The sequence below is a fragment of the Streptomyces sp. NPDC056373 genome, assembly GCF_042262425.1.
GTDB lineage: Bacteria > Actinomycetota > Actinomycetes > Streptomycetales > Streptomycetaceae > Streptomyces.
Genome location: NZ_JBHJPX010000012.1, coordinates 158,603 through 215,920 on the forward strand (window position 1 = coordinate 158,603; position 57,318 = coordinate 215,920).

The following is a 57,318-nucleotide window of genomic DNA, read 5'->3' on the forward strand; positions in this document are numbered from 1 at the left end:
TTCCGGGTCACACGTGGTCAGCGTCAGATACCGGCCCGAACGCGTGTACCCGGAAGTACGTGGGACAGGGTCGATCACCTCGATGTCGGACGGGACTGTTTTGTACGGGCCTTTGTCGATCCGATACGTGAACCAGGTCGTACCGTCCGTCAGCACCACCGCGTCGCCCCGCCTGAGCTCGGGGAAGTCCTTGAAGGGGTCGCCGTAGGTGCGGCGGTGGCCGGCGACCGCGAAGTTCCCCCGCTGCCCGAGCTGTGCGGTCTCGGCATAGTGGCCCAGGCCCTTCTTCAGGGTGCCGGTGGCGGTGCCTTCGAGCACGGGCTTGTTCCACGTGAAACCGAGCCGCGGGATGTACATGATCGCGAAAGGCCTGCCCTTGACGTAGGGCGCGGGTCTCGCAGGGCCCGCGGGGGAGGCTCCGGCCGGCGGACGCGGCTTCGACCACTCCTTCTGGAGCAGGTCGATCTGGTCGTCCATGACGCCATCGGCCTTCACGCCGGTCCAGAAGAGCACGTAGACGACGAACAGCACGATCAGGGTGCCGACGGTGATGCAGAGTTCGCTGACGGTCCTGACGATCACGCGCACCGGCAGCTCCCCCGGCCTGGCCGCTACTCCACGGGCTTGGCGTAGTGCAGATCCACTGTGCCCGAGTAGCCGGGCAGAGTCACCGGGCCGTTCTCCTCGACTTTCCAGCCGAGCCCGTAGACATTGACGTAGACCATGTAGTTCTGGATGGCCGGCGAGGCCGCGAGCGCCTTCTGCAGCCTGCCCGGATCGCCGACCGCCGTGATCTTGTACGGCGGCGAGTACACACGGCCCTGAAGAATCAGGGTGTTGCCCACACAGCGCACCGCACTGGTGGAGATCAGCCGCTGGTCCATGACCTTGATGCCCTTGGCCCCGCCCTCCCAGAGCGCGTTCACCACGGCCTGGAGGTCCTGCTGGTGGATGACCAGGTAGTCCGGCTGCGGCTCGGGATAGCCGGGGAGCTTGGCCGTGGCGTCCGGCGGAGCGTCGTTGAGGGTGACCGAGAGCGACTCGCCCGAGAGCTTCTGCGTCCCCGCGCGCTTCTCCAGCGCGGTGAGCTTGTCGTCCTCCGCCTTGGTGCTGCCGTCGTCCCGCTCGGCGAGGGCCTCTATCTCCTGGCGCAGGGTGCCGTTGGTCTCGTCCAGCTCGCCGTTCTCCCGACTGCGCTCGTGGATGAGGTCGGACAGCTTCAGCAGGGAGGCGTCCGTGCGGATGTTGGTGCCCTTGGCCGTGTTGAAGCTGGTGAAGAAGATAAGCCCGGCGAGAGCGAACACGGCCGCCGTGAGGACGCGCACAGGCCGGAAACGCCGCGCGCGCTCAGGGGTGGATCCCGTCCCGGGGGAGTCGGCAGAATTGCTCAACGTACCCTTATCTCCTTCGGCGCGGCGGAAGCACTACGCTAACGGACGCCCGGGGGAGCAATCGGAGTCCCCTTACGCTGCCCCGAGACCGACCCAGTTACCTGCGCGGCCACGCAGCGCATCGACAGGAGAGACCCTCGTGCCGAAGTCACGTATCCGCAAGAAGGCCGACTACACGCCGCCGCCTGCGAAGCAGACGACCGCCATCAAGCTCAGCAACCGTGCCTGGGTCGCGCCCGTCATGCTGGCCATGTTCCTCATCGGCCTGGCCTGGATCGTCGTCTTCTACGTCACCGACGGCTCCTTGCCCATCGACTCGCTGGGCAACTGGAACATCGTGGTGGGCTTCGGCTTCATCGCCGCCGGATTCGGTGTCTCGACCCAGTGGAAGTAGCGGTCACCGCACGGTGAACACACCTCTGCCCAGGGGTGTTCGCTGAGTTATCCACAGAGGTTTTCCACATGGGGATAATGAAGACGATCTGTGGATAACCCGTTGGACGTTGACGCCGGTATGACGGAAGTACCGGTACTCGAAAACTTGTTCGCCCCCTGCCTGACCTGCGGATACGCAGGTCGGTGACAGGGGGCACATGTGTTCCCGCACCGTATGCACAAGATCCGACACCCGCTGTGGGCAACGCCTGCTCAGGTGAGCTGTGCCGTCCTCAGGACGGTCATGAGCACGATGACGCCCAGGACCAGGGCGCAGGTGCCGTACTGCACGATCGCGCGGCGCTCCCGCGGGGCGTGGACCATGCCGTACCCGATGACGACACCGGCGACCAGGCCTCCGATGTGGGCCTGCCAGGAGATGTTGAACATCGGGCTGAAGGTGAAGATCAGGTTGATCACCAGCAGCGCGATGATCGGGCGCATGTCGTAGTTGAGCCGGCGCATCAGGACCGCCGTGGCACCGAACAGGCCGAAGATCGCGCCGGAGGCACCCAGGGTCGGCGTGCTGGGGGACTCCAGCAGGTAGGCGAGCGCGCTGCCCGCCAGGCCGGAGATGAAGTAGAGCGCGAGATAGCGGGCGCGCCCGAGTGCCGCTTCGAGCGGGCCTCCCAGCCACCACAGGCTGAGCATGTTGAACGCGATGTGCCAGATCTCCTGGTGCGCGAACATCGACGTCACCATGCGGTACCACTCGCCTCCCGCCACGCCCTGGGTGGGCGTGAAGGGCGCCGGCGGCCAGGCGCCGAGCAGGACGATGTCGCTGAGCAGCGACTCGTGGACCTGGACGGCGATGAACACGGCCAGGTTGATCCCGATGAGGATCTTGGTCAGCAGCCGGGGGTCCGCGGCGATGGAACCGCCCGCGATCGTCCGGGGCATGGCGGCCGTGGGCGAGTGACCGGTGCCGGAACCGGTGCGGACGCACCCGGGGCACTGGAAGCCGACGGAGGCGTTGACCATGCACTCGGGGCAGATCGGGCGCTCGCAGCGCGTGCAGCGGATGCCGGTCTCGCGGTCCGGGTGGCGGTAGCACATGGGGACGCTGTGGGCGTCCCGCGGGCTGCTCGCAGCCTGGTCGTCCATGGTCTCCCCTAGGTCGTGTGAGAAAAGCCCGCCCCGCTCATCCTTACGGATGAGCGGGGCGATTGGTTCCCTGCGGGAGCCTTCGCGCGGTTCCCGGTGGGAGCCTTCGCGCTCAGCGGGTTTCGATGACGACCGACTCGATGACCACGTCGTTGAGCGGACGGTCGGTGCGCGGGTTCGTCTGGGCGGTGGCGATGGTGTCCACGACCTTCTGGCTCGCCGCGTCGGTGACCTCGCCGAAGATGGTGTGCTTGCGGTTCAGCCACGCCGTCGGGGAGACGGTGATGAAGAACTGCGAGCCGTTGGTGCCCGGGCCGGCATTGGCCATCGCCAGCAGGTAGGGCTTGTCGAAGCGCAGGTCCGGGTGGAACTCGTCCTCGAACTGGTAGCCGGGACCGCCGGTGCCGTTGCCCAGCGGGTCACCGCCCTGGATCATGAATCCACTGATCACCCGGTGGAAGACCGTGCCGTCGTAGAGCTTGTCCGTGGACTTCGCGCCCGTCTCCGGGTGGGTCCACTCCCGCTCGCCCTGGGCGAGCTCGACGAAGTTCTTGACCGTCTTGGGCGCGTGGTTCGGCAGGAGCCGGACTTCGATGTCGCCGTGATTGGTCTTCAGGGTGGCGTAAAGCTGCTCGGCCACGATCTGCCTTCCGTTGTCTTTCCGTGACTCCCTGATCCTCGCATGGACGGGACGCCGCGTCGCCCGACCCGGGTGCAGCGGGGGGAAACCCTCGGCGGGCGTTCACAGAAAACCGGTCGAGCAGCGCCGGGGCGGGGGCGCTCGGCAGCAATCCGTGGCATTGTCGACGACAAGCTCCTGTTGTCCCCTATTCATCCGCTATCGCACGTGATCGGCTCCGGATACCGGTTCCCCGTGACCCGGATGCCCTTCCGCGCATGCCTGGTCGTGCGCCGGGATGCATGATCCGTAAAAGGGTGGAAAGTCGAAATACCGTACGCCACCGAGGAGGAGGAACCCGTGACCCGCATCGACAGCGTGCGCGCCGCGACTGGTTCGGCGAAGGACAGCGTGCTGCACGCCGCGGAAGTGGTGGCGCCCTACGCCGACACGGCCAAGGACAGGGCCGCGCACTACGCACACGAGGCACGCGTACGGCTAGCGCCCAAGGTGACGCAGGCCGCAGGGCAGGCGCGCGTCCAGTACGGCACCCATGTGCAGCCGTATGTGGAGCAGGCCCGCACGCATGTGCCGCCGAAGGTCGACCAGGCCGCCCAGGAAGCCGCCGAACGTACCCGCAAGGCTGCTCGCCAGGCGGCGGAGTACTCGCGACCGAGGATCGAGCAGGCGGTGGCTGCGGCCGTGCCTGTCACGACCGAGGCCGCGGCCCGGAGCGTGGCCGCCATGTCCGCGCTGCGCGGACAGGTCTCGCCCAAGGAGATCCAGAAGCTGGTCCGCAAGCACGAGCGGCGGGCCAAGGCCGGTAAGGCCGCGAAGACGCTGGTGATCCTGGGTGCGGTCGCGGGCGGTGCTTTCGCCGCGTGGAAGTGGTGGGACAAGCAGGCCAATCCGGACTGGCTGGTGGAGCCGCCGGCCGCGACGGAGGTCCCCGAGTCGGGGCGCCTGTCGTCCGTGGACGGCACCGGTCCGTCGGTCCTGGACCCGGAGGTCGAAGCGAAGCAGGCCGAGGACGAGGCCGCCCGCCGCGACGACCGTTCCTGAGGGCGCCGGATCCAACAGCCCGGTGGGGCGGGAGACTTGAGAGTCTCCCGCCCCACCGGGCTGTTTCACGTGAAACATCTGCAGCGGCCCGCCGCCCGCGGGACGGAAAATGCCCTCCGGGACTGCGTTTCCGCAGTTCGGAGGGCATTTCCGGAAGTGGAGCCTAGGGGAGTCGAACCCCTGACATCTGCCATGCAAAGACAGCGCTCTACCAACTGAGCTAAGGCCCCGGAAGGGGACGTCCGACCGGGGAGACCTCGTCCCGGCGGGCGTCGGAGACCAGAGTACCGGGTCACCCCCGTGGTTCCGCAAAAAGATTGGGGGTCCCCGTCGTCGACCACTCTCCGTAAGATGCTCGGCGTGGTTCGCTACCGCGAACCGCCGTACATGGGGAAGCGATGGGGAGACGCAATGGACGCCGCACAGCAGGAAGCGACCGCAAGAGCGCGGGAACTGCAGCGGAACTGGTACGGGGAGCCGCTGGGGGCGCTCTTCCGTAGGCTCATCGACGATCTTGGTCTCAACCAGGCTCGTCTCGCGGGGGTTCTGGGACTGTCCGCACCGATGCTGTCGCAGCTGATGAGCGGTCAGCGCGCGAAGATCGGTAATCCCGCCGTGGTGCAGCGGGTTCAGCTGCTGCAGGACCTGGCGGGGCAGGTCGCGGACGGCAGCGTGAGCGCGGCCGAGGCCACCGAGCGGATGGAGGAGATCAAGAAGTCACAGGGGGGCTCGGTGCTGAGCAACACCACGCAGACGACGACCAGTTCGGGGGCGCCCACGGTCAAGCGCGTCGTGCGCGAGATCCAGTCGCTGCTGCGGTCGGTCTCGGCGGCGGGCGACATCATCGACGCCGCCGACACCCTCGCCCCGAGCCATCCGGAGCTGGCTGAGTTCCTCCGGGTCTACGGGGCCGGCCGCACCTCGGACGCGGTCTCGCACTACCAGTCCCACCAGAACTGATCCCACCGCCCGGCCGCCGAAGGGGGTTCGGCAGCGGGCGTGGGTGAGGTGACGGGGGACGCGTCGCGGAACGGGCGGGCACGAGGGGGCGTGTTCCGTACGGGGGACCGGTCGACGCGCGGGGGATGTATCACTCGTCGGGGGAGCAGGGGGGCTCGGGGGAGCCGGGGTACTCCAGGGAACCGGGAGGCTCGGGGGAGCCAGGTTTCGGTGGAGCCGTTTCGCCTGTCGGGGAGTCGTAGTGCTCGCCGAGGGGGAAGCAAGGGGGGAAGCCGCAGGGGGAGGAGCGACGTACAGCCATGGGTGAGGTCTTCGCCGGCCGGTACGAACTGGTCGACCCGATCGGGCGCGGAGGGGTCGGTGCCGTCTGGCGTGCCTGGGACCACCGCCGCCGTCGCTATGTGGCCGCCAAGGTCCTGCTCCAGAGCGACGCGCACTCACTGCTGCGCTTCGTGCGGGAACAGGCCCTGCGGATCGACCACCCGCATGTACTCGCCCCGACCAGCTGGGCCGCCGACGACGACAAGGTCCTGTTCACCATGGACCTGGTCGCGGGCGGATCACTCGTGCACCTCGTCGGGGACTACGGCCCCCTCCCCCCGGTCTTCGTCTGCACCCTGCTCGACCAGCTGCTGTCGGGGCTGTCCGCGGTGCACGCGGAGGGCGTCGTCCATCGGGACGTGAAGCCCGCCAATGTGCTGCTGGAGGCCACCGGCACGGGCCGGCCGCGGCTGCGGCTGTCCGACTTCGGCATCGCGATGCGGCTGGGCGAGCCCCGCCTGACGGAGACCAACCTCGTGGTGGGGACGCCCGGATATCTCGCGCCCGAGCAGATGATGGGCGCCGAACCGGACTTTCCCGCCGACCTGTTCGCCGTGGGACTGGTCGCGCTGTACCTGCTCGAGGGCGCCAAGCCGGACAGCAAGGCGCTCATCCAGTACTTCGCCGAGCACGGGACGCCCGGCGCGCCCAAGGGCATCCCCGAGCCGCTGTGGCAGGTGGTGGCCATGCTGCTGCAGCCGGATCCGGAGGCGCGGTTCCGTACGGCCACGGGGGCGCGCAAGGCACTCGCCGCCGCAGTGGAACTGCTTCCGGAGCCCGGCCCGGACGACGAGCTGATCGAGATCTTCGACCAACTGGGCCCGCTACCGCGGGGATTCGCACCCGAGGGACCACTGGAGAGAGCGAAGGGGCTGAGCCCGAGAGGGGCCCCGTCCGACCGCTCGGGGCCGGATGGGGAGCACCCTCGGCACGGGCGCGAGGAGGCCGGGCCGCCGGCCCCGGACGGGCAGCACTCGGGGCCGAGTGGGGAGCCCCGTTGGCACGGGCACGATGAGGCCGGGTTGCCGACTGCGGACGGGCAGCACGCCGAGCCCCACCGGCAACGCGCGCAGTCGGTGCCGTCCGACCCGCGCCACACCGCCGACCCGGCGCGGCCGCCTTCCATGTCGGACACCGGCAGCTTCCATCTGCCGCCGCCACAGCCCACCGGTACCTCGTCCCCCGCAGCCGGGCCGTCCCGGCCCTCCCCGGTCCACGCCCCGCAGCAGCAGGCGCCCGTCTCCCCCTACGACCCCACACACCGGCTGTCCCCCGCCCAGCCGCTCCCCCCGGTGTACTCCGGCCCTCCTCTGCCCCCTGAGGAGCACTACCGCACGGATGCCTCCACAGCCTCGTACACCGCCCGGACCCCGACGTCCCCGCCGAGCGGCCAGACCCCGTCCCGGCACCGGGCCCACCGCCCTCCCCGGCCGGGGCCTCCGGCCAAGGTGGCGATACCGATCCTGCTCCTCGCGCTGGCCTGCTACGCCGTGGGCTTCTGGGCGCTGACCCGCATCTGAGCGACGGGCAGCACACGCCGCATCCGTGCGATGGGACGGCAGAAGGCCCGACAGCCCGTCGGCGTTCCTTACGCGGCGCTCCTGCGCCGGGCCACAAGGCTCCACACCCCGAGTCCCACGAGCAGGGCGCTACCGGTGCCGATACCGCCCACGGCGAGCACTCTCATGGCGGTGTCGTCGCCCGCGGCGACACCCTCCGCGGCCGCCTCCCGGTCCTCGTCGGAGACCTCGAAGGCACCCTTCGGAACGGACTCCCCCGCGTATTCGGGGCCGCCCTGCGGCTCCCCGCTCACCGTCACGCGCAGCGTCATCTTGAACGGCCCGTCGCCGAAAGTGCCGGCGACGGCCTCCGAGAGGTGGGCGACGAGGTAGTAGGAGCCTGCGAAGCGCATCGCGCTCACCTGGGCATTGGCCGCGTAGCGGTTGGCGTGGTCGACCGGTGGCAGAGGACGCATGCTTCCGGACTTCTGGTCGCCGTCGTAGCCGACGCCCACGTCGGCGACGTCGCCGCGCGCGGGGTTGTAGAGGGCCAGGTTGAGCGCGTCGGAGGTGTAGCCGGTGGCGTCGGTGCCCGAGCTGCCGAGGTCCGCGGTGACGGAGATCTGCTGTCCCCAGTCGACCGGCACCTCGTAGAAGAGGGTCTGGCCGGGCCGGATGTCGTCCCGCCAGACTCCCTGGTCGAGGGGCGTCGCCCCGGAGAACCCCGCGCCGCCCTTGCGGTGCTCGGCCTCGCCCTGGTGCGGCTGGGGCGTGGCGGAGTTCCACGCCTCGGGTGCGCCGGTCGCCCCGGTCCGCACCGTCCGCGGTTCCGTCATGGCGAGGAGTTCCAGGTCCCAGGCGTCCGGTGAGGAGCCCTCGGCCTTCGGGTCGACGCGCTCGACGGACACGTAGTACGCGCCGGGTTTCTTGCACAGCGGCCGGTCGGGTGAGATCTCGCGCATGCCCCACGCCGCGACGGCGTGCGGGCTGCGAGCGGCCCCGAAGGGCGTGTTGTCGACGGAGCAGGTGTTGCCCTCGGCGTCCTGCACGGTCACCTTGACCCCGTCTATGACGGAGACGGTGCTGTCGGGGGAGGGGACGGCGGTGACGGAGACGTACGCGTTGGACGTGGCGTCGAGGTCGAGGCGGTAGCTGACCTTGCCGTTGCCCGGCAGGGAGCTCTTGTAGGCCTGGCCGGGCGTCAGGAGGCTGGCGTCAGCGGTGCTCCTCGCTCCCTGGACGCGCTGGGCGCCGGGCGCGAAGGCGTAGGAGCTCGGCGGGCCGGAGGCCTGTCCCGCGGCGGCGGAGGCCTGTCCCGGCACCATGGCCGCTGTCGTGCCCAGGACCACGGCCGCGGCGCCGACGCGCACGGCCACGGCCGGAACGCCGCGCCACGCCTCCGCGCGCCGTCTCCACGCCGTACGGCACCGTCCCCTCACGCGCCACCCCTCACTGTCGCCGGCCCGCCCACCGGGTCCGGACCGCAGCCGTCGCCGGACCGCTCGCCGTCTCCGGACCGTGATCCGTGATCCGTGATCCGTGATCCGTGGCCCATCCTGCCGCGCCGGCGGGCTTCACGACCGGCCCTCGGCACACAAAACCCCGACCGCAAGGCGGCCGGGGTGTGCTCGGTCTGGGTTGTCGTGACTCACGAACCCGTGGGAACGGAGTCAGTCGCCTCCGTCCACAGATCCTGCTCGGCGCGATCCGCCTGGATCTGGCGGTACACGAGGAGCCCGCCGATGGCGGCCAGTGCGACCAGGAGAAGCTTCTTCACCGCGCGACCTCGTCTTTCCTTGACGTAGGGGACCTCTGGCGCCCGACTATACACACCGGCCGATACCGATCGGTGACCTGAGTCGGCCCTCAACTCCCCTCCCGCGAAACGGGATAGAAGCGGAGTACGCCGCTCCGATCGGAGGGTGATCACACCCCGACGGACGGTTACTTTGACCTCCCTTCGACACTCTCCTCACCTTTTCGCCCCTCTTGCACCCATCCGGGTGGTGTTCATCGGAACATCGACGCGCCACGGGCGGAGGTCCACCACTTCTCGCCCCCCATACACATCATGAGGAAAGTACGCAAATCGCCCGACCCGAAAGTGAGGGGCCATGGCCAGGAACAAGGTCATGAAGCTGTGGACCGCCATCGTCACCGCCTTCCTCGCGCTGTGCACGGCGCTCGGACTCGTCACCACGACCGCCGCCGCGGCCGTACCGCAGGCCGAGCAGAAGAGCAACCGCAACGGCGCGAGCATCCCGCAGCAGCGGACGGCGGCACCGACGACGTTCTCCCGGTCCGCTCCCAGAGCCCTGCCCCCCACGATGAAGCAGCGCATCCGCGCCGAGGCCCACGGCAAGACACCTCGCTGCCGGCACCGCTCGCCCGCGGACACGGCGTCCTCCCCCGGCACCCACTGCACCGACAAGGACCCCGATCCCGAGGCGGACCAGCTCACGCCCCTTCAGCGCTGAACCCCCGGAACGACCCCAAGCGATCTGCGTACAAAGCCCGGCAGCTCCACGGAGCGGCCGGGCTTACGCATGCCCTGATCCCGGAATCGGGTCAGGGCATGCCCACTGGGCATCCCGTGATGCGCACCCTGCGTTCCCCACGCTCTCGGAGGTCGGCCTAGGATGCCGAGCGGTCAGGAGAGGGCGAACATATGAGCGAGGGCCTACGCAAGATCTTGCTGCGGGGGCGGGCCCTGCAAGAGTGGTGGTCGGACCGTCCGGGCAAGGAGATCATCTCCGTCTGGGCGGCAGGCATTGTTCTGGGCGTTCCCGTCTGGATCTTCATCGAGATCTTCTGGCACCCGGACTCGATCCTCGGTGACGGCGGGCTCGCAGCCTTCGGCCTGCTCGTCGTCCTGGCTGCCGCAACGCTCTTCGCATGGATGGGCGTCATGATCGTCCGCGAGACGATCGCCGAGTCCCGCGTCACCACAGCTCGACCCCGGCGCAGGTTGCTCACGGTTCAGGTACTCATGGCCGGGGTGGCCGGATGGGTCGCCCTGCGGGCGATCCTGGTCTTCGATCATCACGTGTCGACGACCGTAGGCCTGATCTCGGCGATTCCGCTGGCGGTTCCGTACTCACTCGCCTTCCTGGCACTCGTCATGCGCGAGGACGTCCGGTGGCGCGTAGTACGTGCTGCGCTCCCCGCACCGATTGCCCTGGTGGTGCTGCTCCGGTTCATGTGATGCGGCGCGTAGCGCCTGGAATCTCCCACGACAGCAAGGCCGTGCCGCGACCGCCGTTTCTACGTCCGGGCCCTGGCAGTTGGTGTCAGCCGTGGGCGTCAAAAGACCCCCGGTCCTGGTGGACCGGGGGTCTTTTCGCTGGTGGGGCTAACAGGATTTGAACCTGTGGCCTCATCCTTATCAGGGATGCGCTCTAACCAACTGAGCTATAGCCCCGCCGCGCTCTGCGGGGTGTGTCCCGCGCGCTGACTCCTGAAGATTAGCGCACGACATGGGAAGTCCCAAAATCGGTTGTCGGGGCACCGTCAGGGCAACGACACGGGTGACGTCACTCGTCCTCGGCGAGCGTCAGCTCCACGCCGCCGACGAAGCCCGCGGACAGGTTGTAGATGAACGCGCCGAGCGTCGCGAGGGCGGTCGCCAGGACCACGTCGATGACCGCGATGACCGACGTGAACATCAAAACGTTGGGCAGCGACAGGAAAGCCTGCAGGTCAAAGCCGTTGGACTCGTTCGAGCCGGTGGCCTCGGAGATCGTGCCGCCGACCGTCGAGAACACGCCCATCGCGTCCATGACCATCCACAGCACGGCGGCCGCGACGATCGTGCAGATGCCCAGGGCGATGGAGAGCAGGAAGCTGACCTTCATCACCGACCACGGGTCGGCCTTCGACACCCGCAGCCGCGCCTTGCGGACGCGCGGAGCGGTACGCACCCCCGTACGAGGACGCCGTACGGCATCGGGACCGGCTCCCGTCCCGGCCCCGGCCGCTGCCTGCTGCGCCGGGTAGGCCTGCGGCGGGTGGTAGGGCCCGGCCTGCTGCTTCGTCTGCCGCTCCCCGGGCAGCGGCGAGGCCGTAGCCGGCTCCTGCGCGGCCGGCTGCGGCTGCGCACCGGACGCGGACGACCCCGCCCCGCCCTTCGCCTGCTCGGCCTGCGGACCTCGGGTGTCCGTCACAGTTCCCCCCTGCGATCCCTGTGCGTCCGGCGACGGCTCGTCCTTGGTCGGGGACTTGATCGCCTTCAGGTTGGTCGTGTGCGGGTCCGCCGCACGCGCGGCGGAGCCACGGCCGCCGTCGTCCGCTTCCGTACCCCTCGAGGTTCCGGACGGTCCGGCGCCCGTGGCTCCGCTCACGATGACTCACTCCTCGTGCCTACTCGGCCGAGGGCGCCTCACCCTCGTCCGTGCCGGTGGTCACGGCGTCCTCGGCGGTCTCGTCGACGACCACATCGCCGTCGACCTCCTCCGCCTCGCGCCCCGCCTCGGCGTTGCGAGCGATGCCCACGACGGCATCGCGCTTGCCCAGATTGATCAGTTGGACGCCCATGGTGTCACGGCCGGTTTCCCTGATCTCGTTGACCCGCGTACGAATCACACCGCCCGACAGCGTGATGGCGAGGATCTCGTCGGTCTCCTCGACCACCAGCGCGCCGACGAGGGACCCACGGTCCTCGACGATCTTGGCGGCCTTGATGCCGAGGCCGCCGCGACCCTGGACGCGGTACTCGTCGACGTTGGTCCGCTTCGCGTACCCGCCGTCTGTGGCAGTGAACACGAACGTACCGGGTCGAACAACATTCATCGACAGCAGCTCGTCGCCTTCGCGGAAGCTCATGCCCTTGACGCCCGAGGTGGCACGGCCCATGGGCCGCAGGGTTTCGTCCGACGCGGTGAACCTGATCGACTGCGCCTTCTTGCTGATCAGAAGCAGATCGTCGTCTGCCGAGACCAGTTCGGCCCCGATCAGTTCGTCGTCCGAACCGTCCTGGCCCTCGCGAAGGTTGATGGCGATCACACCGCCGGAACGGGGCGAATCGTAATCCTTCAGAGGCGTCTTCTTCACAAGTCCGGCCTTGGTGGCGAGCACGAGGTAGGGCACCGCCTCGTAGTCGCGGATCGCCAGGATCTCGGCGATCGCCTCGTCCGGCTGGAAGGCGAGCAGGTTCGCGACGTGCTGACCGCGCGCGTCCCGGCCGGCGTCCGGCAACTCGTAGCCCTTGACGCGGTAGACGCGGCCCTTGTTGGTGAAGAACAGCAGCCAGTGGTGCGTCGTGGACACGAAGAAGTGGTCGACGATGTCGTCTTCCTTGAGCTTCGTGCCGCGCACGCCCTTGCCGCCGCGCTTCTGGGCCCGGTAGTCGTCGGTCTTGGTGCGCTTGATGTAGCCGCCCCGGGTGACCGTGACGACGATGTCCTCCTCGGCGATCAGGTCCTCGATGGACATGTCGCCCTCGTAGGGGACCAGCGTCGTCTTGCGGTCGTCGCCGAACTTCTCGACGATCGCGGCCAGCTCCGCGCTGACGATGCCGCGCTGGCGGACCGGGGAGGCCAGGATCTCGTTGTACTCGTTGATCTTCGCCTGGAGCTCGTCGTGCTCCTGGACGATCTTCTGGCGCTCCAGGGCGGCCAGTCGGCGCAGCTGCATCTCGAGGATGGCGTTGGCCTGGATCTCGTCGATCCTCAGCAGGTCCATCAGGCCGCCGCGGGCGATCTCGACGGTGTCGCTGCGCCGGATCAGCGCGATGACCTCGTCGATGGCGTCCAGGGCCTTCAGCAGACCGCGCAGGATGTGCGCCCGCTCCTCGGCCTTGCGCAGCCGGAAGCGCGTACGGCGGACGATGACCTCGATCTGGTGGGTCACCCAGTGGCGGATGAACGCGTCCAGCGAGAGCGTGCGCGGCACGCCGTCCACCAGCGCCAGCATGTTGGCGCCGAAGTTGGTCTGCAGATCGGTGTGCTTGTAGAGGTTGTTCAGCACGACCTTGGCGACCGCGTCCCGCTTCAGCACGATGACAAGGCGCTGGCCCGTGCGCGAGGAGGTCTCGTCACGGACGTCCGCGATGCCGCCGATCTTGCCGTCCTTGACCAGGTCGGCGATCTTCTGGGCGAGGTTGTCCGGGTTGACCTGGTAGGGCAGCTCGGTGACCACCAGGCACTGGCGGTTCTGGATCTCCTCGACCTCGACGACCGCGCGCATCGTGATGGAGCCGCGACCGGTGCGGTACGCCTCCTCGATGCCCCGGCGGCCGACGACGAGCGCGCCGGTCGGGAAGTCCGGGCCCTTGATGCGCTCGATGAGCGCCTCGAGCAGCTCCTCGTGCGAGGCCTCGGGGTTCTCCAGGTACCACTGGGCGCCGGCGGCGACCTCGCGCAGGTTGTGCGGCGGGATGTTGGTCGCCATGCCGACCGCGATACCGGCCGAGCCGTTGATCAGCAGGTTCGGGAAGCGGGCAGGCAGGACGGTCGGCTCCTGGGAGCGGCCGTCGTAGTTGTCCGTGAAGTCGACGGTCTCCTCGTCGATGTCGCGGACCATCTCCATCGACAGCGGCGCCATCTTGCACTCGGTGTACCGCATGGCCGCGGCCGGGTCGTTGCCCGGGGAGCCGAAGTTGCCGTTGGAGTCGACGAGCGGCATGCGCATCGACCAGGGCTGGGCGAGGCGCACGAGGGCGTCGTAGATGGAGGAGTCGCCGTGCGGGTGGTAGTTGCCCATGACGTCGCCGACGACGCGGGCGCACTTGTAGAAGCCGCGCTCGGGGCGGTAGCCGCCGTCGTACATGGCGTACAGCACACGGCGGTGGACGGGCTTGAGGCCGTCGCGGACGTCCGGCAGCGCACGCGAGACGATGACGGACATCGCGTAGTCGAGGTACGAGCGCTGCATCTCCGTCTCGAGCCCGACGGGCTCGACGCGCATGGCCAGGGCGTCACCCTCGGGCGTCGTCACGGGAGTGTTCTCGTCGGTCATTGCTGGTGAAAATCCTTCCGGGTGCGGTCAGCTGAGACCGACTCAGATGTCGAGGAAGCGGACGTCCTTGGCGTTGCGCTGGATGAACGCGCGGCGGGCCTCGACGTCCTCGCCCATGAGGACCGAGAACAGGTCGTCGGCCTGGGCGGCGTCGTCGAGGGTGACCTGGCCGAGGACGCGGTGCTCCTGGTCCATGGTCGTGATGCGCAGCTCCTCGGCGTTCATCTCACCGAGACCCTTGAAGCGCTGCACGGAGTCGTCCTTGATGCGCTTGCCCGCGTTGCGGCCCATCTCGATCAGGGCGTCGCGCTCACGGTCGGAGTACGCGTACTCGAAGTCGTCCTTGCCCCACTTGATCTTGTAGAGCGGCGGGCGGGAGAGGTACACGTGTCCGGCCTCGACCAGGGGCCGCATGAAGCGGAACAGGAAGGTCAGCAGCAGGGTGTTGATGTGCTGGCCGTCGACGTCGGCGTCGGCCATCAGGATGATCTTGTGATAGCGCAGCTTCTCGATGTCGAAGTCCTCGTGGACTCCGGTGCCGAAGGCCGAGATCAGCGCCTGGATCTCCTGGTTCTGCAGGATCTTGTCGATCCGCGCCTTCTCGACGTTCAGGATCTTGCCGCGGATCGGGAGGATCGCCTGGTACTGCGGGTTGCGGCCGGACTTGGCCGAGCCGCCGGCGGAGTCACCCTCGACGATGAAGATCTCGCACTTGGTGGGATCGTTCGACTGGCAGTCGGAGAGCTTGCCCGGCAGGGACGCGGTCTCCAGCAGGCCCTTGCGGCGGGTGAGGTCGCGGGCCTTGCGGGCCGCCACGCGCGCGGTGGCCGCCTGGATGCCCTTGCGGATGATGTCCGCGGCCTCGTTGGGGTTGCGGTCCAGCCAGTCCGCGAGGTGCTCGTAGACGACCCTCTGCACGAAGGTCTTGGCCTCGGTGTTGCCCAGCTTGGTCTTGGTCTGGCCCTCGAACTGGGGCTCGCTCAGCTTGACCGAGATGATCGCCGTCAGACCCTCGCGGATGTCGTCACCCGTGAGGTTGTCGTCCTTCTCGCGCAGCAGCCGCTTGTCGCGCGCGTACTTGTTGATCAGCGAGGTCAGCGCGGCGCGGAAGCCCTCTTCGTGCGTACCGCCCTCGTGCGTGTGGATGATGTTGGCGAACGAGTACACGCCCTCGCTGTAGCCGCCGTTCCACTGCATCGCGAGTTCGAGGGAGAGGTTCCGGTCCTTGTCCTCCGCCTCCAGGTCGATGACGGTGGGGTGCACCAGGTCTCCCTTACGGGAGTTGAGGTACTTCACGAAGTCGACGATGCCGCCCTCGTAGTGGTACGAGACGCTCTTGACCTCGTGCTTCTCGTCCTCGCCCGCCTCGTCCGCGCCGGCCGTGGCCTTGGCCGACTCGCGCTCGTCGGTGAGGTTGATCCGCAGACCCTTGTTGAGGAACGCCATCTCCTGGAAACGCCGCGACAGCGTCTCGAAGGAGTAGTCGGTGGTCTCGAAGATGTCCGGGTCGGCCCAGAAGACGACCGTGGTGCCGTGCTCGTCCGTGGCCTCGTGCTGAGCGAGCGGGGCCGTCGGGACGCCCAGCTTGTAGTCCTGGGTCCAGCGGTAGCCGTCGGTCTTGATCTCGACGGACACCTTGGTCGACAGGGCGTTCACGACGGAGACACCCACACCGTGCAGACCGCCGGAGACCGCATAGCCGCCGCCGCCGAACTTTCCGCCCGCGTGCAGCACCGTCAGCACGACCTCGACGGCCGGCTTGCCCTCGGAGGGGACGATGCCGACCGGGATGCCACGGCCGTTGTCGACGACTCGCACGCCGCCGTCGGCCAGGATCGTGACGTCGATCGTGTCCGCGTGACCGGCCAGGGCCTCGTCGACGGAGTTGTCGACGACCTCCTGAACCAGGTGGTGCAGGCCTCGCTCACCGGTCGAGCCGATGTACATGCCGGGTCGCTTACGGACCGCGTCCAGACCCTCGAGGACGGTGATGGCACTGGCGTCGTACGAGGCGGTGACCTCGCTGTGGGAGGTGATCGCCTCGCTGCTCACGCCTTCGTCGGTGGACGGGATGTTCTCGTTGGGGTTGCCGGAATCGGCCACGAAGCGCCCTTTCTGGCACAGCACGAGCCAGGCTCGTCGGCGGGTTGCCGGAGCGGCTGCGGCATGTTGCGTTGGTAAGCCTTGATCAGCGTTGCTCAGCTTTTCCCGGACGGTCCCCAGCGAGTGGGGCGGGATTGCTTCCAGTCTACCGGTAGCACTGACACTGATGGGGGTTTGCCGGTACCTGAGTCCGCATGTGCCGCCCTCGACGGGTCTTGTCCGACTCCCGATATGCGGATGGGGGCTCCAAGAGGCTCACGGAGGCACTCAGCGCTTCCGGCCGTCAACCCTTGGCTACTTCGGAGTCAGGTCATGATTCGCAACCGTGTGCGGACACGCGACAGCGACGCCGCCGGCGCTCCGGAAGAGCCGCCGGAAGACCGTGATGTGATGTCAGTCACGTACTGCCGACAGGTGGGAAACCGGTGCCGATCAGCCGTAGGTATCGCCCGGTCCCGTGCTGCCGGGGGCACGCAACGGGCCGTAGCGGCGGGCCGGGCCACCGGGGCCCTGCACTTTGATCAGCTTCACCCGGCCGTGGCCCAGATCCTCGTTCAGGCGTGCGACCAGCGTGGGCGCGAGCAGCCGGAGGTTCGTCGCCCAGGCCGTCGAATCGCAGCGCACGACCAGCACACGCTCGTCCTCGTCGTAGTTCTCCGGCACACAGTGCTTGGCCACGTCCTCGCCGACGATCTGCGGCCAGCGGCCCATCACACCGCCCACGGCGGCCGGCGCCTCCCAGCCGCGTTCGGTGATCAGCCGGTTGATCGCCGACCCGAGCGCCATGGGGTCGCGCCCGTCGGCGCGCGCGCCGGAGCGCAGACCGCCGCGGCGCGCCTGCTTCTTCTGCTGCGCCGCGTCCCCCCGCGCGCGTGCGGCTTCCTTGGCCGCGCGCAGCGCCACACGCGCGAGGTCGACGCCGGACGGCTCCGGAGGCTTCGGGGCCCCGCCGGAGCCCTGAGAGGAACTCGACGCCCCGCCGGGTGTGTTCTCCGTCATACGCGCTCCACCGCCCCCTCGGACACGGCGAACCGCGTCCCGGACAGCACATGCGGTACGTCGTCGTCGACCGCGGCCGTCACCAGAACCTGCTCGCCCGGCGCGACCAGCTCGGCCAGGCGCTCACGGCGACGGGTGTCCAGCTCGGCGAAGACGTCGTCGAGCACCAGCACCGGCTCGTTGCCCTCCGCCCTGAGCAGGTCGTACGAGGCCAGGCGCAGCGCCAGCGCGTACGACCAGGACTCGCCGTGGGAGGCGTAGCCCTTGGCCGGGAGCCGGCCGAGCTTGAGCTGCAGGTCGTCGCGGTGCGGGCCGATCAGGGTGACACCCCGTTCGATCTCCTGCTTGCGGGCCTCGGCGAGCGCCGCCATCAGCTGCTCGAAGAGGTCCTCGCGGGTGTGCGCCTCGCCGGGCGCGGACGGCTTGTACTCCAGCGCGATCGGCCCGCCACCGGGCGCGAGTTGCTCATAGGCCTTGTCGGCCAGCGGCTGGACCGTCGCGATCAGGTCCAGCCGCTGGGCGAGCAACTCGGCTCCCGCGCGCGCGAGATGCTGGTCCCACACATCCAGCGTGGACATGTCCATCGTGCGACCACCGTGCCGCCGGGCCAGCGCGGCCGATTTCAGCAGGGTGTTGCGCTGCTTCAGGACCCGGTCGTAGTCGGATCGGACCCCGGCCATCCGCGGCGAACGAGCGGTGATCAACTCGTCGAGGAAACGGCGACGCTCACCGGGGTCCCCCTTGACCAGCGCGAGATCCTCGGGCGCGAACAGCACGGTTCGTACGATCCCCAGCACGTCACGCGGCCTGACCTGCGAGGACCTGTTGATACGGGCCCGGTTCGCGCGCCCCGGGTTCAGTTCCAGCTCGACCAGCTGCTGCCGTTCGCCCTGCCGGACCTGGGCCCGGATGATCGCGCGCTCGGCTCCCATACGGACCAGGGGGGCGTCCGAGGAGACCCGGTGGCTGCCGAGGGTGGCGAGATAGCCGACGGCCTCGACCAGGTTGGTCTTGCCCTGCCCGTTCGGCCCGACGAAGGCCGTCACCCCGGAATCGAGCGGGACCTCGACCCGGGGATACGAGCGGAAGTCGGCCAGCGACAGATGCGTGACGTGCATGGTCGTTTCGCCGACCTCCCCGGACGGTTGTGGACTGCCGTGCAGCCCTGTGGACTACTTCTTCCCGACGGGACCGCTGCTCGTCCGGACTACTTCTTCTCGACCGCGTGGCCGCCGAACTGGTTCCGCAGCGCCGCGATCATCTTCATCTGGGGCGAATCCTCCTGGCGGGAGGCGAACCGCGCGAACAGCGACGCGGTGATCGCCGGCAGCGGCACCGCGTTGTCGATGGCGGCCTCCACAGTCCAGCGTCCCTCGCCGGAGTCCTGTGCATAACCCCGCAGCTCGTCCAGGTGCTCGTCCTCGTCCAGCGCGTTGACCGCGAGGTCGAGCAGCCAGGAACGGATGACCGTGCCCTCCTGCCAGGAGCGGAAGACCTCCCGGACGTCGGTCACGGACTCGACCTTCTCCAGGAGCTCCCAGCCCTCCGCGTAAGCCTGCATCATCGCGTACTCGATGCCGTTGTGGACCATCTTCGCGAAGTGGCCCGCACCGACCTTGCCGGCATGCACCGAGCCGGAGTCGCCCTCCGGCTTGAGGGCGTCGAAGACCGGCTGCACCTTGGCGACGCTCTCCTTGTCGCCGCCGTACATCAGCGCGTAGCCGTTCTCCAGGCCCCAGACGCCGCCGGAGACACCGCAGTCGACGAAACCGATGCCCTTGGCCGCCAGCTCCTCGGCGTGCTTCACGTCGTCGGTCCAGCGGGAGTTGCCGCCGTCCACGACGACGTCGCCCGGCTCCAGCAGCTCGGCGAGCCGGTCGATCGTGGTCTGCGTGGCCTCGCCCGCGGGGACCATCACCCAGATCACGCGCGGTCCGCTGAGCTTGCCCACAAGCTCTTCCAGGCTGTGGACATCGGCGAGGTCCGGGTTGCGGTCGTATCCGAGGACGGTGTGACCTGCGCGGCGGATCCGCTCGCGCATGTTGCCGCCCATCTTGCCGAGGCCGACGAGACCGAGCTCCATCAGTTGTTTTCCTTAGGTTCTGCGACGTGGCGTGGCGGCACGTGCGTACCGCGAGGCACTTTCGTACCGCGTCCGACCCTAAACCCGGACGCTCGCGCACATCTGTGGGCATACGCGCTCAGTCGTAAGCCCTCACCTGCAGGTTTGTCCTCAGCCTGTGGACAGCTGCGGGCGATCCCCAGCCTGACTCCGGGCCGCGGGGCCGGATCAGCCGCTGAGGCGGACCGGCATGATCAGGTACTTGTAGGCGTCGTCCGCCTCGGCGTCCACCGCCGGCTTGCCACTGAGCAGCGCGGGCTTGGTGGACGTCGTGAACGACAGCTGGGCGACCGGGGAGTCGATGGCGCTCAGACCGTCCAGCAGGAACGTCGGGTTGAAGGCGATCGAGATGTCGTCGCCCTCGAGCTGCGCATCCACCCTTTCCACAGCCTGTGCGTCGTCACTGGAACCGGCCTCCAGGATGAGCACGCCCTGCTCGAAGCTGAGCCGCACCGGGGTGTTGCGCTCGGCGACCAGGGCCACGCGCTTGACGGCCTCCACGAAGGGGGCGGTCTCGATGACGGCGACGCTGTTGAACTCCGTCGGGAACAGCGTGCGGTACTTCGGGAGGTCGCCCTCGAGCAGGCGGGTCGTCGTACGGCGGCCGGCACCCTCGAAGCCGATCAGGCCCTCGCCGGAGCCCGAGCCGGACAGCGCCAGGATCACCTGGTCACCGCTGGTCAGGGCCTTGGCGGTGTCCAGGAGCGTCTTGGCGGGCACCAGGGCGACCGCGGAGGTCTCCGGGTTCTCCGGCTTCCACAGGAACTCGCGGACCGCGAAGCGGTAGCGGTCGGTGGACGCCAGCGTGACGGTGTCGCCCTCGATCTCGATGCGCACACCGGTGAGGACGGGCAGCGTGTCGTCACGGCCGGCCGCGATGGCGACCTGCGCGGCGGCGGAGGCGAAGACCTCGCCGGGGACCGTGCCCGTCGCGTTCGGCATCTGCGGCAGGGCCGGGTACTCCTCCACAGGCAGGGTGTGGAGTGTGAACCGGGACGAGCCGCAGACCACGGTCGCCCGTACACCGTCTGTGGAGATCTCCACCGGGCGGTTGGGCAGCGCGCGGCAGATGTCGGCGAGCAGGCGGCCGGAGACCAGGACCGTGCCCTCCTCCTCGACCTCGGCCTCCACGGAGACCCGCGCGGAGACCTCGTAGTCGAAGCCGGACAGGCTCAGCTGTCCTTCCTCGGCCTTCAGCAGGAGGCCGGCGAGGACAGGCGCCGGCGGACGGGCCGGGAGGCTGCGTGCCGCCCAGGCCACTGCCTCCGCGAGTACGTCGCGTTCCACCCGGATCTTCACTGTTGCCGCCTCCTGCTGTTGCCGGCGCTTCTCGCTCTGCCTGGCCCTCGTCGTCTGTCTCGGTGCCGTCGGTCCCTGTGAGGGGGAGGACACCGGGGACCAGTCTGACGCACGGCACTGACAGTAGGTGCCTCTCGGGGTCAAGTCGTGACGAGGGGCAGCCGGGCACCGAAGAGCGAGTTGTGCACAGGACCCCCTTCGAAACGGATTCCCAGCTCTCTCTAGTCGGGAGTAGTAGTAGGGCCTGTGGATACCGTGGATAACCTCGTTTGCCCAGCTCAGAGCGGGAATTTTGTCCACCGGTCCTGTGGGTGGAGGCGGTGGACAACCGGGCGTATCTGTGGAGAACAGAAAGTTCTGCACACGCCGTGCACAGGGGGAGGCGAGTTCTCCCCAACGCCGTCCCCAGCTTTACCCACCTTTCCCACAGCCCAACCCGGCAGCTTTGTGTGACGCCTTTCACTCGACCCGGTGAGGAGGCGCGTCGCGTTGCCGAACAGTGGACAGGCATGTGGAGAAGCGACCGTTTGCTGGGGACAACCACCCCCAGCCTGTGGGCAGCCGGTGGACAACTCGATACACAGCCTGTGGATCATCTCGTCGTCCACAGTCTGTGGAGATCCTTCGTCCACCAATCCACAAGCACCTGAACTGGTCTGATGGTCTTTCGGCCGTGGCCGCTGTGGACACGATCTGGACAACTCCCCGGTCCCCAGGATGTGGACGGCAGAAAGTCCCCGAATCTGTGGAGAGAGGCCGTAACCCGGCAAGTAATCGAACAGCGGGTTGCGCGTGGGTGCCTGCGGGATGGGTGGGGACGAGGCCCGGGAGCTGCTTCGGGCGGGGCTCGGAAGGCTTCACGGCCCCCTTCCGAGACATGAAGAAGGGCGCCCCCGGAACCAGGAGGGCGCCCTCGGCGGCGGTTCGCCGTCGCCGTCAGCCGTTCTTGATGCGGTTGGTCAGCTCCGTGACCTGGTTGTAGATGGAGCGACGCTCGGCCATCAGGTTGCGGATCTTGCGGTCCGCGTGCATGACCGTGGTGTGGTCGCGCCCGCCGAACAGCGCGCCGATCTTGGGCAGAGACAGGTCCGTGAGCTCACGGCACAGATACATGGCGATCTGCCGGGCCGTGACGAGGGCGCGGCCGCGCGAGGTGCCGCACAGGTCCTCTACGGTCAGCCCGAAGTAGTCCGCCGTCGCGCCCATGATGGCGGTCGAGGTGATCTCCGGGGCCGAGTCCTCGCCGCCGGGGATGAGGTCCTTCAGGACGATCTCCGTCAGCCCCAGGTCCACCGGCTGCCGGTTGAGCGAGGCGAAGGCCGTGACCCGGATCAGCGCGCCCTCCAGCTCGCGGATGTTGCGCGAGATCCGGGACGCGATGAACTCCAGCACCTCCGGTGGCGCGTTCAGCTGCTCCTGCACGGCCTTCTTGCGGAGGATCGCGATCCGCGTCTCCAGCTCGGGCGGCTGGACGTCCGTGATCAGTCCCCACTCGAAACGGTTCCGCAGCCGGTCCTCCAGCGTCACCAGCTGCTTGGGCGGCCGGTCGGAGGACAGCACGATCTGCTTGTTGGCGTTGTGCAGGGTGTTGAAGGTGTGGAAGAACTCTTCCTGCGTCGACTCCTTGTCCGCGAGGAACTGGATGTCGTCGACGAGGAGGATGTCCATCTCCCGGTACCGCTTGCGGAAGCTGTCGCCCTTGCCGTCGCGGATCGAGTTGATGAACTCGTTGGTGAACTCCTCCGAGCTCACGTACCGCACGCGGGTGCCCGGGTAGAGGCTGCGTGCGTAGTGCCCGATCGCGTGCAGCAGGTGGGTCTTGCCGAGCCCGGACTCCCCGTAGATGAACAAGGGGTTGTACGCCTTCGCCGGCGCCTCGGCGACAGCGACCGCGGCCGCGTGCGCGAAGCGGTTGGAGGCGCCGATGACGAACGTGTCGAAGAGGTACTTCGGGTTCAGGCGGGCGGTCGGCTCGCCCGGGCCGGTCGCCGGCGCGGGCTGCGCGGCCAGCGGGCCGGGCGCACCGGTCGTCGGCAGGTTCGGGCCGACCGGGCCGCCCCGGTGCACGTGGCCCGAGCCGGCGGGCGGCTCGGGCAGCTCCCGGCGCACCGCGTCGCGCTGGTCGTAGTCGCCGCGTGACGTGTCGTAGTCGGAGCGCGGCTGCTCGTAGGAGGGGCGCTCCATCGGCTGCGGGCGGTAGTCCTGTGAGGGGGCGCCGTAGGAGTCCTGCGAGGGCGGGCCGTAGGAGTCCTTGGGCCCCTTGGATCCGTACGCGTCCTTGGACCCGTACGCGTCCTTGGACCCGTACGTGTTCTGGGGTCCGGAGCCGTAGGGGTCCTGTGGGTTGTGCGCGTCCTGGGTGCCGTACGAGTCCTGCCCGGGTGACGCGTACGGGTCACGCTCGGGGAAGCCGAGGCGCTGTTGCTGCCAGCCGTACTCCTCCTGTTGCGACGACCGCGGCCAGGCGCCGGGCTCGGGGCGCTGGTACTCGGACGGGTACGCGGGGCGGGCCGTCGGAAGCTGGTCTGCGCGCGTAGGCGGAAGCTGGTCGCCGGCCGGCCCGGGCGCCTGGTCGGCGCGGTGACGGCCGTAGCCCTGGTACCCGTCGCGGTCGGGGCGGTCGTACGTGTCACGGTCCGGACGGTCGTACCCGTCACGCTCGGGACGGTCGTACCCGTCACGCTCCGGGCGGTCGTACCCGTCGCGGTCCTGGCGCGCCGAGGGGAGTTCGGGCTCCTCGTAGCGCTGCTGGGGGCGGGCCTGGGGCGCCGGCGTGGCGGGGGGCTCGCCCGCGGAGTCGTCGACGGTGATCGCGATCCGGATCGGGCGTCCGCACTCGCGGCTCAGCGTCTCGCTGACGATCGGCGCCAGCCTGCCTTCCAGTACGCCCTTCGCGAACTCGTTCGGTACGGCGAGGAGCGCCGTGTCGGCGACCAGCGCGAGCGGCTGGCAGCGCCGGATCCAGTGCTCGTCCTTCCCTTCGACCCCCTGACCGCGGCCCTCCCCGAGGAGCTGCTCCAATACGCGTGGCCACACTGCGGCAAGATCGGCAGGTACGTCAGCCACAGGGCACGCTCTCTCACAGGTCCCACGAACGTGTGGTTCTGGGACGGTTTGGGATGTCATCCGGGTGGGCGGGAGTCAATCCGCCGGGCAGGGACAAGGGAACGAATCGGAGTTCCGTCACGGTAGTCAGCGCGGCCGGTAGGGTTCAAGTTGTTGTCCCCAGCCTGTGGACAAGTGTCTCCCGGCGACTCCCGGTTTGACCGGATGGCGTAGCCGCGCGTACCGTAACCAGGTCGAGTTGTCGATGGCTGCTGCCGCCTGCCTCCGATGGGCACAGATCATTTGGGTGATCGGTCAGCGGTGCACTCGGGCGTAACTGCGAGCTACTCGTGGGCGCACGGTGACAGCCAGGACGGCACCCCGCAACTACCGATTTCTTCTGGAGCCCCCGAGTGAGCAAGCGCACCTTCCAGCCGAACAACCGTCGTCGCGCGAAGACCCACGGCTTCCGCCTGCGGATGCGTACCCGTGCCGGTCGCGCGATTCTCGCGAACCGCCGCAGCAAGGGTCGCGCCAGCCTGTCCGCCTGATCCTGATCAGGTCATGACGTCGTGCTGCCTACCGAGCATCGGCTGAGGCGGCGCGAGGACTTCGCGACCGCGGTACGGCGGGGACGCCGGGCAGGACGCCCGCACCTCGTCGTCCACCTTCGAAGCGGTGCCACGGACCCGCATGCGCCTGGGGAGAGCGCTCCCCCGACGCGTGCGGGTTTCGTCGTGAGCAAAGCCGTGGGTGGCGCGGTCGTGCGCAACAAAGTGAAGCGCAGGCTTCGCCACCTGATGCGCGAGCGAGTCGCCCAGCTGCCCCCCGGTAGCCTGGTAGTCGTACGAGCGCTGCCCGGATCGGGCGACGCCGACCATGCACAGCTGGCCCGAGACCTGGATGCCGCTCTCCAGCGGTTGCTGGGAGGGGGCGCGCGATGAAGTACCCGCTGCTGGCTCTGATCAAGCTCTACCAGTGGACGATCAGTCCGCTGCTCGGGCCGGTCTGCAAGTACTACCCGTCGTGCTCCCACTACGGCTTCACGGCCATCGACCGGCATGGTGCCATCAAGGGAACGGCACTCACGGCCTGGCGCATCCTGCGGTGCAATCCGTGGTCGCTGGGCGGTGTGGACCATGTCCCGCCGCGCAAGCGTCCGCGGTGGCACGAAATGCTGCGCAACGCGTGGCATGCACGCAAGGGCGGGCCCTCCGCCGTCGGACCGGCCACCGAGGGACGGACTTCTCCCACCAGTCCGTCGAGTCCCTCGAACCCGGCCGCAGAGACACCGTCCCATGCCCAAGGAGCATGATTAGTGGACACGATTGCCAGCCTCTTCAGCTTCATCACCACACCCGTCTCCTGGGTCATCGTCCAGTTCCACTCGGTGTACGGCGCCATCTTCGGCCCTGACACCGGCTGGGCCTGGGGCCTGTCGATCGTGTCCCTGGTGATCCTGATCCGCATCTGCCTGATCCCGCTCTTCGTGAAGCAGATCAAGGCGACCCGGGCCATGCAGACGCTGCAGCCCGAGATGAAGAAGATCCAGGAGCGCTACAAGAACGACAAACAGCGTCAGTCCGAAGAGATGATGAAGCTGTACAAGGAGACGGGCACCAACCCGCTCTCCTCGTGCCTTCCCATCCTGGCGCAGTCCCCGTTCTTCTTCGCCCTGTACCACGTGCTCAACGCCATCGCCTCGGGCGACACCATCGGCGTGATCAACCAGAACCTGCTGCAGAGCGCGCAGAAGGCCCACATCGTCGGTGCGCCGCTGGCGGCGAAGTTCACGGACAGCGCCTCGAAGGTGGAGGCGCTCGGTGCCTCTCTCACCGACGTCCGCGTGGTCACCGCCATCATGATCGTCCTGATGTCGGCGTCGCAGTTCTTCACCCAGCGCCAGCTGATGACGAAGAACGTCGACACCACGGTGAAGACCCCGTTCATGCAGCAGCAGAAGATGCTGATGTACGTCTTCCCGGTCATGTTCGCCGTCTTCGGCATCAACTTCCCGGTCGGTGTCCTCGTCTACTGGCTGACCACCAACGTGTGGACCATGGGCCAGCAGATGTACGTCATCCACAACAACCCGACCCCGGGTTCCAAGGCCCAGGCCTCGTACCTCGACCGCCTGACCAAGCACGTCACTCAGCACGACAAGGTCAGCAAGCGCCGCGACCGTGCCATCGTGAAGGCGATCGTCGCCAAGGGCCGCGACCGCAACGAGTTCGAGCGCAAGTTCATCAACGGCCTGAGCAAGGCCGGCCTCGCCGCCCAGGCGGACGGCAGCGTGATCAAGAGCGACACCGCGGCCGCGGCTCAGGCCGAGGACGGTACGCCGACCACCGCCGCCGGCACCCCGAAGCGTCAGCAGCCCAAGCGGCAGAGCAAGTCGCAGCGGCAGCACGGCGGCGCTGTCGGCCCGAAGGCGGTCGGTGAGGACGAGCCGAAGACGTCGCTCGACAAGTCCGGCCAGTCCGAGGACAAGCCCGCCACCGCTGCCGAGCAGGGCGGTGCGAAGCCCGCGGGCGGTACCCGCAGCAAGGCCCAGTCCGGACAGCGCAAGGGTCCGCAGCGGCCCAAGTCCCCGTCCAAGAAGTAAGAAGGAGTCCATCCCGTGACGGAAGGCACCACCTCCGCCGCTGCCGAGGGTGCAGACACCCTGACTCGCCTGGAGCAGGAAGGCGAGATCGCGGCGGACTACCTGGAGGGTCTGCTCGACATTGCCGACCTCGACGGCGATATCGACATGGACGTCGAGGCCGACCGCGCCTCCGTCTCGATCATCAGTGACGCGGGCGGCCGCGATCTGCAGAAGCTGGTCGGCCGTGACGGCGAGGTGCTGGAAGCGCTCCAGGAGCTCACCCGGCTGGCCGTGCACCGGGAGACCGGTGACCGCAGCCGCCTGATGCTCGACATCGCGGGGTACCGGGCACAGAAGCGCTCCGAGCTGTCCGAGCTGGGTGCCAAGGCCGCCGCGGAGGCCAAGAGCAGCGGTGAGGCCGTCAAGCTGAAGCCGATGACGCCCTTCGAGCGCAAGGTCGTGCACGACGCGGTCAAGGCCGCGGGCCTGCGCAGCGAGTCCGAGGGCGAGGAGCCGCAGCGCTTCGTCGTCGTGCTGCCTGCCTGATCGGCCCTCACGTTCCCCGGCCCCGTCTGTTGCGCAGGCGGGGCCGAACTTTGTCAGCCTGATAGTTCTGGTGGTTCTGGTGTCGGCGCCGGGTGCGCTGACGCGGTACGGAAGGACGGTCCCCCGTGACGGAGGCAGCGGAGCTTCCCCCCGCGCCCGAGCAGGCGCGCGAGGTGTTCGGTGATCGCTTCGCGGATGCGGTGCGGTACGCCGAGCTGCTCGCAGAGGCGGGCGTGCAGCGCGGTCTCATCGGCCCGCGAGAGGTGCCCCGCCTGTGGGAGCGGCACCTGCTGAACTGCGCGGTGCTCTCGGAGGTCGTGCCCGACAGCGTGACCGTGTGCGATGTCGGCTCCGGTGCCGGGCTCCCCGGCATTCCGCTGGCGCTGGTACGCACCGACCTGAAGATCACGCTCCTGGAGCCGCTGCTGCGGCGTACCAACTTCCTCACCGAGGTCGTGGAGCTGCTCGGACTCGACCATGTGACGGTGGTGCGCGGCCGGGCCGAAGAGGTCATGGGGAAGATTCAGCCCGTGCACGTCGTGACGGCTCGAGCCGTGGCGCCCCTCGACCGGCTCGCCACCTGGGGCATTCCGCTGCTGCGGCCGTACGGGGAGATGCTCGCGCTCAAGGGTGACACCGCCGAGGAGGAGCTGAAGAGCGCGTCGGCGGCGCTGAGCAAGCTGGGTGCGGTGGAGACATCCATCCTGCATGTGGGTGAGGGCGTGGTGGACCCGACCTCCACCGTCGTACGGGTCGAGGTCGGGGAGAGCCCCGGCGGTGTGCGCTTCGCTGCGAAGCGGGCGAAGGCGGCTCGCACGAACAGGACGCGCCGTCGACGCTGATCCGTCCTGAGGAAGAGACGTACTCCACACAAGCTGCCAAACCCATGCATGCCGGAGTGTCGCGGCAATCCGGCCACGGCTGCTGTGCATCGTGTTTCACGTGAAACGTCGCTCACTGCTGCACGGCATCATCAGTCGTGGCCGCGCTGCGGCCGAACCCCGCGACCGAAAGCCTCTTGGTTCACTCGATGAGGGACCTGAGGTATCCACAGAGGTGGATTTCTCCACAGAACGCCAGGCCTCACTGGTTCGCGACCCCGAAGACATGGGAGGCTCTGTTCATTGCGAGCCTGAAGTCGAGGAGAGTGAATCCTTGCGGTCCGACGCCAACATCGCGGGACCGATGACCGATCCGGTCCCCGGTCCCCGTACCGAGTCGATGGGGGCGGATGTTTCACGTGAAACACCGCCTCCGATGGACGACACTCCCATCGGTCGTGCTGCCCAACTGGCGGTGGAGGCTCTGGGGCGCGCCGGCGAAGGCCTGCCACGGCCCGAGCAGACGCGCATCATGGTGGTCGCCAATCAGAAGGGCGGTGTGGGGAAGACGACGACGACCGTCAACCTTGCCGCATCGCTGGCGCTGCACGGTGGCCGAGTCCTGGTGGTCGACCTCGACCCGCAGGGCAACGCGTCGACCGCCCTGGGGATCGATCACCACGCCGAAGTCCCTTCCATCTACGACGTGTTGGTCGACAGCAAGCCGCTCTCCGAAGTCGTCCAGCCGGTCCCCGATGTCGAGGGACTCTTCTGCGCTCCCGCCACCATCGATCTCGCCGGTGCGGAGATCGAGCTTGTGTCCCTCGTGGCGCGGGAGAGCAGGCTGCAGCGTGCGATCCAGGCGTACGAACAGCCGCTGGACTACATCCTCATCGACTGCCCGCCCTCGCTCGGTCTTCTCACGGTCAATGCTCTTGTGGCGGGCCAGGAGGTTCTGATCCCCATCCAGTGCGAGTACTACGCGCTGGAAGGCCTCGGGCAGCTGCTGCGCAACGTCGACCTGGTGCGGGGGCACCTCAACCCCGCCCTGCATGTGTCGACCATCCTGCTCACCATGTACGACGGCCGGACGCGCCTCGCGTCCCAGGTCGCGGAGGAGGTGCGCACCCACTTCGGTGACGAGGTACTGCGGACGAGCATCCCCCGCTCGGTCCGTATCTCGGAGGCGCCGAGTTATGGGCAGACGGTATTGACCTACGATCCTGGATCGAGTGGTGCCCTCTCCTATCTTGAGGCGGCACGAGAGATCGCGCTGAAGGGCGTCGGCATCAGCTATGACGCGACGCACGCCCATATCGGCGCACAGCAGAACGACCCGAGCATGGTGGAGGGCATCCAGTGAGCGAGCGACGGAGGGGGCTGGGCCGTGGTCTCGGCGCACTGATCCCTGCCGCACCGACGGAGAAGTCGGTGGCCCAGGCCGCGGCGGGGAACGCTGTGTCCGCGTCCCCCGCGGCAGTTCCTGCGCTGCCGAGCGACCGTGGGGTGGCCGCGGCGAAGGTAGCGACGCTGCCGTCTGTTTCACGTGAAACAGAGGAGCCGGATCAGTCGATCGCCGCTGCCACGCCCGCAGCACCCATGGGTGCGCATTTCGCCGAGATCCCTCTCGACTCCATCTCGCCGAACCCGCGCCAGCCGCGTGACGTCTTCGACGAGGATGCGCTGTCCGAGCTCATCACCTCCATCAAGGAGGTGGGGCTTCTCCAGCCGGTCGTCGTACGGCAGGTAGGGCCCGATCGCTACGAGCTCATCATGGGCGAGCGCCGCTGGCGGGCCTGTCGTGAGGCGGGGCTGGAGGCGATCCCGGCCATCGTGCGCGCCACGGAGGACGAGAAGCTTCTCCTGGACGCCCTGCTGGAGAACCTGCACCGCGCCCAGCTGAACCCGCTGGAAGAGGCAGCCGCCTATGACCAGTTGCTGAGGGACTTCAACTGCACGCATGACCAGCTGGCGGACCGCATCGGCCGATCCCGTCCTCAGGTCTCCAACACCCTGCGTCTGCTGAGGCTCTCCCCTGCCGTGCAGCGCAGGGTCGCCGCGGGGGTGCTGTCCGCCGGCCACGCGCGGGCACTGCTCTCGGTCGAGGACTCGGAGGAGCAGGATCGGCTTGCTCACCGCATCGTGGCCGAAGGGCTCTCCGTGCGGGCGGTCGAGGAGATCGTGACCCTGATGGGGTCTCGGCCTCAGACGGCTCAGAAGCCCAAGGGCCCGCGTGCCGGTGCACGGGTTTCGCCCGCGCTGTCCGACCTCGCCACGCGGCTCTCCGACCGCTTCGAGACACGCGTGAAGGTCGACCTGGGCCAGAAGAAGGGCAAGATCACCGTCGAGTTCGCCTCGATGGAGGACCTTGAGCGCATCCTCGGCTCACTCGCTCCTGGCGAGGGGCCGGTCCTGCAGAAGAGTCTCCTGGAGGGTGACTCCGAGGAGGACGAGTCCTGAGCCTCCGGCACGGGAACTCCGCAGTCCGGGAGACGGAGCGGGCCATGTCCGGTGTGTGCCGGAACGTGGCTCGCTCTGTTCCTTTCTGGCGGTATCGATGGAATCGCATCGTGGATACGATGCGTTGGGTACGGCGCAACCACTTGTCAGCACCTCTGAGAGGGAGGCAGGGGCCATGCGAACCATGAGGCGCACAGGATTGGTGAGCGCCGGTTTGGGACTGGGAGCAGTCGGTGGGTTCATCGGCAGTCTCCTCAGGGAACGGAGTGCTCTGACAGCCGCCCGCGACGCGGCGGCGGGCGAAGGAAGCGAGGAACAGCCTTCATGGGCCGCCGGCTCGTACCGCTCACGCTGGACAACCTCCAGGACCTTCCCAAGCGTTGTCGCTCGTGTGTCTTCTGGGAACTCGACCCAGTCAGCGGTGAGGCCGCGGTAGAGGCGGGCACGTCCGCTTCGGAGAAGGAAGCCTGGATCTCGGCGGTTCTGCTGGACTGGGGCTCCTGCGGGCGGGTCGTGTACGTCGACGATGTGCCAGTGGGCTTCGTGCTCTACGCCCCGCCCGCCTACGTTCCCCGCTCCACGGCGTTTTCCACGAGTCCTGTCTCGCCCGACGCGGTGCAGCTGATGACCGCGTTCATCGTTCCCGGCTACCAAGGGCAGGGACTCGGGCGGGTGATGGTGCAGACGGTCGCCAAGGATCTTCTGCGGCGGGGCTTCAAGGCGATCGAAGCCTTCGGGGACGCGCGTTGGAAGGAACCTGCCTGCGTCCTGCCCGCCGACCATCTCCTGGCTGTGGGCTTCAAGACGGTCCGCCAGCACCCCACCCATCCCCGCCTGAGGCTGGAACTGAGGTCCACGCTCTCGTGGAAGGAAGACGTCGAGATGGCCCTGGACCGGCTCCTGGGAGCCGTGCAGAAAGAGCCGGCGCTGCGACCGCTGTAGGGCAGTCAAACGAATGGGCCAACCCGGAAGGGTTGGCCCATTCGTGTTTCACGTGAAACATACGCCGCCGGTGCGACGGCTCAGCCGATTCACTCGGCGATGAACTCCTCGAGGTCGCGAACGATCGCGGCCTTCGGCTTCGCGCCCACGATGGTCTTGGCGACCTCGCCACTCTGGTAGACGTTCAGAGTCGGGATGGACATGACGCCGTACTTGGCGGCCGTACCCGGGTTCTCGTCGATGTTCAGCTTGACGATCTCGATCTTGTCGCCGTACTCGGAGGCGATCGCCTCGAGGGACGGAGCGATCTGGCGGCACGGACCGCACCAGGCGGCCCAGAAGTCCACCAGAACAGGCTTGTCGTTCTTGAGGACGTCCTGCTCGAAGGAGTCGTCGGTCACATTCTTCAGGGTGCCGGCCACGGCGGGCTCCTTAACTGGTTGGTGCGTGGGGCGGGTAGGGGGAGGTCAGACAGAGGTCTTCTCGGGCTCGGGCTGCTCTTCGTCCGCCAGGGCGGCGAGGTAGCGCTCGGCGTCGAGAGCTGCGGAGCAGCCGGTCCCGGCCGCGGTGATCGCCTGGCGGTAGGTGTGGTCGACGACGTCACCGGCAGCGAACACACCGGTCAGGTTCGTGTGCGTCGACGGTGCCTGTACCTTCAGGTACCCCTCTTCGTCGAGGTCGAGCTGCCCCTTGAAGAGTTCGGTGCGCGGGTCGTGGCCGATGGCGATGAACAGTCCGGTGACCGGCAGGTCCGAGAGCTCACCGGTCTTGAGGTTGCGCAGCTTCAGACCCGAGAGCTTCGGGTCGCCCTGGATCTCGGCGACCTCGCTGTCCCAGACGAAGGAGATCTTCGGGTCGGCGAAGGCACGCTCCTGCATCGCCTTGGAAGCGCGCAGGGTGTCACGACGGTGGACGATGGTCACGGACTTGGCGAACCGCGAGAGGAAAGTAGCCTCCTCCATCGCGGTGTCACCGCCACCGATCACGGCGATGTCCTGGTCCTTGAAGAAGAACCCGTCACAGGTGGCGCACCAGGACACGCCGCGCCCGGAGAGGGCGTCCTCGTTCGGCAGGCCGAGCTTGCGGTGCTGCGAGCCAGTGGTGACGATCACGGCCTTCGCCCGGTGCACCGTGCCTGCCGTGTCCGTGACGGTCTTGATCTCACCGCTCAGATCGACGGCCACGATGTCGTCCGGAACGAGTTCGGCTCCGAAGCGCTCCGACTGGGCGCGCATGTTGTCCATGAGCTCGGGGCCCATGATGCCGTCCTGGAAGCCCGGGAAGTTTTCGACGTCGGTGGTGTTCATGAGCGCACCACCAGCGGTGACGGCGCCCTCGAACACCAGGGGCTTCAGCGACGCGCGCGCGGTGTAGAGCGCCGCCGTGTAGCCGGCGGGCCCGGAGCCGATGATGATCACGTTACGGACGTCGCTCACGGCTTGATTCCTCGTCTCTGGACTGCGTCGTTCGACCGGTGGGAGCGTCTCTAGGACCTCTCACCCCACCCAACGGATCCTAAGGGGCGCGCATTCCCACTGTGTCCGGGCACACGGAGATGCGGCACCAAGCAGTGACCCTTGGGGGCCGAGGCGAGCGCTCGCTCAGGCGGACGGGTAGGTGCGCTCGAGGAGCACCTCGCCGGTGGCAGTGGACGCCGCGTGATCCACACACGTCGCGTCGACGATGTAGGCGGTGACCCGAGTGGCGTCGGAGGCGTCGGGAAGCAGCACGAGCATGGCCTTCTTCCCTTGGTAGACCCCGTTCTCGGTGGCCAGCGCCGGATCGTCGCGCCCGATGCCGTCCCGGACGCAGCCGGGCACCACGGGTTCCTTGGCGAGCTTGGGCTGATTGGTGCCGGGGGCTGTCGCAGCGCCGAAGGGGGTGCGGGAGCCGCCGCCCTTGGTCTTGTCCTGGTCCAGGAGGTCGGTGACCTGCTTCTGCAGCTTTCCCTCGGAGAAGGTGTCCGCGGCAGTGGTCTTCGAGGGCTTGTTGTCGCCGAGGGAGGACAGCAACACGGAACCCAGCCCCAGGGCGGCCACCGTGAAGACGGTCCCCAGCACGGCCACCCTGCGGCGTCCCATGCGTGTGCGGCCTTTGCGGCCCGGACCGGTGGTGGAGGAACGCGGGCGGCCGAAGGGCCGGTCGGCGGGCTTCGATGTTTCACGTGAAACATGCGCATCGCTGTCGTCTCCGGAGGGGAGACCGGCAGCGCCGGAAGGGGGAGCACTCGTCGGCGCCGGGCTTTCCGCAGACTCCGGACCGTTGGCGTGCAGCAGGGCCTCGGCGGCGAGAGCCGCATCGATGCGGCCCGCGACATCCGCGGGCATGCGGGGCGGGCCAGGCAGCGTGCCGAGCAGCCCACGGATCTCCTCCAGGGAGGCGTACACGTCCGCGCAGAGTTCGCAGGCGTCGAGGTGCCCACGCAGATCGGTGGTCCGGGCCGGTGGGAGGAGCCCCTCGGCGAGGTCGGAGATCTCCGCGACGTCCGGGTGCCCGGCCATGTCTGTCGTCGACGTCACGCTCGTCCACCTCCGCCCTTCACCGCAGCTGAGTCGGTCGGTCCTGTGTCCGGGGGTCCTGCTTGGCGCGGCCCCGCTGCGGGTGGGACGGCTGCCCCCTGCGTCCGGTTCCGTTCCCCGCCGGGGTTCTTGTTCTCACCGCCGTTGTCCGGCCGCAGGTGGGTGAGCAGCGGCAGAAGTCTGGCCCTTCCGCGCGCGCATCTGCTTTTCACCGTGCCGGTGGGCACATCGAGAATCCGAGCCGCCTCAGCGACCGGGTAGCCCTGCATGTCCACCAGGACGAGCGCGGCCCGCTGGTCGGTCGGCAGGGCCCCCAGGGCTTCGATGAGCTGCCGGTGGAGATCGTTGCGCTCGGCGGGGGCGGAAGCCGATTCGTGCGGCTCCAGCAGCTGCTCCAGGCGCTCGGTGTCGTCCACGGGGGAGGTCTTCCGGGAGGCTGCTTTGCGGGCGCGGTCCAGGCAGGCGTTCACCGTGATCCTGTGCAGCCAGGTCGTGACGGCCGACTGGCCCCGGAAGGTGTGGGCGGCCCGGTAGGCGGACACGAGGGCGTCCTGCACGGCGTCGGCGGCCTCTTCGCGGTCGCCGAGCGTCCGCAGGGCGACGGCCCAGAGCCGGTCGCGGTGCCGCCGCACGATCTCACCGAAGGCATCGGGGTCGCCTTCGACGTGGCGTGCGAGGAGATCCTGATCACTGGCACCGCTGTGCTCGGTGCGGTCTGCCATAGGACCCCCTCCCTCGGTCGGCTCTCAGCCCGTGAACTTCACTTCGGTGATGGCCTGCTTGTATCCCGTACGGCTGAAGTTGGCCGAGTCGTCACCCGAGTACGGCAGGGCAGTGAGCCAGACGAGCACGTACCGGCTTTTCACCGGCCTGTCGACGCTCACCTTGAGGGATGTGCCGCTTGTCGTCGCGGTGCCGAGCTTCCGCATGGAGCTCAGAGGCGTCGACGAACCGAGGGAATCCGTCGCGTACAGCTCGGCCGTGGTGTGGTCGTTGCCGTACCGCAGTGACAGAGTCGCGGCCGAGACCTTCTGCTCGGATCCGAGGTCGTAGACGATGCCGACACCCGGCTTTATCACCATCTTCGGACCGTCCAGGTAGCTGCTGGTCCGCCAGGCCGTGGAGGTGTTGCCGTCGTAGGTCTTCCCCACGTCTGCGGGGTGCTGGGCGTCACCCTTGGCGACGTACTCCTCGGCGCCCTTGATGGGGATCGGCCTCGACGGCGCTGCGTTCTTGTTCTTGTCGCCGCTCTCGTGGTCTTGCGTCTTGGTGGGCTCGTCGTTCTTGCCGCTCTGGTCCATCAGAGCGTCGGCCAGCTGCCAGCTACCGAGGCCCAGCGCGGCGATCAGGAGTGCGGAGACGGCCCATTTCAGGGCCTTGCCCGTGCGGCTCTGGAGCGGGGGCGGCGGAGTCGGGACCGGCTGGGCGACGCCGGGACGCGCGCTCTGACGGCCGTAGGTGCCCTGCTGGTACGTCGTGCGCTGGTACTCGGGCGGGGCGGTGAATGCCGGCTCCGGCGGGCGGATGCGGGGCATCTCGCCGATCGCCTTCACCAGCTCCTCCGGTGTGGTGCACGGCGACTCGTGCCGGGACGCGGTGGCGCCGTCGTTGACGAGCGCGCGCATGGAGAGCTCGGACAGACCGCGGTGCACCCCGGCCCGGACCTGGTCGGGCGCGATCAGGCCGATGTCCTTCGGCAGGCCCGACAGACCGTAGGCGTCGCTCTCGTACGGCCAGCGCTGGGTGAGCGCCGCGTACAGCAGGGCGCCGATGGCCTCGGTGTCCGTGCGCTGCGGGGTGTCGGACGAGACGCCGCGCAGGGCGGCGTTGACCGCGAGGCCGCGGATGCGCCACTGGCCGGTCGAGGCGCGCAACACGGCGTTGGGGTTCAGCCGCAGATGGGCGAGACCCTCACGGTGGGCGGCCGCCATGGCGGAGGCGACCTGGCTGACCATCTGGTAGGCGTCGTAGGGCTCCAGGGGACCGGAGGCCAGGAGTGTGGTCAGTTCCGTCGCGTCGGGGAGCCACTCGTGGACGACGTAGACGACGTCGTTCTCCTCCACCGCGTCCAGTACCTGGACGAAACGCGGGTCGCCGAGGAGGGCGGAGGAGCGGGCGGCCGCCAGGACGGAGCGGGCCCGTGAATGGTCGGCGGGCAGGATGTGCACGCCGACGGCGCGGCGGAGCTTCTCGTCCACGGCACGCCAGCTGCTGAAACCGTCCAGCCGGGTCACGCACTCCTCGAGGCGGTACCGTCTGGCGAGCTTGTGACCACTGTGCAGTTCGGGAGGCGAGGTCGTTCCGGCACCGTCGGTCCTGGTGCTCTCCTGTACCTCGTCGCTGTCCGTGTCCCGCTCCCGGTTCTTGGCCACCCCGTCGGCCGTGGACTGGTCCGCCTGTGCGGTCAGCGACGCCTCGTCGCTGTTGTCTGCCACGTCGACGGCAGCCGTACTCCGTTCCGCCACCGTCGTTCCTGCCTCCCCATCCCATTACGCGCCGGCCGGCGTCCCATGCGCGCCGCTCGACGCCGAAACCAATTGTGCCCACAGTCCGCCGCTATGCACGACACGCGGTGGCTGACGATGGTTGTGCGCCTACCCCCCGCCTCAGCGTCCCAGGCGTCCGCGGACCATGCCCACGAGGGAGTTGAGCTCCTCGATGCGCATGCGGCGGGCGGCGACGAAGAAGATCCCGAGCAGCACGGCGCCGCCTGCCAGGACCGCGACGAGGGAGCCGGCGGGGCCTTGGCCGAGCGAGTGGCCGATGCCGTAGCAGGCAGCGCCGCTGAGCAGGGCGGCCGGCACGGACGCGATGCACAGCCGGGCGTAAGTCCGCAGGACCCGGGCGCCGTCGAGGTCCCCGCCGAGGCGCTTGCGCAGCCGTCGCCAGGCGACGCCGACGCCGATCGCGTAGGCCAGGCCGTACGAGGCGGCCATGCCGACCACGGCCCAGCGGGACGGGATGACGAAGAAGCAGATCGCCGAGGCGCCGGCGTTGACCGCGGCCACGATGACCGTGTTGTAGAAGGGAGTGCGGGTGTCCTCGTAGGCGTAGAAGGCACGCAGGACCACGTACTGCACGGAGTACGGGATCAGGCCGAGGCCGAACGCCATCAGCATGAAGCCCATGTTGGTGGCTTCGCTGGTGCCCGAGGAGCCGAACATCAGGGTGCACATCGGGATGCCGAGGGAGAGGAAGCCGAACGCGATCGGCACGATCGCGACCGCTGTGGTGCGCAGGCCCTGGGAGATGTCGTCGCGGACGGCTCCCGCGTCGCCCTCGGCCGCGGAGCGCGACAGACGAGGCAGCAGGGCGGCCATGAGGGAGACCGTGATGATGGCCTGCGGCAGGCCCCAGATCAGCTGGGCGTTGGCGTAGGCGGAGAAACCGGTGCCGTCGACCGGCGAGGCCTTGCCCGCCGCGGTGGACAGCTGGATGACGATCATGGCGCCGGCCTGGTTCGCGAGGACGAACAGCACCGTCCACTTGGCGAGTGTGACGGCCTTGCCGAGGCCCTGGCCCTTCCAGTCGAAGCGCAGCCGCAGCCGGAAGCCGGTCTCGCGCAGGTAGGGGATCATCGCGAGCGCCTGGACCACGAGGCCGAGCAGGACGCCGATGCCGAGCAGGCGCTGGCCCTCCGGCGGGATGCTCGCGGCCTTCATCCCGGACTCGGCAGCGGTGCCGTAGACGTAGATGAACATGCCCAGCGTCACGATGATGACGATGTTGTTCAGGACGGGGGTCCACATCATCGCGCCGAACTTGCCGCGGGCGTTGAGGATCTGGCCCATCACCACATGGATGCCCATGAAGAAGATCGTGGGCAGGAAGTACTGGGCGAAGGTGACGGCGACCCGGTTCGCCGCCGGGTCGCTGGCGACCGGGTCGGACAGCACGCGGATCAGGAGCGGCGCGCCGATGACGGACAGAGCCGTGAGTGAGCCCAGCGTCACGACGACCAGGGTGAGCAGGCGGTTGGCGTACGCTTCGCCGCCGTCGTCGTCCTCCTTCATGGCACGCACGAGCTGCGGCACGAAGACGGAGTTGAGACCACCGCCGACGGTGAGGATGTAGATCATCGTCGGCAGCTGGTAGGCGACCTGGAAGGTGTCGCCGAGGAGGCCGACGCCCAGTGCCGACACGATCAGCGCGGAGCGGATGAAACCCGTGAGGCGGGAGACCATCGTGCCCGCGGCCATCACGGCGCTGGACTTCATCAGGCCGGCCGCGCGGCCGCTCTTCTTGGGAGCGGGCGAGGCGTCGGGCTCAGAGTCGTCCTGTCCCTCGCCCACGAAGGGCGGGACCGCCACGGTCTGGTCGGCGGCCGCGTACGGGCTGTGCGGTGCGTAGGGGCTCTGTGCCGTGTGCCCCGGGGCCGGGGACGGGCCGGGGACCGACGGCGACTCGTAGGACGGGTGACCGCTGCTCTGCTGCTGGTCCCGGAAGAGATGGGCGAACGCGTCCGGTTCCTGGCGCGGCTCGCCCGCCTGGGAGACGAGGTCGTCCACGCCCACGAACTGGGTGGTGCGGGGGTCGTCGCCGTACGGCAGATGCCGCGTCGGGCCCTCCGGCTCCGGGGCGGGCGTCTGCGCCCACACCTGCGGGTCGGGTGCGTACGGCGACTGCGCGGGTGGCCCGTACAGCTTCTGCTGAGGCTGGTACGTGCCGGGAGGGGGCGGCGGGTGCGCGGCGCGGTCGTAGAGCGCCTCGCCGGCCGGGTCCTGTGCGCGGTAGGGGTCCTGGCCGTAGGGGTCCTGGCCGTAGGCGTCCTGGAGGTAGATGTCCGTGGGCGGCTGCGGCGGCACCTGGCCGTGCTCGGGCGGTGAGCCCTCGGGCCCGCCCCCATCGGGGTGGCCCGGGCTGCCCGCGGCACGGCCGCGGTCACCGTCGTACGGCGCGTTCATGGTTACCCCACCTCATCGTCCCGGGCCCACCGGCCACGATCTCTCAACGGTCCACTCTCTCACCCGTGCCGGACGGGTCGGCGCTTTCCGCTGCGGTGTCCGGGGCCGGGTCACTCGGCTGCTCGGGTGCGTCCGCCCGCGAACCGGCGCCGGGCTCCTCCTCGAGACGTGTGCCGGAGGCCTCCGGGTTCCGTGAAGCGTCGTCCCTGCTCTGCGGCTCGTCGGCCTCGTCGTCCGCCTCCGCGGCCCCGTCCTCCGCGGCCTCGTCCTCGGCGGCTTCACGTGCGGCGGCGCGCTTGCGATGGGTGTACATCCGGAAGCCCGCGAGGACCAGGAGCAGGACACCACCGCCGATGACCAGCATCACGGTGGGCGTGACCTCGGTGACCCGCACGTCGAAGGTGACCGGGGCGCCGTACTTCTGGCCGTCCTCCGTGTACAGCTGGGCGACGACTTCCGCCCGGCCGTTGGCGTTGGCCGACGTGGTGAACTTCACCGACTGGGCGTGGCCGCCGTTGACGGTGACGCGCTGCTCCTCGTAGGCGTCCCCGTCGATCTTGAGTCGCGTGGGGTTCTTCGACGTGAGCCGTAGCTTCAGGTGCTCGACACCCTGGACCAGGTTGTTCTGGACGGTCACGGGGATCGTGGCGCTGCGGCCGGAGAGCTTGGTCTCCGACTTCTGGATCAGCTTGACCCCGTCGATGAGTCCGTTGAGGTACGTCTCGATGCCGTCGCGGTATTCGACCGCGGCGACGCCCCGGCCGCGCCACGACGTGGACATCTCGCGGTTCATGGCCCGCCCGAAGGGCGTCACCACCCGGGCCTGGCGGGTGAGGATCACCTGGAACTTGTCGAGCTTGGCCTGCGTCTCGGCGATCTGCTCGAAGGCGGCCTTCGGCAGCTCCTGCTTGCGCAGCGAGGAGGGGTACGCGGACGCCGACGGCACCTTGGTGTTGGCGGACGGGTCCGGCTTGGCCTTGGCAGCGGCCGTGAGGTCCTGCGGCTCGGACCAGTTCCCGACCTGGAGGGCTCCCACCGCCTCGGCCATGGCCTGTGCCTGGCTCACGGACGGCATGCGCTGGGGGGCGACGACCACGCTGCGCTCTTTGCCGGTCTGCAGGCCGAGCGTCAGGCTCTGGGCCAGGAAACGCTGCACGGCGAGGGTGGAGGCGGAGGCCCTGGTCAGATCGCCCTGGAACGCCGTTGACATCCGGGAGTCCGCGACGACGGCCGTGGTGCCGCCGCCGATCGGCCGGGCAGCCGAGGGCGTGTACGGCAGGTTGTCCTGGAGGCTGTCGCTGCGGGTGATCACCTTGTCGGCGCCCGCGGACGTGGCGACCTTCACGATCGAGGGGTCGATGGCGCCGTCCACCGGCCACGCGAAGTCCGTGGACGGTTTCACGTGGAGGATCGTGCCGACCGTGTCGTCGGCGACGTCGGTGGCCTCTTTGAGGTGGTTCAGCGAGCCGGTGACGTTCGTGCCGTTGTGGGCGAGGGAGGCCAGGTCCGGGTCGCCGAACGGCAGGGCGGCGATCTCTTCGCCCGTCACCGCCTGCTGGAGCTCGGCCAGCCAGTGCTTGGCGAGCTCCTGGTTCTTTCCGGCAGTGGTGGTGCCGTCCGCGCCGCGGACCTGGTAGCTCCGCGTCATCGCGTCGACGGACGCCAGCAGGTCCGGGTCGATCACCCAGGTGACGTCGAGGCCCTTGCCCAGCGACACCATCTGGTCGAGGCGGCCGCCCGGGGCGATCTCCTCGGCGAGTTTGTCGTCGCGGAAGACCGGGGTCTGCTGTTCGTTCGACCCCGTCTCGGCCGCCATGTGGGAGTCGGAGACGAGGGGCCACAGGAACGTGGTCTTCGTCCTGGTGCCGGCCTCTTCCGGCTGCCACGGCAGGAAGGTGCGCTGGACGCCCAGAACCTGGTCCCAGGGCTCTGCCGCGGTCTCGCCGGAGAGCGCGACGGCCAGCTGGTACACGCCGTCCCGGCCGAGATCCAGCTTGTCGGCCGGCACGGAGATGCTGAAGGGCTGGGCGACGCCGGGGGTGAGCGCCGCGTACTTCTCGGTGTACTTGCCGCCGACCTTCTTGCCGGAGGGCCCCTGGAGGTCGTCGCTCTTCCTGGCCAGGGTGTCGATCGCCGAACGAGTACCGAGCGGGGGCCCTACCTGCAGGTCGACGTGGGCGCCGGTCACCGTCTGCTTGCCGTTGTTGGTGACCGTGCCCGACACGGTCACCGTGTCGCCTTCGGACGGGGCACCGGGGCTGAGCGAATCGACCGCGACCGACACCGAGCCGGTGCCGGCGGCAGCCTGCGAGGACTCCTGCCCGGCCGCCTCCGCCGTCGTCGCGGCGGGCAACTGGAGGAGTCCGGCCAGCAGCGGCGCGCCCGCGAGCAGTGCCCCGGTGCGCCGCAGCCAGCGGCGGGCAGGTGAGGCACTGGTCCCCTGGAAGTCTGCCGCCTCGGCCACGCGCTCGTCCGTCCCTAGTCGTCGTCAGTGGTCGTCGGAATGTGCGTCCACGCATGGTAACGATGCCCGCTGAGGGGAAGTGCCGCGGTCCGCTCCACAAGATCGCGGACAGGCCCCGCACTGTCCGGTATGGCGCTCTATAGGAGAGGACGCTTCTTTGCATACCAAAAGTTCTGCTTGTGCGCGTAAAGCGGATGGATTCCCCCTGCCTGCGCACGTGTAATAGGAGGAGCTCACGGGGGCCCGGGCCACGTACCCTCTTCTGTTGTGCCGAACGCCAACGAAGAAACGTCCAGTGCCCTGAGCCAGGTGCAGCATCGCGCGGTGAGTGAACTGCTGCGGGTCGCCCCTGTCGCCGACGACCTCGCCCGTCGCTTCCAGGAGGCCGGGTTCTCACTTGCCCTGGTCGGCGGGTCGGTACGGGACGCGCTGCTGGGCCGGCTCGGCAACGACCTGGATTTCACGACCGATGCGCGCCCGGAGGACGTCCTGAAGATCGTCCGCCCCTGGGCGGACGCCGTGTGGGAGGTCGGGATCGCCTTCGGCACGGTGGGTGCGCACAAGGGCGGCTACCAGATCGAGGTGACCACCTACCGCTCCGAGGCCTACGACCGCACCTCGCGCAAGCCCGAGGTGTCGTACGGGGACTCCATCGAGGAGGACCTCGTCCGCCGCGACTTCACGGTGAACGCGATGGCGGTGGCGCTGCCTGAGAAGGAGTTCGTCGATCCGCACGGCGGGCTCGAGGATCTCGCGGCGCGGGTGCTGCGCACTCCGGGGACCCCGGAGGAGTCGTTCTCGGACGACCCGCTGCGGATGATGAGGGCCGCGCGCTTCGCGGCTCAGCTCGACTTCGAGGTCGCCCCCGAGGTCGTCACGGCGATGACGGAGATGGCCGGGCGCATCGAGATCGTCTCGGCCGAGCGGGTGCGGGACGAACTGAACAAGCTGATCCTCTCCCAGCGGCCGCGCAAGGGCCTGACACTGCTCGTGGAGACGGGCCTGGCCGAGCGCGTGGTGCCGGAACTGCCGGCGCTGCGCCTGGAGCGTGACGAGCACCACCGTCACAAGGACGTCTACGACCACTCGCTGATCGTCCTGGAGCAGGCGATGGCGCTGGAGGAGGACGGTCCCGACCTGACCCTCCGCCTGGCCGCCCTGCTGCACGACATCGGCAAGCCGCGCACGCGCCGCTTCGAGAAGGACGGCCGGGTCTCGTTCCATCACCACGAGGTGGTCGGGGCGAAGATGACCAAGAAGCGCATGACGGCTCTGAAGTACTCCAACGAGCTGGTGAAGGACGTCTCACGTCTGGTCGAACTGCACCTGCGCTTCCACGGCTACGGCACCGGCGAATGGACGGACTCGGCGGTCCGTCGCTACGTCCGTGACGCCGGCCCGCTCCTCGACCGTCTCCACAAACTGACCCGCTCGGACTGCACGACCCGCAACAAGCGCAAGGCGGCGGCCCTGTCGCGTGCCTACGACGGGCTGGAGGAGCGGATCGCCAAGCTGCAGGAGCAGGAGGAGCTGGACTCGATCCGTCCGGACCTCGACGGCAACCAGATCATGGAGATCCTCGGGGTGGGTCCCGGCCCGGTCATCGGCCGTGCGTACCAGCACATGCTGGAGCTGCGCCTGGAGCACGGGCCGATGGAGCCCGACGCCGCGGTCGCCGCGCTCAAGGAGTGGTGGGTCGGCCAGGAGGGCTGAAGCTGCGGCAGGGGTCATGTTTCACGTGAAACATGACCCCTGTCTTCTCAAGGCAGGCGGCTCGCTGGAAACGGACCGAGGGGCGGTGTTTCACGTGAAACACCGCCCCTCGTCGTCTCTGCTTACTTCTTGTAGTCCTTCAGGCAGAGCAGGAAGTCCTTGCCGTCACCACTCTCGGTGTACGTGTACTGGAAGTCCTTGGCTTCGGCCTCGCACTTGCTGGAAGCCAGGGTGTCCGTGAGGAACGATCCCTCGATCTTGGCCAGCACCTTGTACTGGGCCTTCGCGTCGTCGCACTTGACGACTTCGAGGTCCGGGTTGTTGTCGCTGCTGCTGCCGCGGTGCATGCAGTCGCCGACGGCCGCCGTGTTGGCGTCGTCCCGGCTCGTGACGTAGCCGACGATGGCTATGACGGCCACGGCGATGACGACGACGATGTTCTTGATCGTCTTGAAGCTGAGCTTGCGGCCGGACGGCTGCGGGGGAACCGGAGCGTACGGAGCCGCGCCCTGGGGCGGGAAGCCGGGCTGACCGGGCTGCTGCGGGTAACCGCCCTGGGGCGGGAACGGAGCCTGGGGTGCAGCCGTGGGCTGGTTCTGTGCGAACGGATTGCCCTGGGGCGGCGGAGTAGTCACTGGGGGTCCCCCTAGAACATGGTGAGTGACGCGAACATGTCGCGAGATAAGACCCACGTAAGGTAGCGGTCCCCACTGACAACGCAGTAGCCGGAAGTGGCTCTGTGTCATTGATGTGACACTTACTGACGGCCAAACCGGGCCATAGTCACAGCTACTGCCGCGTAGATAACGGCGATCGTGATCACCAGGGGCACGGATCGGCCGTCCGGTGGCAGCATCAGGGCCGCGACGGCGGCCGCGCCGACGAAGAAGACGTTGAAGAGGACGTCGTAGACCGAGAAGATCCGGCCACGGAAGCCGTCCTCCACCGAGGACTGGACGATGGTGTCGGTGGCGATCTTCGCGCCCTGGGTGGTCAGCCCCAGGACGAAGGCCGCGGCCAGCAGTGGGGCGGTGGCGAACGGCAGCCCGAGAGCGGGCTCCAGCAGCGCCGCGGCGCCCGCGCACACGACGATCCAGCGGCCCGGCCCGAGCCGCCCCGCGCCCCACGGCGTCAACACGGCCGCTGCGAAGAACCCTGCCCCGGACACGCCCAACGCCAGCCCCAGCAGGGCCAGTCCGTCGTCCGTGGTCGAGGTGAGCGAGTACCGGCACAGCATCAGCAGCATGACCAGCAGGGCGCCGTAGCAGAACCGCATCAGTGACATCGCCGCGAGCGCCCAGGCCGCCTCCCGGCGCTGGGGAGCGGCCAGATGACGTACGCCTGCTGCCAGATCGCGGGCGGTGCCCGTGAGGGCCTGCCCGATCTGCTCGCGAGGCAGGGGGCGGTCGGGGCCGAGGAGTTCGCGCGCCATGCTCAGCGACGCCAGGGCCGCGCACAGATACAGCCCTGCCCCCACGAGCACCACCGCGGCGTCCGAGTCCGCCACCGCCAGGCGCACGACGAAGGCGAGTCCGCCGCCTGCGGTGGCCGCCAGCGTTCCGGCGGTCGGTGACAGGGAGTTGGCGATGACCAGGCGCCCGGCGTCGACCACACGCGGCAGCGCGGCGGACAGACCTGAAAGGACGAAACGGTTGACGGCGGTGACGCACAGGGCCGAGACGTAGAAGAGCCAGTCCGGAGCCGGACTGAGGATCAGCACGGCCGTGGCGCAGGCCAGCAGAGCGCGCAACAGGCTCCCGTACAGCAGGACCTGACGGCGTCGCCAACGGTCCAGCAGGACTCCGGCGAACGGGCCGACGAGGGAGTACGGAAGCAGCAGCACCGCCATCGCTGAGGCGACCGCGGCCGCCGAGGTCTGATTCTCGGGGGAGAAGACCACATACGCGGCGAGCGCGACCTGGTAGACGCCATCGGCACCCTGGGACAGCAGACGTACGGCGAGCAGGCGCCGGAAACCCTGGAAGCGCAACAGGACGCGCAGGTCACGGACGACGGCCATGGAGCCCAGCCTCACATACGGGGAGGGTCCCCGGGTCGTACGACCCGGGGACCCTCACAGCCCTGGCAGGAGCGACTGTTGCGCGTGTCAGCGCTCGACCTCACCCTTGATGAACTTCTCGACGTTTTCGCGGGCCTCGTCGTCGAAGTACTGCACGGGCGGGGACTTCATGAAGTAGCTCGACGCGGAGAGGATCGGGCCGCCGATGCCGCGGTCCTTGGCGATCTTCGCGGCGCGCAGGGCGTCGATGATGACGCCGGCGGAGTTCGGGGAGTCCCAGACCTCGAGCTTGTACTCCAGGTTCAGCGGGACGTCGCCGAAGGCGCGGCCCTCGAGGCGGACGTAGGCCCACTTGCGGTCGTCCAGCCAGGCGACGTAGTCGGACGGGCCGATGTGGACGTTGCCCTCGCCCAGTTCGCGGTCGCGGATCTGGGAGGTGACGGCCTGCGTCTTGGAGATCTTCTTCGACTCGAGGCGGTCGCGCTCGAGCATGTTCTTGAAGTCCATGTTGCCGCCGACGTTCAGCTGCATCGTGCGGTCCAGGATGACGCCCCGGTCCTCGAACAGCTTCGCCATCACACGGTGCGTGATGGTGGCGCCCACCTGCGACTTGATGTCGTCGCCGACGATCGGGACGCCCGCCTCGGTGAACTTGTCCGCCCACTCCTTGGTGCCGGCGATGAAGACCGGAAGGGCGTTGACGAAGGCGACCTTGGCGTCGATGGCGCACTGCGCGTAGAACTTCGCCGCGTCCTCGGAGCCGACGGGCAGGTAGCAGACGAGGACGTCGACCTGCCGGTCCTTGAGGACCTGGACGATGTCGGCCGGCTCCTCGGCGGACTCCTCGATGGTCTCGCGGTAGTACTTGCCGAGACCGTCGAGGGTGTGGCCGCGCTGCACCGTCACACCCGTGCTGGGCACGTCGCAGATCTTGACGGTGTTGTTCTCGGAGGCGCCGATGGCGTCCGCCAGGTCGAGACCGACCTTCTTGGCGTCCACGTCGAACGCGGCGACGAATTCGACGTCGCGGACGTGGTAGTCGCCGAACTGGACGTGCATCAGGCCCGGCACCTTGGACGCCGGGTCGGCGTCCTTGTAGTACTCGACTCCCTGCACCAGCGATGCGGCGCAGTTGCCCACACCGACGATGGCTACGCGAACCGAACCCATTCCGGTTGCTCCCTGTGTGTACGAGTGAGGCCCTGAATGGGCTCTCACGTGGCGGTGTCGTCGGGCGCATCCGGACGGGGGTCGTCCCCCGGCCGGGGCAGGACGCCCGACGCTCCAGATGTGGTGTCACGCGAAGCGGGCTCTTTAGAGGCCGGACCCTTGAGGTCCCGCCCAGCCCGCTCGCTCTCGATGAGCTCGTTCAGCCAGCGCACCTCGCGCTCCACGGACTCCATCCCGTGGCGCTGGAGCTCGAGCGTGTAGTCGTCGAGGCGCTCCCGGGTCCGGGCCAGGGAGGCGCTCATCTTCTCCAGCCGCTCTTCCAGCCGGCTGCGGCGGCCCTCCAGCACGCGCATACGGACATCGCGTGAGGTTTGCCCGAAGAAGGCGAAACGGGCTGCGAAGGTTTCGTCCTCGTACGCGTCCGGCCCGGTCTGCGAGAGCAGCTGTTCGAAGTGCTCCTTGCCCTCCGCCGTCAGCCGGTAGACGATCTTGGCGCGGCGGCCCGTGAGGGGGGCGGCGAGGGCGTCCTCGGTGGTGGTGCTGCCCGTCTCTTCGATCAACCAGCCGTTGGCGACCAGCGTCTTGAGGCAGGGATAGAGCGTCCCGTAGCTGAACGCACGGAACACACCCAGCGATGTGTTGAGCCGTTTGCGCAGCTCATAGCCGTGCATCGGAGATTCGCGGAGCAGGCCGAGGACGGCGAACTCGAGGATGCCGGAACGCCGGCTCATCGTCGCCTCCTCTCGCCGCGGTGCGCGTGTATCAGTCCGATGTGTCGAGCTGATGTATCGAGTCGATACATCACGACGATAGAACGGCCTTCCGGATGCGACAAGAGGGGGGCGGGTGAACGGGATCACATCACCGATTCATCCGACGTGAGTTGCCTGATTTGAGGTGAACTTCGGTGCTCGGCAGGTTTTGGCGGTGCGTAGTCTGTGCGCCATGCACATCACCGGGAACCGAGTGACGCCTGAGAGCGTCGTGGTCTTCGGTGTAGTACGGGTGCATGCGGGACCGATGAATGCGGAGCCGACCGCATCCGTACTTCGGGGGGACCGGAAACAAGCCGCCGTTTCCAGGCGCGCAGGGGTGCGCCTGCCCGAGGAGTAGTCGTTCGATGAGCGAGCACCGTCGCAAACCGCCGCAGCCGCAGGGAGGCGGACGTGCCGCGGCCCGACGCGGCCAGTCCGGCTCGTCCCCCGGCCGCCGTGCGGCACCGCGAGGCGCCACCGGGTCTCCGTCCGACTCCTACGGGTCGGACGCGTACGACTCGGGGGGTGAGGAGCGTCAGTACGGCAGCCGAGCCGAGGCCCGTCGTGCGGCGCAGAGAAGTACGGGTGGCAGCCGCCGCAGAGCGGCCGAGCCGGCCCGTGGCGGCCGGCGCGCCGCCCCCGGTGGGCCGAACGGGCCTGGGCGGGGCAGGGGACGCGCGGCCGCCGTCCCCGACAAGAAGCGGCTGATCGACTATCCGCGAGCCGGTAAGTACGGCTGGCAGCGCTGGATGCCGTCCTGGAAGCTCGTCTCCGGGCTGTGCATCGCCTTCTTCGGCAGCCTGGTGGCCGTGGCGGGCATCGGCTACGCCATGGTGGGCGTCCCCAACGAGGAGAACGCTGCCGCGTCGTCGCAGAACAACGTCTACTACTGGTCCGACGGCAGCCAGATGGTCGCGGCGGGCAGTGGTCAGAACCGGCAGAACGTCACGATCGACCGGATCCCCAAGGCCATGCAGTGGGCGGTGATCTCGGCCGAGAACAAGAGCTTCTACCAGGACAGGGGCGTCGACCCCATGGGCATCGCCCGGGCTCTGGCGAACATGGCGCGGGGCGGTGACACGCAGGGCGGTTCGACGATCACCCAGCAGTTCGTCAAGAACACCTACCTGAGCCAGGAACAGTCGCTCAGCCGTAAGTTCAAGGAGATGTTCATCTCGATCAAGGTGGGCACGAAGCTCTCCAAGGACGAGATCCTCCAGGGGTACCTCAATACCTCGTACTACGGCCGCGGCGCGTACGGCATCCAGGCCGCCGCCCAGGCCTACTACGGCAAGGAGGCGAGATACCTCACCCCGAGCGAGTCCGCCTTCCTCGCCGCGCTCCTCAAGGGTCCGACGTACTACGACCCCGCGGGTAACGACAGCATCGACAAAACGGCTACCTCCACTGCCAACCGCAAGCGATCCAAAGCGCGTTGGGGCTGGATCCTCGAGCAGATGCACAACGACAAGAGGATCACGGACAAGCAGTACCAGGACGCGATCAAGAAGTACCCCGAGCCAGACCCCCGCAAGGCGTCCAAGGGCATGACCGGTCAGATCGGCTACCTGGCGGACACGGCCAAGAAGTACGTCCTGAACCACTCGAACATCTCCGAGAAGCAGTTCGACCTGGGCGGCTACCAGATCAAGACGACCTTCGACAAGGGCAAGGTCGAGGCGCTGACGAAGGCCGTCAAGAAGGTCGAGAAGGAGAAGCTCGACCCGGAGAACCGTGAGCTGGACAAGCATGTCCAGTTCGGTGCGGCGTCCGTGAAGCCCAACGACGGCGCGATCGTCGCGCTCTACGGCGGCGCCGGATACGAGAACGGCCACTTCAACAACAACGCGGACACCGCGGGTGTGCCGGTCGGCTCGACGTGGAAGCCGTTCGTACTGGCCGCGGCGATGGAGCACGGCACCTACCGGAGCAAGGGCCCCCTCTCGCCGCTGAGCAAGTACAACGGCAACGACCACCTCAAGGTCAAGAACAACGACGGCTCCTACGTCCTGAAGAAGGACAACACCCCGTTCTTCCAGGAGAACGAGAGCGACTACCCCTGGGGCTACATCTCCCTGCGCAAGGCGATGGAGCAGTCCGTCAACACGCCGTTCGTGCAACTCGGCATGGACGTGGGGATGAAGAACGTGGCCGACGTGGCCGAGAAGGCCGGCATCCTGGACAGCAGCTTCGCCGGTCTCAACGCTTCGTTCGCGCTGGGTACGTCGACTCCCAGTGCGATCCGTATGGCCGATGCCTACGCGACGTTCGCCGCGGCGGGCAAGCAGGCCGCCCCGTACTCGGTGACCAGCGTGAAGTCCAACGGCAAGGACGTCGAGGGCTTCGATCCGCCCAGGGTCACGCGGGCGATCCCCGAGCAGGTGGCCAACAACGTCACGAACGTTCTGGAGAACGTCATCCAGAACGGCACGGGCAAGAACGCGCTGTCCCTGGGCCGTACGGCGGCCGGCAAGACCGGTACCACCGACGAGAACAAGTCGGCCTGGTTCGTCGGCTACACGCAGCAGCTGTCGACGTCGGTCGCGATGTTCCGTGAGGACCCCAAGAGCGCCAGGCTGCTCTCCATGAACGGCACGGCGGGTGAGAAGTCCATCCACGGTGGTGACGTCCCCACGCTGGTGTGGACCGAGTACATGAAGGCCGCGCTGAAGGGCGAGAGCGACCCCGGCTTCCCGGAGGCCGAGGAGATCGGCGAGATCCAGGATGAGCTGGGTGCTCCGACGCCGAAGCCCACGCCCAGCGTGGAGCCCAGCGAGACCGTGCCCGAGTCGCCGAGCCCCTCGGCCAGCGAGAGCCCCTCTCCCTCGCCGTCGCCGAGCAACACCTGCGGTTTCTTCGGCTGTGAGAACGACGGTGGCGCGCAGAACGGCGGCACCGACAATGGAGGCACCGACGGAGGGGTGTCCCCCGAGCCCACGCCAACCGATACGAACCCGGACGGCGGCAACAGTAGAGGTAACGGCAACGGCGGCATCTTCGGAGGCCCCGAGGGATAGCCGACCGATCGCCCGGCTTGGGTGTTTCACGTGAAACGCGAGGATGTTTCACGTGAAACGAGGGCCGCCGTACCTTCGGGGTACGGCGGCCCTCGTCGTATTCCCAGGCACGTACGGCAGGATGTGCGGCATGCCCAGTGCAGAATCGACGCAAGCGAGCGTCCATGAGCGGGAGCCGGTGCGGCCGACCAAGGAGGACGAGGTCGCCGCGGCCGGCAGCGAGCTGATCGGCGGTCCGCTCGGGAGGCGTGCCCTGCTCGGGTCGTCCTGGTGGACGCCCGTGCGGGTGATCGCGCTGGTGGCGATCGGCATGTTCGCCCTCGGCCTGGTCCAGAAGGCGCCCTGCTACAACGGCGCCTGGTTCTTCGGCGCCAGCTCCCAGTACACGCACGCGTGCTACTCGGACATCCCGCATCTCTACCAGGGGCGCGGATTCGCCGACGGGCTCGTGCCGTACTTCGACCGGCTTCCCGGCGACATGCAGTACCTGGAGTACCCGGTGCTCACGGGCGTCTTCATGGAGGTCGCCTCCTGGCTCACGCCCGGCAGCGGCGCCATCCAGGACCAGGAACAGTGGTACTGGATGGTCAACGCCGGAATGCTCATGGTGTGTGCTTCCGTCATCGCCGTCTGCGTGACCCGCACCCACGCCCGGCGTCCCTGGGACGGCCTGCTCGTCGCCCTGGCGCCCGCCGTGGCGCTGACGGCGACCATCAACTGGGACCTCCTCGCGGTCGCCCTGACGGCCGCGGCGATGCTGATGTGGTCACGTGGCCGCTCCCTGGCCTTCGGCGTGCTGCTGGGGCTTGCCACGGCCGCCAAGCTCTATCCCTTCCTTCTCCTCGGGCCACTGATGGTGCTGTGCTGGCGCGCGGGCAGGTGGCGCGAGTTCGGCACGGCCCTGGGGGGCGCGATCGTCGCCTGGGTCGTCGTGAACGGGCCGGTGATGCTGTTCGCTTTCGAGGGCTGGTCGAAGTTCTACACGTTCAGCCAGGAAAGAGGCGTCGACTTCGGCTCCTTCTGGCTGATCATGGCCCAGAACTCGGACGACCCGCTCAGCACCGACACCGTCAACACACTGGCGACTGTGCTGATGCTGGTGTGCTGTGCGGCCGTGGCGGCCCTCGCACTCACCGCCCCGCGCCGCCCGCGGTTCGCTCAGCTCGTCTTCCTGATCGTCGCGGCGTTCATCCTCACCAACAAGGTCTACTCGCCGCAGTACGTCCTGTGGCTGGTGCCGCTGGCCGCTCTCGCCCGTCCGAAGTGGCGGGACTTCCTGATCTGGCAGGCCTGCGAGGTGGCGTACTTCCTGGGGATCTGGCTGTACCTCGCGTACACGACGAGCGGAGAGGCCCACAAGGGGCTGCCCACAGACGGCTACCACTGGGCCATCGGCCTGCATCTGCTGGGGACGCTGTACCTGTGCGTGATGGTCGTGCGTGACATCTTCATGCCGGAGCGGGATCCCGTGCGCCGGTCCGGTGAGGACGACCCCTCGGGCGGAGTCCTCGACGGTGCCGAGGACATTTTCGTCCTCGGTCCAGCGGCCCGCCCACGGAAGCACGAGACGGCCCAGTTCGACGGCGGGACGCCGGTCGAGTGGGGGAAGCCTGGCGCGACGGGCGGTTCGCTCTGAGCGAACGGCGCGAGACGCCGTAGCGGGAACGCCGAAGGCCGTACACGGGAAGCCGTGTACGGCCTTCTCGCTGTGCTGCGAGGGACGGTGCGACGCGACGGTCAGCGGTCCACGATCCGGTCGAACTGCGTGGTGGTGTGCCGCAGATGGGCCACCAGCTCTTCGCCGACCTGCGGCTCGGGCGCGTCCGCCGGGACGAACAGGATGGAGACCTGCATGTGCGGCGGCTCCGCGAACCAGCGCTGCTTGCCGCCCCAGACGAACGGAGCAAGGTTCCGGTTCACCGTCGCGAGGCCGGCGCGAGCGACTCCCTTGGCGCGCGGCATGACGCCGTGCAGGGCCTTGGGAGCCTCCAGGCCCACCCCGTGTGACGTACCGCCCGCCACGACCACCAGGAAGCCGTCGGAGGCCGCCTTCTGCTGGCGGTAGCCGAAACGGTCGCCCTTAGCGACACGCGTGACGTCCAGGACCGCGCCCCGGTACTCGGTGGCGTCGTGGTCCCCCAGCCACAGCCGTGTGCCGATGCGGGCCCGGAAACGGGTCTGCGGGAACTGCTGCTGGAGCCGGGCGAGGTCCTCGGCCTTGAGGTGGCTGACGAACATGGTGTGCAGGGGCAGCCGGGCGGCACGCAGCCGGTCCATCCAGCCGATGACCTCCTCGACGGCGTCCGAGCCGTCGGTGCGGTCCAGCGGGAGATGGATGGCGAAGCCCTCCAGGCGGACGTTCTCGATCGCGGCGTGCAGTTGCGCCAAGTCCTGCTCGCTGATGCCGTGCCGCTTCATCGAGGACATCACCTCGATCACCACGCGGGCGCCGACCAGGCCGTAGACGCCGTCTATCGACGACACGGAGCGGATGACCCGGTCCGGCAGCGGCACCGGTTCCTCGCCCCGCCGGTACGGCGTCAGCACCAGCAGGTCCCCGCCGAACCAGTCCTTGATGCGGGCGGCCTCGTAGGTCGTGCCGACGGCCAGGACGTCCGACCCCAGCCGTGTGGCCTCCTCCGCCAGCCGCTCGTGCCCGAAGCCGTAGCCGTTGCCCTTGCAGACCGGTACGAGGCCCGGGAACTGTTCCTGCACGTGCTTGTGGTGCGCACGCCAGCGCGCGGTGTCGACGTAGAGCGTGAGCGCCATGGCCGGACCTGGAACCTTTCTCGTGGTGCCGTGTATCGGCGGTTTCCGTATGTCAGAGGTATAGAAGCACTGAACAGGACATCAACGGCGCGACATGTAGATGTCGAGCGCCTTGTGCAGCAGCTTGTTCAGCGGGAAGTCCCACTCACCGAGGTACTCGGCCGCCTGGCCGCCGGTACCCACCTTGAACTGGATCAGGCCGAAGAGGTGGTCGGTCTCGTCCAGCGAGTCGGAGATACCACGCAGGTCGTAGACGGTGGCGCCGAGCGCGTAGGCGTCGCGCAGCATCCGCCACTGCATCGCGTTCGAGGGGCGGACCTCACGGCCGATGTTGTCGGATGCGCCGTAGGAGTACCAGACGTGCCCGCCGACGATCAGCATCGTCGCCGCCGACAGGTTCACGCCGTTGTGGCGGGCGAAGTACAGCCGCATGCGGTTGGGGTCCTCGGTGTTGAGGGCCGTCCACATGCGCTGGAAGTAGGACAGAGGGCGCGGCCGGAAGTGGTCGCGCACGGCGGTGATCTCGTACAGCCGCTGCCATTCCTCGAGGTCCTGGTAGCCGCCCTGGACGACCTCGACGCCGGCCTTCTCGGCTTTCTTGATGTTGCGGCGCCACAGCTGGTTGAAGTTCTTGTGGACCTCTTCCAGGGAGCGGTTCGCCAGCGGCACCTGGTACACGTAGCGGGGCTGGACGTCACCGAAGCCGGCGCCGCCGTCCTCGCCCTGCTGCCAGCCCATGCGGCGCAGCTTGTCGGCCACCTCGAAGGCGCGCGGCTCGATGTGGTCGGCTTCGATGTCGCGCAGGCGCTTGACGTCCGGGTTCTGGATGCCCTGCTTGATCGAGGGGGCCTCCCAGCGCCGGATGATCACCGGCGGGCCCATCTTCACGGAGAACGCGCCCTGCTGCTTCAGGTGCGCCAGCATCGGTTCGAGCCATTCCTGCAGATTCGGCGCGAACCAGTTGATGACCGGGCCCTCGGGCAGGTAGGCGAGGTAGCGCTTGATCTTGGGCAGCTGCCGGTAGAGGACCAGGCCGGCACCGACCATCTCGCCGGTGCGGTCGTCGAACCAGCCGAGGTTCTCGGAGCGCCACTCCGCCTTGACGTCAGCCCAGGCCGGGACCTGCATGTGGCTCGCCGACGGCAGGCTCTGGATGTAGGCCAGATGCTGCTCGCGACTGATGGTCCTCAGGGTCAGGCTCATTTAGGGGCGCTCCTCGGGCTGGGGTGTCCCCATGGGTACAGGGGCTCCGGCTCTCGCGCGAAGCCTACTGCGCCTTGGGAGCGCGCCGGTTGGGCGTACGGGACCAACGCCCCGGCCCGGGGCCGGCCGGGGCGTGACCCGGTGTTCAGTTGAGGAGGTGTCCCGGCGTCAGCCGATGAGGCCGCCGTGCGCCATGCCCAGGAAGAACCCGACGCCCGATGCGCCCAGGCCGAGGATGAGCCCGAAGCGCTCGCGGGTCGTCTCGGAGATCCACTGGCCGTACGCGCCGGTGAGGATGCCCACGAGACCGGCCCAGGAGCTGAGCAGATGCAGGTCCTCGTCGATGATCGCCGTGAGGAACGACGTGAGCCCCAGCACCAGGGTCACCGCGAGCAGGGTGTCCTGGAGGGGATGGGGCTTGCCGTCCGTGGCGAAGAGGCCGCCGGCGGTGTTGGGTCGCAATGCCTGTGCCATAGGGCACCTCCTGCGAAAGTCGGCGCATCGTAGCGCCATACACACCCGATGTGTACAGATTGGCTGCCCTGACGGCCGGATTTCAACCGCAAGCCGCTGTGCGGGTACTCTGTACCGTCCGCACCGGTGTCTGCCCATGTCATGGCTGGGCTTCTCGCGAGAGACCCTGATTGTCAGTGGTGGCCGATACCGTTGCCTACGCATCACAACCCTCCTGCCACGGAACGACCGTGGCCGCTGAGTCCAAAGGAGGTGGGTTACACATGCGTCACTACGAGGTGATGGTCATCCTCGACCCCGAGGTCGAGGAGCGCGCTGTCTCTCCGCTGATCGAGAACTTCCTCTCTGTCGTCCGTGACGGCGGCGGAAAGGTCGAGAAGGTCGACACCTGGGGCCGTCGTCGTCTCGCGTACGAGATCAAGAAGAAGCCCGAGGGCATCTACTCGGTCATCGACCTGCAGGCCGAGCCTGCGGTCGTCAAGGAGCTCGACCGCCAGATGAACCTGAACGAGTCGGTCCTCCGGACCAAGGTCCTCCGTCCCGAGACCCACTGAGCTTCCAGCTCAGCTGATTCCGGGATTCGAGTAGCAAGCAGCCAGAGCAAACCCGCCGAGAGGTTCCCCCATGGCAGGCGAGACCGTCATCACGGTCGTCGGCAATCTTGTCGACGACCCCGAGCTGCGCTTCACCCCCTCCGGTGCGGCGGTCGCGAAGTTCCGTGTCGCGTCCACCCCCCGCACCTTCGACCGTCAGACGAACGAGTGGAAGGACGGCGAGAGCCTGTTCCTGACCTGCTCGGTCTGGCGTCAGGCGGCGGAGAACGTCGCCGAGTCGCTCCAGCGAGGCATGCGCGTCATCGTGCAGGGCCGGCTGAAGCAGCGGTCCTACGAGGACCGTGAGGGTGTCAAGCGCACGGTCTACGAGCTGGACGTCGAGGAAGTCGGCGCCAGCCTGCGCAACGCCACGGCCAAGGTCACCAAGACCAGCGGTCGCGGTGGACAGGGTGGCCAGGGTGGCTTCGGCGGCGGCGGTGGCGGCGCCCAGGGTGGCGGCGGCTGGGGCGGCGGCCCCGGTGGCGGCCAGCAGGGTGGCGGCGCTCCCGCCGACGACCCGTGGGCGACCGGCGCTCCCGCCGGTGGCAACCAGGGCGGTGGCGGCGGCTGGGGTGGAAACTCCGGCGGCGGCGGTGGCGGCGGCTACTCGGACGAGCCCCCCTTCTAGGGGCGGGTTCGCACTCACACTTCTTGATCACACAGGAGAAACACCATGGCTAAGCCGCCTGTGCGCAAGCCGAAGAAGAAGGTCTGCGCTTTCTGCAAGGACAAGGTCACGTACGTGGACTACAAGGACACGAACATGCTGCGGAAGTTCATTTCCGACCGCGGCAAGATCCGTGCCCGCCGCGTGACCGGCAACTGCACGCAGCACCAGCGTGACGTCGCCACGGCCGTGAAGAACAGCCGTGAGATGGCGCTGCTGCCCTACACCTCCACCGCGCGATAAGGGAAGGGTGACCGACTCATGAAGATCATCCTCACCCACGAGGTCTCCGGCCTCGGTGCCGCGGGCGACGTCGTCGACGTCAAGGACGGTTACGCTCGCAACTACCTGATCCCGCGGAAGTTCGCTATCCGCTGGACCAAGGGTGGCGAGAAGGACGTCGAGCAGATCCGTCGTGCTCGCAAGATCCACGAGATCCAGACCATCGAGCAGGCCAACGCTGTGAAGGCCCAGCTCGAGGGCGTCAAGGTCCGTCTGGCCGTTCGCTCCGGCGACGCCGGTCGTCTCTTCGGTTCCGTCACCCCGGCCGACATCGCTTCCGCGATCAAGGCTTCCGGTGGCCCCGAGGTCGACAAGCGCCGCATCGAGCTCGGCTCGCCGATCAAGACGCTGGGCGCTCACGAGACGTCCGTGCGTCTGCACCCCGAGGTTGCCGCCAAGGTCAACATCGAGGTCGTCGCGGCCTGAGTGCCGCGCTGAAGCAGTAAGGGATGGGGCCGCACCCTCAGGGGTGCGGCCCCATTCGTGTCTGCTCGGTGCCGACCTGCCGGGCGGCTCGATGTTTCACGTGAAACACCGCGTTCTGTGGAGCACTCCCTGTTTCACGTGAAACAGGCACCGTTTCACGTGAAACGGTCAGCGGGTAGCACCCGTCACCATCCACCGGCCCGAGCGGGTACGAAGCCACAGGGTCAGCATCCGCACGGTCATCATCAGCGTCATCGTGGCCCAGAGAGCCGTGAGTCCACCACCCAGTACCGGGACCAGAAGAGCGACCGGCGTGAACACCGCCAAGGTGAGCAGCATCGCCCAGGCGAGGTAGGGGCCGTCGCCGGCGCCCATCAGCACGCCGTCCAGGACGAAGACGATGCCGCAGATCGGCTGGGAGAGGGCGATGATGATCAAAGCGGGGAGCGCGACGTCCGTGACGGCCGGATCGCTGGTGAACAGAGGCAGAAACGCCGGTCGGGCGAGAACCACCAGGAGGCCGAGGGCGATGCCTACAGCGATTCCCCACTCCACCATGCGGCGGCATGCTTCCCGTGCGCCCTGGGTGTCACCGGCTCCGAGGTAGCGCCCGATGATGGCCTGCCCCGCAATGGCGATGGCGTCGAGGGCGAAAGCCAGCAGGTTCCACAGCGAGAGGATGATCTGGTGGGCGGCGATGTCGGCATCCCCGAGACGGGCTGCGATCGCCGTGGCGATCATCAGGACTGCCCGCAGCGAGAGGGTACGCACAAGCAGGGGGACACCGGCTTGCGCCGAGGCCCTGATCCCAGCAGCGTCCGGGCGCAGCGAGGCGCCGTGTTCGAGTGCTCCTCGCAGCACCACTACGAGGTACACCGCGGCCATGCCGCACTGGGCGATGACGGTGCCCCACGCCGAACCGGCGATCCCCAGACCGGCACCGTAGACGAGCCCGACATTGAGGGCACCGTTGGCGACGAAGCCCGCGATGGCGACATAGAGCGGGGTTTTCGTGTCCTGCAGCCCGCGCAGGACACCCGTTGCGGCCAGGACGACGAGCATGGCCGGAATGC

51 protein-coding genes and 2 tRNA genes (2 of these 53 only partly in view) are annotated in these 57,318 nt (G+C 68.4%); 22 read left to right on the forward strand and 31 right to left on the reverse strand.

The annotated features are described in order from the left end of the window. Both ACFCXS_RS25890 and ACFCXS_RS25895 read right to left on the reverse strand, forming a co-directional pair. A protein-coding gene (locus ACFCXS_RS25890) for a class E sortase (RefSeq protein ID WP_376645719.1) crosses the window boundary here: on the reverse strand, positions 1–588 show its 5' portion. Its footprint begins 90 nt before the window's first position; only the first 588 of its 678 coding nucleotides appear in the window; it begins with the start codon at positions 586–588; the stop codon falls past the left edge of the window. A gap of 23 nt (positions 589–611) precedes the next feature. Then, positions 612–1,391, reverse strand: coding sequence for a DUF881 domain-containing protein (locus ACFCXS_RS25895; RefSeq protein WP_376645720.1), 780 nt, complete (start codon positions 1,389–1,391; stop codon positions 612–614). Between the two features lie 139 nt (positions 1,392–1,530). On the opposite strand from ACFCXS_RS25895, the gene crgA reads away from it, so the two are divergent. After that, positions 1,531–1,785, forward strand: a complete 255-nt coding sequence (crgA, locus tag ACFCXS_RS25900; RefSeq protein ID WP_030846986.1) for a cell division protein CrgA — start codon at positions 1,531–1,533, stop codon at positions 1,783–1,785. Positions 1,786–2,039: 254 nt separating this feature from the next. Here the strand turns inward: crgA and ACFCXS_RS25905 are convergent, their stop codons facing one another. Both ACFCXS_RS25905 and ACFCXS_RS25910 read right to left on the reverse strand, forming a co-directional pair. Next, positions 2,040–2,930 (reverse strand): rhomboid family intramembrane serine protease, encoded by an 891-nt coding sequence (locus tag ACFCXS_RS25905; RefSeq protein WP_376645721.1) that lies wholly within the window; start codon positions 2,928–2,930, stop codon positions 2,040–2,042. A gap of 112 nt (positions 2,931–3,042) precedes the next feature. Beyond that, positions 3,043–3,570 carry a peptidylprolyl isomerase gene (locus ACFCXS_RS25910; protein ID WP_104779141.1) on the reverse strand — a complete coding sequence of 176 codons (528 nt, stop codon included), beginning with the start codon at positions 3,568–3,570 and terminating at the stop codon, positions 3,043–3,045. 339 nt (positions 3,571–3,909) lie between these two features. On the opposite strand from ACFCXS_RS25910, the gene ACFCXS_RS25915 reads away from it, so the two are divergent. Next, a complete protein-coding gene (locus ACFCXS_RS25915) occupies positions 3,910–4,611 on the forward strand; it encodes a DUF5324 family protein (protein ID WP_376645722.1) in 702 nt (233 codons plus the stop codon). A gap of 157 nt (positions 4,612–4,768) precedes the next feature. On the opposite strand, the gene ACFCXS_RS25920 is transcribed toward ACFCXS_RS25915, so the two are convergent. Beyond that, positions 4,769–4,841: transfer RNA gene (locus ACFCXS_RS25920), tRNA-Ala, on the reverse strand. 181 nt (positions 4,842–5,022) lie between these two features. On the opposite strand from ACFCXS_RS25920, the gene ACFCXS_RS25925 reads away from it, so the two are divergent. Then, a complete protein-coding gene (locus tag ACFCXS_RS25925) occupies positions 5,023–5,571 on the forward strand; it encodes a helix-turn-helix domain-containing protein (RefSeq protein WP_376645723.1) in 549 nt (182 codons plus the stop codon). A 299-nt stretch (positions 5,572–5,870) separates the two neighbouring features. Beyond that, a complete protein-coding gene (locus tag ACFCXS_RS25930; protein ID WP_376645724.1) occupies positions 5,871–7,412 on the forward strand; it encodes a protein kinase in 1,542 nt (513 codons plus the stop codon). Between the two features lie 68 nt (positions 7,413–7,480). Here the strand turns inward: ACFCXS_RS25930 and ACFCXS_RS25935 are convergent, their stop codons facing one another. Both ACFCXS_RS25935 and ACFCXS_RS25940 read right to left on the reverse strand, forming a co-directional pair. Then, positions 7,481–8,767, reverse strand: a complete 1,287-nt coding sequence (locus ACFCXS_RS25935; RefSeq protein ID WP_376645725.1) for a hypothetical protein — start codon at positions 8,765–8,767, stop codon at positions 7,481–7,483. Between the two features lie 272 nt (positions 8,768–9,039). Continuing rightward, the gene (locus ACFCXS_RS25940) at positions 9,040–9,168 is read right to left on the reverse strand and encodes a DLW-39 family protein (protein ID WP_003999697.1); all 129 of its coding nucleotides are present in this window, start codon (positions 9,166–9,168) and stop codon (positions 9,040–9,042) included. A 337-nt stretch (positions 9,169–9,505) separates the two neighbouring features. Here ACFCXS_RS25940 and ACFCXS_RS25945 point away from each other — a divergent pair, with 337 nt between their 5' ends. Together ACFCXS_RS25945 and ACFCXS_RS25950 are read left to right on the forward strand one after the other, a co-directional pair. Further along, positions 9,506–9,868: a DUF6344 domain-containing protein gene (locus ACFCXS_RS25945; RefSeq protein ID WP_376645726.1), complete on the forward strand. Its 363-nt coding sequence runs from the start codon at positions 9,506–9,508 to the stop codon at positions 9,866–9,868. Between the two features lie 191 nt (positions 9,869–10,059). After that, the gene (locus ACFCXS_RS25950; protein WP_376645727.1) at positions 10,060–10,596 is read left to right on the forward strand and encodes a hypothetical protein; all 537 of its coding nucleotides are present in this window, start codon (positions 10,060–10,062) and stop codon (positions 10,594–10,596) included. A 139-nt stretch (positions 10,597–10,735) separates the two neighbouring features. On the opposite strand, the gene ACFCXS_RS25955 is transcribed toward ACFCXS_RS25950, so the two are convergent. The 9 genes from ACFCXS_RS25955 to dnaA form a co-directional block, all read right to left on the reverse strand. Beyond that, a tRNA-Ile gene (locus ACFCXS_RS25955) sits at positions 10,736–10,812 on the reverse strand. Between the two features lie 112 nt (positions 10,813–10,924). Continuing rightward, positions 10,925–11,731: a DUF3566 domain-containing protein gene (locus ACFCXS_RS25960; RefSeq protein WP_376645728.1), complete on the reverse strand. Its 807-nt coding sequence runs from the start codon at positions 11,729–11,731 to the stop codon at positions 10,925–10,927. A gap of 19 nt (positions 11,732–11,750) precedes the next feature. Then, complete coding sequence (gyrA, locus tag ACFCXS_RS25965; protein WP_376645729.1) at positions 11,751–14,345, reverse strand: DNA gyrase subunit A; 2,595 nt, start codon at positions 14,343–14,345, stop codon at positions 11,751–11,753. A gap of 42 nt (positions 14,346–14,387) precedes the next feature. Continuing rightward, the gene (gene gyrB / locus ACFCXS_RS25970) at positions 14,388–16,448 is read right to left on the reverse strand and encodes a DNA topoisomerase (ATP-hydrolyzing) subunit B (protein WP_376645730.1); all 2,061 of its coding nucleotides are present in this window, start codon (positions 16,446–16,448) and stop codon (positions 14,388–14,390) included. 432 nt (positions 16,449–16,880) lie between these two features. Then, positions 16,881–17,447: a DUF721 domain-containing protein gene (locus ACFCXS_RS25975; protein ID WP_376645731.1), complete on the reverse strand. Its 567-nt coding sequence runs from the start codon at positions 17,445–17,447 to the stop codon at positions 16,881–16,883. Continuing rightward, positions 17,444–18,565, reverse strand: coding sequence for a DNA replication/repair protein RecF (recF, locus tag ACFCXS_RS25980; protein WP_376645732.1), 1,122 nt, complete (start codon positions 18,563–18,565; stop codon positions 17,444–17,446). Before recF ends, ACFCXS_RS25975 begins: the two co-directional genes overlap by 4 nt. Before the next feature lie 89 nt (positions 18,566–18,654). After that, complete coding sequence (gene gnd / locus ACFCXS_RS25985; protein WP_376645733.1) at positions 18,655–19,530, reverse strand: phosphogluconate dehydrogenase (NAD(+)-dependent, decarboxylating); 876 nt, start codon at positions 19,528–19,530, stop codon at positions 18,655–18,657. Between the two features lie 207 nt (positions 19,531–19,737). Continuing rightward, the gene (gene dnaN, locus ACFCXS_RS25990; protein WP_376645734.1) at positions 19,738–20,868 is read right to left on the reverse strand and encodes a DNA polymerase III subunit beta; all 1,131 of its coding nucleotides are present in this window, start codon (positions 20,866–20,868) and stop codon (positions 19,738–19,740) included. Between the two features lie 936 nt (positions 20,869–21,804). Continuing rightward, on the reverse strand, positions 21,805–23,934 hold the full coding sequence (gene dnaA, locus ACFCXS_RS25995; RefSeq protein WP_376645735.1) for a chromosomal replication initiator protein DnaA: 2,130 nt from the start codon (positions 23,932–23,934) through the stop codon (positions 21,805–21,807). 392 nt (positions 23,935–24,326) lie between these two features. On the opposite strand from dnaA, the gene rpmH reads away from it, so the two are divergent. The 9 genes from rpmH to ACFCXS_RS26040 all read left to right on the forward strand — a co-directional run bounded on the left by rpmH (position 24,327) and on the right by ACFCXS_RS26040 (position 31,269). After that, positions 24,327–24,464, forward strand: a complete 138-nt coding sequence (gene rpmH / locus ACFCXS_RS26000) for a 50S ribosomal protein L34 (protein WP_005482975.1) — start codon at positions 24,327–24,329, stop codon at positions 24,462–24,464. 21 nt (positions 24,465–24,485) lie between these two features. Continuing rightward, complete coding sequence (gene rnpA / locus ACFCXS_RS26005; RefSeq protein WP_376645736.1) at positions 24,486–24,857, forward strand: ribonuclease P protein component; 372 nt, start codon at positions 24,486–24,488, stop codon at positions 24,855–24,857. Then, positions 24,854–25,228 carry a membrane protein insertion efficiency factor YidD gene (yidD, locus tag ACFCXS_RS26010; RefSeq protein ID WP_376645737.1) on the forward strand — a complete coding sequence of 125 codons (375 nt, stop codon included), beginning with the start codon at positions 24,854–24,856 and terminating at the stop codon, positions 25,226–25,228. The genes rnpA and yidD overlap by 4 nt, the downstream gene beginning before the upstream one ends. A 3-nt stretch (positions 25,229–25,231) precedes the next feature. Further along, positions 25,232–26,518 carry a membrane protein insertase YidC gene (gene yidC / locus ACFCXS_RS26015; RefSeq protein WP_376645738.1) on the forward strand — a complete coding sequence of 429 codons (1,287 nt, stop codon included), beginning with the start codon at positions 25,232–25,234 and terminating at the stop codon, positions 26,516–26,518. Positions 26,519–26,533: 15 nt separating this feature from the next. Next, positions 26,534–27,046, forward strand: coding sequence for a R3H domain-containing nucleic acid-binding protein (locus ACFCXS_RS26020; protein WP_033309900.1), 513 nt, complete (start codon positions 26,534–26,536; stop codon positions 27,044–27,046). A 125-nt stretch (positions 27,047–27,171) separates the two neighbouring features. Further along, complete coding sequence (gene rsmG, locus ACFCXS_RS26025) at positions 27,172–27,888, forward strand: 16S rRNA (guanine(527)-N(7))-methyltransferase RsmG (RefSeq protein WP_376645739.1); 717 nt, start codon at positions 27,172–27,174, stop codon at positions 27,886–27,888. 265 nt (positions 27,889–28,153) lie between these two features. Beyond that, a complete protein-coding gene (locus tag ACFCXS_RS26030) occupies positions 28,154–29,230 on the forward strand; it encodes a ParA family protein (protein WP_376645863.1) in 1,077 nt (358 codons plus the stop codon). Beyond that, positions 29,227–30,327, forward strand: coding sequence for a ParB/RepB/Spo0J family partition protein (locus ACFCXS_RS26035; protein ID WP_376645740.1), 1,101 nt, complete (start codon positions 29,227–29,229; stop codon positions 30,325–30,327). Before ACFCXS_RS26030 ends, ACFCXS_RS26035 begins: the two co-directional genes overlap by 4 nt. Positions 30,328–30,651: 324 nt before the next feature. Continuing rightward, the gene (locus ACFCXS_RS26040) at positions 30,652–31,269 is read left to right on the forward strand and encodes a GNAT family N-acetyltransferase (protein WP_376645741.1); all 618 of its coding nucleotides are present in this window, start codon (positions 30,652–30,654) and stop codon (positions 31,267–31,269) included. Between the two features lie 89 nt (positions 31,270–31,358). Here the strand turns inward: ACFCXS_RS26040 and trxA are convergent, their stop codons facing one another. From trxA to ACFCXS_RS26075, 7 genes are all read right to left on the reverse strand, one after another. Continuing rightward, the gene (trxA, locus tag ACFCXS_RS26045) at positions 31,359–31,691 is read right to left on the reverse strand and encodes a thioredoxin (RefSeq protein WP_376645742.1); all 333 of its coding nucleotides are present in this window, start codon (positions 31,689–31,691) and stop codon (positions 31,359–31,361) included. A 45-nt stretch (positions 31,692–31,736) separates the two neighbouring features. Beyond that, complete coding sequence (gene trxB / locus ACFCXS_RS26050) at positions 31,737–32,705, reverse strand: thioredoxin-disulfide reductase (RefSeq protein WP_376645743.1); 969 nt, start codon at positions 32,703–32,705, stop codon at positions 31,737–31,739. Between the two features lie 165 nt (positions 32,706–32,870). Continuing rightward, a complete protein-coding gene (locus ACFCXS_RS26055; RefSeq protein WP_376645744.1) occupies positions 32,871–33,788 on the reverse strand; it encodes an anti-sigma factor family protein in 918 nt (305 codons plus the stop codon). Further along, the gene (sigM, locus tag ACFCXS_RS26060) at positions 33,785–34,510 is read right to left on the reverse strand and encodes an RNA polymerase sigma factor SigM (RefSeq protein WP_376645745.1); all 726 of its coding nucleotides are present in this window, start codon (positions 34,508–34,510) and stop codon (positions 33,785–33,787) included. Before sigM ends, ACFCXS_RS26055 begins: the two co-directional genes overlap by 4 nt. 24 nt (positions 34,511–34,534) lie before the next feature. Then, positions 34,535–36,253 carry a protein kinase family protein gene (locus tag ACFCXS_RS26065; RefSeq protein ID WP_376645746.1) on the reverse strand — a complete coding sequence of 573 codons (1,719 nt, stop codon included), beginning with the start codon at positions 36,251–36,253 and terminating at the stop codon, positions 34,535–34,537. 141 nt (positions 36,254–36,394) lie between these two features. After that, a complete protein-coding gene (gene murJ / locus ACFCXS_RS26070) occupies positions 36,395–38,692 on the reverse strand; it encodes a murein biosynthesis integral membrane protein MurJ (protein WP_376645747.1) in 2,298 nt (765 codons plus the stop codon). 43 nt (positions 38,693–38,735) lie between these two features. Beyond that, complete coding sequence (locus ACFCXS_RS26075) at positions 38,736–41,156, reverse strand: DUF6049 family protein (RefSeq protein ID WP_376645748.1); 2,421 nt, start codon at positions 41,154–41,156, stop codon at positions 38,736–38,738. A 267-nt stretch (positions 41,157–41,423) separates the two neighbouring features. Here ACFCXS_RS26075 and ACFCXS_RS26080 point away from each other — a divergent pair, with 267 nt between their 5' ends. Continuing rightward, complete coding sequence (locus tag ACFCXS_RS26080; protein WP_376645749.1) at positions 41,424–42,869, forward strand: CCA tRNA nucleotidyltransferase; 1,446 nt, start codon at positions 41,424–41,426, stop codon at positions 42,867–42,869. Positions 42,870–42,991: 122 nt separating this feature from the next. Here ACFCXS_RS26080 and ACFCXS_RS26085 read toward each other — a convergent pair whose 3' ends face one another. From ACFCXS_RS26085 to ACFCXS_RS26100, 4 genes are all read right to left on the reverse strand, one after another. Further along, a complete protein-coding gene (locus ACFCXS_RS26085) occupies positions 42,992–43,504 on the reverse strand; it encodes a hypothetical protein (RefSeq protein ID WP_376645750.1) in 513 nt (170 codons plus the stop codon). 122 nt (positions 43,505–43,626) lie between these two features. Next, complete coding sequence (locus ACFCXS_RS26090) at positions 43,627–44,889, reverse strand: MFS transporter (protein ID WP_376645751.1); 1,263 nt, start codon at positions 44,887–44,889, stop codon at positions 43,627–43,629. Between the two features lie 87 nt (positions 44,890–44,976). Beyond that, entirely contained in the window at positions 44,977–46,059 is a 1,083-nt protein-coding gene (locus ACFCXS_RS26095) for an inositol-3-phosphate synthase (RefSeq protein ID WP_376645752.1), read from the reverse strand. A 44-nt stretch (positions 46,060–46,103) separates the two neighbouring features. Beyond that, a complete protein-coding gene (locus ACFCXS_RS26100) occupies positions 46,104–46,790 on the reverse strand; it encodes a PadR family transcriptional regulator (protein WP_376645753.1) in 687 nt (228 codons plus the stop codon). Positions 46,791–47,179: 389 nt separating this feature from the next. Between ACFCXS_RS26100 and ACFCXS_RS26105 the strand changes: the two genes are divergently transcribed. After that, on the forward strand, positions 47,180–49,831 hold the full coding sequence (locus ACFCXS_RS26105) for a transglycosylase domain-containing protein (RefSeq protein ID WP_376645754.1): 2,652 nt from the start codon (positions 47,180–47,182) through the stop codon (positions 49,829–49,831). Positions 49,832–49,952: 121 nt separating this feature from the next. After that, the gene (locus ACFCXS_RS26110; protein WP_376645864.1) at positions 49,953–51,467 is read left to right on the forward strand and encodes a glycosyltransferase family 87 protein; all 1,515 of its coding nucleotides are present in this window, start codon (positions 49,953–49,955) and stop codon (positions 51,465–51,467) included. A 101-nt stretch (positions 51,468–51,568) separates the two neighbouring features. Here the strand turns inward: ACFCXS_RS26110 and ACFCXS_RS26115 are convergent, their stop codons facing one another. From ACFCXS_RS26115 to ACFCXS_RS26125, 3 genes are all read right to left on the reverse strand, one after another. Beyond that, the gene (locus tag ACFCXS_RS26115) at positions 51,569–52,600 is read right to left on the reverse strand and encodes an alanine racemase (protein WP_376645755.1); all 1,032 of its coding nucleotides are present in this window, start codon (positions 52,598–52,600) and stop codon (positions 51,569–51,571) included. An 81-nt stretch (positions 52,601–52,681) separates the two neighbouring features. Beyond that, complete coding sequence (gene femX / locus ACFCXS_RS26120) at positions 52,682–53,803, reverse strand: peptidoglycan bridge formation glycyltransferase FemX (RefSeq protein ID WP_031137685.1); 1,122 nt, start codon at positions 53,801–53,803, stop codon at positions 52,682–52,684. A gap of 168 nt (positions 53,804–53,971) precedes the next feature. Next, a complete protein-coding gene (locus ACFCXS_RS26125) occupies positions 53,972–54,277 on the reverse strand; it encodes a hypothetical protein (protein ID WP_361938421.1) in 306 nt (101 codons plus the stop codon). Positions 54,278–54,540: 263 nt separating this feature from the next. Here ACFCXS_RS26125 and rpsF point away from each other — a divergent pair, with 263 nt between their 5' ends. The 4 genes from rpsF (at position 54,541) to rplI (ending at position 56,245) form a co-directional block, all read left to right on the forward strand. After that, positions 54,541–54,831, forward strand: a complete 291-nt coding sequence (gene rpsF / locus ACFCXS_RS26130) for a 30S ribosomal protein S6 (RefSeq protein WP_030847098.1) — start codon at positions 54,541–54,543, stop codon at positions 54,829–54,831. 70 nt (positions 54,832–54,901) lie between these two features. Then, positions 54,902–55,498, forward strand: coding sequence for a single-stranded DNA-binding protein (locus tag ACFCXS_RS26135; RefSeq protein ID WP_376645756.1), 597 nt, complete (start codon positions 54,902–54,904; stop codon positions 55,496–55,498). 45 nt (positions 55,499–55,543) lie between these two features. Beyond that, positions 55,544–55,780: a 30S ribosomal protein S18 gene (rpsR, locus tag ACFCXS_RS26140; protein WP_003949403.1), complete on the forward strand. Its 237-nt coding sequence runs from the start codon at positions 55,544–55,546 to the stop codon at positions 55,778–55,780. Between the two features lie 18 nt (positions 55,781–55,798). After that, positions 55,799–56,245 (forward strand): 50S ribosomal protein L9, encoded by a 447-nt coding sequence (gene rplI / locus ACFCXS_RS26145; protein WP_033309881.1) that lies wholly within the window; start codon positions 55,799–55,801, stop codon positions 56,243–56,245. Between the two features lie 168 nt (positions 56,246–56,413). Here the strand turns inward: rplI and ACFCXS_RS26150 are convergent, their stop codons facing one another. Next, positions 56,414–57,318 carry the 3' portion of an MATE family efflux transporter gene (locus ACFCXS_RS26150; RefSeq protein ID WP_376645757.1) on the reverse strand. It continues 433 nt past the right edge of the window, so only the last 905 of its 1,338 coding nucleotides appear in the window; its start codon lies beyond the right edge, outside the window; its stop codon occupies positions 56,414–56,416.

What these genes read in the sequence shown, in the direction of transcription:
- ACFCXS_RS25905 (WP_376645721.1), bottom strand. Translation starts at nt 2,930, where the DNA reads ATGGACGACCAGGCTGCGAGCAGCCCGCGGGACGCCCACAGCGTCCCC.
- ACFCXS_RS25925 (WP_376645723.1), top strand. Translation starts at nt 5,023, where the DNA reads ATGGACGCCGCACAGCAGGAAGCGACCGCAAGAGCGCGGGAACTGCAG.
- ACFCXS_RS25930 (WP_376645724.1), top strand. Translation starts at nt 5,871, where the DNA reads ATGGGTGAGGTCTTCGCCGGCCGGTACGAACTGGTCGACCCGATCGGG.
- ACFCXS_RS25945 (WP_376645726.1), top strand. Translation starts at nt 9,506, where the DNA reads ATGGCCAGGAACAAGGTCATGAAGCTGTGGACCGCCATCGTCACCGCC.
- ACFCXS_RS25950 (WP_376645727.1), top strand. Translation starts at nt 10,060, where the DNA reads ATGAGCGAGGGCCTACGCAAGATCTTGCTGCGGGGGCGGGCCCTGCAA.
- gyrA (WP_376645729.1), bottom strand. Translation starts at nt 14,345, where the DNA reads ATGACCGACGAGAACACTCCCGTGACGACGCCCGAGGGTGACGCCCTG.
- ACFCXS_RS25975 (WP_376645731.1), bottom strand. Translation starts at nt 17,447, where the DNA reads ATGACGGAGAACACACCCGGCGGGGCGTCGAGTTCCTCTCAGGGCTCC.
- recF (WP_376645732.1), bottom strand. Translation starts at nt 18,565, where the DNA reads ATGCACGTCACGCATCTGTCGCTGGCCGACTTCCGCTCGTATCCCCGG.
- gnd (WP_376645733.1), bottom strand. Translation starts at nt 19,530, where the DNA reads ATGGAGCTCGGTCTCGTCGGCCTCGGCAAGATGGGCGGCAACATGCGC.
- yidD (WP_376645737.1), top strand. Translation starts at nt 24,854, where the DNA reads ATGAAGTACCCGCTGCTGGCTCTGATCAAGCTCTACCAGTGGACGATC.
- ACFCXS_RS26030 (WP_376645863.1), top strand. Translation starts at nt 28,154, where the DNA reads ATGGGAGGCTCTGTTCATTGCGAGCCTGAAGTCGAGGAGAGTGAATCC.
- ACFCXS_RS26040 (WP_376645741.1), top strand. Translation starts at nt 30,652, where the DNA reads ATGGGCCGCCGGCTCGTACCGCTCACGCTGGACAACCTCCAGGACCTT.
- sigM (WP_376645745.1), bottom strand. Translation starts at nt 34,510, where the DNA reads ATGGCAGACCGCACCGAGCACAGCGGTGCCAGTGATCAGGATCTCCTC.
- murJ (WP_376645747.1), bottom strand. Translation starts at nt 38,692, where the DNA reads ATGAACGCGCCGTACGACGGTGACCGCGGCCGTGCCGCGGGCAGCCCG.
- ACFCXS_RS26090 (WP_376645751.1), bottom strand. Translation starts at nt 44,889, where the DNA reads ATGGCCGTCGTCCGTGACCTGCGCGTCCTGTTGCGCTTCCAGGGTTTC.
- ACFCXS_RS26095 (WP_376645752.1), bottom strand. Translation starts at nt 46,059, where the DNA reads ATGGGTTCGGTTCGCGTAGCCATCGTCGGTGTGGGCAACTGCGCCGCA.
- ACFCXS_RS26100 (WP_376645753.1), bottom strand. Translation starts at nt 46,790, where the DNA reads ATGAGCCGGCGTTCCGGCATCCTCGAGTTCGCCGTCCTCGGCCTGCTC.
- ACFCXS_RS26105 (WP_376645754.1), top strand. Translation starts at nt 47,180, where the DNA reads ATGAGCGAGCACCGTCGCAAACCGCCGCAGCCGCAGGGAGGCGGACGT.
- ACFCXS_RS26110 (WP_376645864.1), top strand. Translation starts at nt 49,953, where the DNA reads ATGTGCGGCATGCCCAGTGCAGAATCGACGCAAGCGAGCGTCCATGAG.
- ACFCXS_RS26115 (WP_376645755.1), bottom strand. Translation starts at nt 52,600, where the DNA reads ATGGCGCTCACGCTCTACGTCGACACCGCGCGCTGGCGTGCGCACCAC.
- femX (WP_031137685.1), bottom strand. Translation starts at nt 53,803, where the DNA reads ATGAGCCTGACCCTGAGGACCATCAGTCGCGAGCAGCATCTGGCCTAC.
- ACFCXS_RS26125 (WP_361938421.1), bottom strand. Translation starts at nt 54,277, where the DNA reads ATGGCACAGGCATTGCGACCCAACACCGCCGGCGGCCTCTTCGCCACG.
- rpsF (WP_030847098.1), top strand. Translation starts at nt 54,541, where the DNA reads ATGCGTCACTACGAGGTGATGGTCATCCTCGACCCCGAGGTCGAGGAG.
- ACFCXS_RS26135 (WP_376645756.1), top strand. Translation starts at nt 54,902, where the DNA reads ATGGCAGGCGAGACCGTCATCACGGTCGTCGGCAATCTTGTCGACGAC.
- rpsR (WP_003949403.1), top strand. Translation starts at nt 55,544, where the DNA reads ATGGCTAAGCCGCCTGTGCGCAAGCCGAAGAAGAAGGTCTGCGCTTTC.
- rplI (WP_033309881.1), top strand. Translation starts at nt 55,799, where the DNA reads ATGAAGATCATCCTCACCCACGAGGTCTCCGGCCTCGGTGCCGCGGGC.